Raw genomic sequence first — 57,671 nt, forward strand, 5'->3', positions numbered from 1 at the left:
ATCATACAGGGCTGCCAGTGTCGGACCATCCAACCGCAAAGCGTCTGCCTCGATACCGGGCAGATTGACCACCAACACCACACCGCTCATGACGGTTGGGAACTGATAAAGGTGCGTTTCCGCCAGACGGGCCGGACTCATAGGCTTATCAGACGCCCCGAAATCTACTGTTCGGGCCACGACCTGATCCTGCCCTGCGCTGGAACCAACCGTCTGATAATTGACCTGTAGGCCTGCCTGCTCCCCGGCTGGAACGCTCCAACTCTGATAAACCGGTGCGGCGAAGCTAGAACCCGCCCCTGTTATCTCTACATCCTCTGCGTGGGCCACCCCCATGAGAGCGGATGAAACGGACAGCACCAGCATGCAAGCCCTGCCGTATTTCCTCCAATGGAGAAGACATTTGTCTATCGGACGCATAAACCCCTCGGCACACGCAATGATCACCTGTCTGCCGTTATAGCTGCGCCACCATCCTAGACAATAAAAATATACAAAGACACAAAGAAAAGTCTTTTTCGACACAACAAAATGAGTAAATAGACACATGAAGCCATGTGCACTGTAGGAGTTATTCGTGAAACTGACAAAAAAATGTAATATAACTTCCTTTCGTTACAGTTTTATGACAGTAATATTTCTGTCATACAGTGCATCACACTTCATTTCGTCCGCTTATGCAGCTGGGTCTAACGATGCCATCACTCTGATGGAAAGACAGATACACGCCATGCAGGCCCAGCTTGAGGCCATGAAGCAGAAACAGGCCGCCGAGAATCGGCGTGTCCGGGCTGAACTTGCCCGCCAGAGAGAACTCATTGAGGCAGACCCTTATGCCTCCAGAGCACGGGTTCTTGGCCAACCCACCACCGTGGGATACGGGGTACCATCATCACACCCTCAGGCTGGAACCCACGATGATATCTTCGGCCTTGGCAACACCATCCTTGCTCCCTCCCGCACAGCCAGTACCCCCTATGGTGAACTGACCGCCATTCCCCCGGCCCATCCAGACCTCTACAGCCCCATGCGCCGGGGGCAGCTCCAGATTGGCGGCATCCGCCTGACACTGGGCGGATACCTAGAAGCCGCAGGCGTCTGGCGGTCCCGCAACAGCGCAGCCGACATTGCCAGTGCCTATAATGGCATCCCGTGGCATAATCAGCCCGCCTCTCATATGAGCGAATTCCATCAGACTGAACGACAAAGCCGCCTTGCCTTTCTGGCAGAAGGGATGTTGACCCACTGGCTGGAAGCTGACGCCTATGTGGAAACAGACTTTCAAGGATCGGGGTCATCCTCCAACTCCCGTCAATCTAACTCCTATGTGCCGCGCGCCCGTGTCGTCTATGGTGAACTGAAAGACCGGGAAAATGGCTGGTACTTGCTGGGTGGGCAGAGCTGGTCACTGATTACGCTCTTCAACAAGGGAATGCTGGCTCGTGATGAGCAAACCCCGATGGTTATCGAGGCGCAATACGTTCCCGGCTTTAACTGGACACGCAACTCCCAGTTCCGTGTGGTCAAGACATTCGGCAAAGCAGAACGCTACGCTGCCGGTCTATCCATCGAAAATCCCAGCTCGGTTCCGGCTGGTGTGTCACCCTGCTCCAACGCCGCCAACCACTGCACCACGACAGACCGGCTGACAGGCACGAATGTCAACAACCCTTCCACCTATTACACAACCGACCCAGCACCGGACCTCATCGCCAAAGTATCTGCCGACCCCGGCTGGGGACATTACGAGCTTACAGGCGTCATGCGCTTCTTCCGGGATCGGACAAGCACGTTGGGCGGAGGCCGCAACCATACCCGCATCGCCGGGGGCGGTGGGGGTGGCATGGTTCTGCCCCTCATCAACAACAAGCTGTATTTTCAGGCTTCTGGTCTCGTTGGCACAGGGCTAGGCCGCTATGGCACATCGAACATGCCGGATTATACCTACGGACGTAACGGTGCCGTCACACCTCTACCAGAAGCCAATCTGCTTATCGGCCTTTATGGTAACCCCCTCAAAAAACTGAAGCTCTATTCCTATGCGGGAGCAGAGACTGTTCTCAGCCGCCGTGCCTTTGATGAAAATGGCGTCCATTATGGTTATGGCAACCGAGGCTTCGACATGCGGGGCTGCTCTACCGAACTCGCCACCAACTGCGCTGCATCTAGCAATATCCGCACAGTAGCACAGGTGACAGGGGGCTTCTGGTACACAGCGGCCAAGGGTGACTATGGCACACTACTGGTTGGCGGGCAGTACGCCCACACCCATGTGCAGGCTTTTTCCGGCCTTGGTGGCAAACCTAAGAGCGATGCCGATATGGTCCTGATGTCCCTCCGCTACCAGCCGTTTAATTAAGGAGAGGCACAATCCCCCTAGTCAGCACCGCCTACACCTGACAGAAACAGGATGATCATTCTGCCCCTTCCATTCCAGAACCAGCCTGAAGGAGACCCCATGCACATCACCATGATTGGCGGCGGTTATGTCGGGCTGGTATCAGGGGCCTGTCTGGCGGCTGTCGGCACGAACGTGACCATCATCGAACATGACCCAACACGGCTTAACCGCCTGAAGGCCGGAGACATCCCCCTCTATGAACCCGGGCTTGAGGAACTAGTTGCCGAGCAACGGCAAGCGGGGCGACTGGCCTTTTCTGATGATCTGGCAGCGGCCCTTCGAAAAAGCCGTGCCGTTTTTATCGCTGTAGGCACCCCCACCCGCCGAGGCAGCGGTCATGCCGATCTAAGTTACGTCCACGCCGCAGCACGGGCCATTGCCGCCCATGCACCTGACGGCTTGCTGATTGTCACAAAATCCACTGTCCCGGTTGGCACGGGGCGGCAGGTTGCAGCCATTGTCCGACAGGCCCGGCCTGACCTGACCTTTCACATCGCCTCCAATCCCGAATTCCTACGGGAAGGCCATGCCATTGCTGACTTCATGCAGCCAGACCGTGTCATCATTGGGCTGGAAGACTCCCCAACTACTCCTTCCACAGCCCGCACTCTGCTAGAACAGCTTTACGCCCCCCTGAACGGACCAGAAAATCGCCTGCTCTTCATGGGGCTGGAAAGTGCAGAACTGACAAAATATGCCGCCAATGCCTTCCTTGCCATGAAGGTGACCTTCGCTAATGAAATGGCCGATCTCTGCGAAGCCACAGGCGGGCAGATTGCCGATGTGACCCGTGGTATGGGTATGGACCCCCGCATTGGGCCTCATTTTCTCATGCCGGGGCCGGGTTATGGCGGGTCTTGTTTCCCCAAAGATACGCAAGCTCTGGCAACCTCCGCACGACAGGCAGGCACCCCCGTGCAGCTTATCGAGACCACCATTGCTGCCAATGAGGCCCGCAAACGCCGTCTTGCTGAACGTATCCTTGCCCTTGCCAAAGATAACATCACCGACTGCACCATCGCCGTGTTGGGACTGACCTTCAAAGCCCATACTGATGACATGCGGCAGGCCCCTGCTCTGACCATCCTGCCTCTTTTACACGAAGCTGGAGCGACATTGCGTGTTCATGACCCACAGGGGATGAGCACAGCCAAGCCCCTGTTGCCAGATGACATCACCTATGCTGACAGCCCCCTTCAAGCCGCCGAAGGTGCCGATATGCTGCTAGTCCTGACAGAATGGCCCGTTTTTACAGCCCTTACTCCGGCTCAACTGGCCACCAAAATGCGCGGCAGACTGATTCTGGACTACCGGCAGATATGGCAAGGCCATGACTGGCAGCAAGCTGGCTTCCACTATCATTGTCTGGGATGCGGCACACACCGTGGCAGCCACTCCTGACAATCCAGCCCATCACCGCCATATCCCTGCCTATAAAGCGGGCTATCCTCATGCCGCCCGGCTGCCTATAATGATGACAATGGTAACGGGGCCATAAACGGTGAGGAGCTGACAGGACCTACCGCCTGTCTGGTCCTATAGGCAGCCTATCCCTGCCATATCTTATATTCGGGAGTTCCTGAGTGAGCATGCGTAACATCCGGACCTGTCTTTCCCTGTTCCTTGGGCGCAGTATGTGCCTTGGGGCCATTTTGGGCAGCACCCTGATGGCTGGCAGCAGTCTGGCAGCTGAATCCCATGCTGTCCTCCATGCTGATGAACTAGACCTCAGTGCGCCCTGCGCTCAGGTCCATATCAGGGCGGATGCTACCCTAAAGGACAGCATGGTGGTTGAAGAGGCCGTTGGCTTCACCCCGGATATACAGACAACCCGCGATGGCACAGAAAGTCACGTTCGCCTTGCCCTGCACAACTGCCCCAAGGGAGGGCGGCTAGTGTTGCATCTTTCCAGCGACACCGCCCTGACACTGCATGACAGCCCGCAGGCCCACATCACCATCAGCGGTACGCTCACCACGCTAGAGAGCAATTTGGACGATGCGTCCCTTCAGGTAGAGCGTGTGGAATCGCTGGACATGTCTATCTCTGGCACGACACAGGCCCATATTACCCAGCTGAATCGGGCAGCACAGCTCAATGCCACGGGGGCCTCGCATCTGGAGGTAGATACCGCTCTTCTCTCCGCCTTTTCAGCCCAAATGTCCGACAACAGCCAGCTCTCCATCGCCACAGGACAGATCGACAGCCTGACGCTGAACGCCTCCCATCAGGCGGATGCCTCCATCATGGCAACTGTCAACAATGCCAGCATCACCACTAATGATGCCGCCAGTGTTACACTCAGCAAAGTTACGGGCAGCGTACAGGATGGTGGAACAAAACACATCACCCACGCCAGCCCGCCAGAACCTGCCCCGGTAAAACCAACCGTACAGCCTTCTACCCAGCCTCCCCAGCCGGATGGTCAAGCACAGGGACTGAACAACCCCACCGTTCCCCATGTGCCGAAGCAGGTTATCACAACACCTTCCGCCCCCTCCCCGGCAGTTAGCAGCCCGGCCACTGGGCAGACGGGTACCATCCCTGCACAGCCTGCACCATCTGCTCCAAAAGCATCACTCCCGACATCAGGTACGCTACCGCAGGCACCCCAGCCTACGCCGCCAGCAGCAGCCAGCACCCCGGCACACCCCGCCGCTGCCCTGCCATCTAAGCCCGCTCCACAAGGGAGCGCACCGGTAACACCGCAGAACCAGACACCAAAATGACCGGCAGACAACAAAGGCAGAACGTGTGAGAGCTTTATCCCTTCCTTTCATCTTCCTTGGACGTAGCGTACTGGGCGGGCTGCACCATGCTGGTGCGCTCAGCCTGTTTGCCCTCCGAGGGCTAGCAGGCATCTTCCGTTTGCCTATCTACGGGCAAATCATATTGTCCTGCTTGGTTGAAATCGGTTTTCTCTCCCTGCCTGTCGTAGCCCTAACAGCCATATTCTCCGGGGCGGTCATCGCCCTGCAATCTTATAGCGGGTTCAGCCAGTATCACGCTCAGAATGCCGTTGGCGGCATTGTCGTCATGGCCATTACAAAAGAGCTAGGGCCGGTTCTAGCAGGGCTCATGGTGGCTGGCCGCATCGGGGCAGCCATTGCCGCACAGATCGGTGCTATGCGGGTGACTGATCAAATTGATGCCCTCAGTACACTGGCGACTGATCCCATCAAATATCTTGTCACACCCCGCCTTCTTGCCGGGATTCTGGCTCTGCCGTTCCTTGTGCTGATTGCCGATATTCTAGGGGTTGCTGGCGGGTTTATCGTTGCTGTGAGCAAGCTGGGGTTCAGCCCAGCGCTGTATATCCATTCCACCTATGCCTCCCTCCATAGCCATGATGTCTTGGTTGGGTTGCTCAAGGCGGCTGTCTTCGGCTTCCTCATCGCCCTATTGGGCTGTTACGAAGGCTATCATAGCCGTGGTGGTGCTGAGGGAGTCGGACGGGCTGCCACAGCCACCGTTGTGACGGCCTCCATTCTGATTCTCGCCTTTGATTATCTGCTGACGGACCTCTTCTTTACCGCATGACAACAGTACCACACCCTCCTCAGCAGACCGCTGCAAACGATCAACCACGCCTGCGCATCCGTGGCCTGAAGAAAGCCTTTAACGGGCGAACAATCCTCAACGGGATTGATTTGGATGTGCCCGCTGGTCAGTCAACAGTCATCATCGGGGGCTCCGGCAACGGTAAGTCCCTCCTGCTTCGCTGTATTTTAGGGCTAATTGAGCCGGATGCGGGGACTATTGAGATTGATGGTGAGAACATCATCGCAGCCTCACGCAGCCGCCGTGAGGCCCTGCTGCGGCGGATTGGGATGCTTTTTCAGAATGCTGCCCTGTTCGACAGCATGAGCGTGCTGGATAATATCCTGTTCGGCCTGAGGGCCAAGGGTAATGACCGCAACAAAGACCATGCCGCACAAGAGCAAGAAGCACTCCACCTGCTGGAACTAGTAGGGCTGGGTCCCCATGTGGCACCGCTCAACCCGGCAGAACTCTCGGGCGGGATGCAAAAGCGTGTCGGACTGGCCCGTGCCTTGGCCGGACAGCCGGACATCCTCTTTTTTGATGAACCCACGACCGGACTAGACCCCATCATGTCCGCCGTGATTGATGGCCTCATCAGCAATTGTGTCACCCAGTTGGGATCCACCGCCCTGACCATCACACATGACATGACCTCCGTAACCCGTATCGGCGACCATGCCGCCATGCTCTACGGGGGGAAAATCATCTGGCAGGGGCCAGCCGAAACACTCATGAACAGTGGCAACCCGATTGTCGACCAGTTCACCCACGGGCGGCTTGAAGGGCCGATCCCCACCGGCAACCTAACAGCCACCCCTACGGAAAAACGCTAACATGGCCCGGAAACCCGCCAGCTTGTTCGTCTGCCAGAACTGTCAGGCCCAATTTCCGAAATGGATAGGCCGCTGTGAGCAATGCGGCGAGTGGAACAGCCTAGAAGAAGAAACCAGAGCCGCCACCCCCGGCAGGACCACCACCGCCCCACGAAAAGGGGGCGGACTAAAAACAACACGGCTGGATGGCAAAGCCACCCCTCCGGCTCGGCTAGACACGAACATGGCGGAACTAAACCGAGTGCTAGGCAGTGGGCTTGTCCCCGGCTCGGTCGTGCTAGTTGGCGGGGACCCGGGCATTGGTAAATCCACCCTCATGCTCCAGATGACCTGCGCCCTCGCCAAGGCGCAGCATAATGTCCTCTATGTGTCCGGCGAAGAAGCCATAGACCAGATACGCCTACGGGCACGACGGCTAGAACTGGACAAAGACCCAAAAGCACTGGATCAACTAGAGCTGGCAGCGTCTATCAATGTCAACGACATCACTGCAACGCTGGAGGATAAGCGAGCTTTCCAAGTTGTGGTCATCGACTCCATACAGACCATGTGGCTGGAGGGCGTGGCCAGTGCTCCCGGCTCCGTGTCTCAGGTCCGCAGCTGTGCCTTCGAGCTAATCCGTCTCGCCAAAACATTAGGATTTGTACTCATCCTCATCGGCCACGTCACAAAAGAGGGCGCACTTGCTGGCCCCCGTGTGCTGGAACATATGGTCGATGCCGTGCTGTATTTTGAAGGTGACCGAGGTCATCAATTCCGTATTCTCCGGGCAGCCAAGAACCGCTTTGGTGCTACCGATGAAATCGGCGTTTTCGCCATGACCGATACCGGCCTACGGGAAGTCCCCAACCCTTCCGCCCTGTTCTTAGCCGAGCGGCATGGTAATGTTGCTGGGTCTGCCGTGTTCGCCGGGCTGGAAGGAACCCGCCCCATATTGCTGGAGGTGCAGGTCCTACTTTCTGCCAAAAGTAGCGATGGAGCAGCTCGCCGTGCCGTGCTTGGCTGGGATAGCTCTCGGCTGAATATGGTCCTTGCCGTGCTGGAAGCCCGCTGCGGACTAAAACTGGGCAGCATGGATGTTCACCTCAATGTCACTGGTGGGCTGAAAGTAACCGAGCCTGCTGCCGACCTTGCCGTTGCCGCAGCCTTAATCTCCGCCGCTACAGGCCAGCCCACCGCTCCTGATGAGGCCTATTTCGGAGAGATTGGTCTTTCCGGGGAGATACGACAGGTCAGCCAGACGGGCATCAGGCTGAAAGAGATCGCCAAGCTTGGATTCCGACAGGCTGTGATTCCCCGCCATGTGGGTACGGCCAATGCCCGCCCCAAAGCTCCACGCTCCCTCGCTATTGCAGAAACCGGACATCTCAGCGAATTGGTCCGCCGCTTTTCACCAGCTGGAAAAGATTAAATTGCCCGTATTGCCTTGACCAAACGGCCAACAGCTCAGCAACATATGGCGAGTTCTTCTAGTCGTTCCTGAAAAGTGACCTCTATGTCTGCCTCTTCTCCCCCACCGCAGCCAGAGCATAAGGCCCGTTTCACTGCCCGACATGTGCGATACCCGCACATACACATTCCCCATATCCGTTTTTCTCGCCGAGAGCTGGTAGACCGCCCGCTAGCTGGCAAACCCCACCCTGACCAGCCCCTCCACTGGAAGCTCTACTTCATGGAGGCCATTGCCACGGCCATCATGCTGACCATCGGCATCAGCACGACTACTCTTCTCGCTTCGGGTAGATCACCCCTTGCCGCCCTACTGGCCCCTCACCCGGTCGTACGCTCCATTCTTATCGGGCTGTTCTTCGGGCTGGCAGGGACTATTGCCACACTATCCCCCTTCGGCAAGGTCAGCGGGGCGCATCTCAACCCCTCTGTGACACTGGCTTTCTTCCTCACCAAAAAGATTCGCTGGCCCGATGCCCTAGGCTATCTCGGTGCCCAACTTGTTGGAGCCTTCTCTGGCACACTCATTGCGTGTCTGGGCGTCAGCTTTCTGCTGCCTGTCTGGCATCCTATGGTCAGCCAGATCAATTACGCAGGGACATTCCCCTCTAACAATTACGGCCTCGGCCTTGCCGCCTTGATGGAAGCCCTCGCCACGGCAGGGCTAATCATGATCATCTATTTCACGGCCTCAAGGCCGAAATTACAGCATCTGACAACATGGATATGCGCCTTCTATTTTGCCGTCACTAACCCGCTGATTGCTGGCTTCTCCGGCAATAGTACAAATTTTATGCGAACATTGGCACCCGATACGCTAGCCCATAATCTGCATGGGGTATGGATCTATCTGGTCGGGCCTTTCATCGGCTCGGCATTGGCCCTCCAACTAGCTCGCCTTCTTTTCTCCATGCATGGGCTGAAAGAGGCCCGCATTGTCAATTTTGGCCATCATGGACGTGTGCCCCGCTATGAAGCCCCCGAGGCCACCGGCCCCACGCCGAAAGAACTCAAACAACAAGACCAAGACAAAACCTGACAGAGGGGAGATTCAGCCCCTCCGTCACGGCTGCTACTGCTCATCCAGCACACGGATAGGCTCCTGTCCTCGTGTCAGGTCCCGCAGCCAGTTTTCTACAGCTGTACGTTCCTGCACGGGAACAGCTAGCTCCATCGTTGCCCCTTCAGCCCCGAAATCGCAACGCCGTATCTCTACATTCCAACCCGGAAGTTTAGCCTCTACCTCGGCATAAACGGGGAAAGGGCAATGAAACCCGAGACGGATACGCTCCACCCGCTCAATTTTAGCCGCTTCCCGCAAGCAAGCCGCTGCCGCCCCGCCATAAGCCCGCACCAGCCCGCCAGCCCCAAGCTTAATGCCACCAAACCAGCGGATGACGACCACCATTACGCCATCAAAATCCTGCCCCTCTATAGCCGAGAGGATCGGACGGCCTGCGGTACCAGACGGCTCGCCATCATCATTGACACGATATCGCCCTCCAACACGGAAGGCCCAACAATTATGGGTAGCGTCCGGCACAGCCACCTTTGCCAGAAAGGCCATGGCTCCGGCCTCATCTTCCACAGGGGCCGCCAGAGTGCGGAACACGCTGTGGCGGATGATACTTTCATGCTCGGCAATGCCGTCCAATGTCCAGGTCATGCGTCCATTTTGCCGCAGATCAACCGTCCTGTCAGCCAGAAAGCCCCATATCGAAACAAGGCATCCGATAGCCTGTTGCTAACGAGTATAGGACAGGCAACGCCCTATTTTCCTTCACAGATCATCGCAAGGGATAGAAAAAAGCCATCCATCGGGCTAGTAATCCCTGTGCCTATGGTAGTCGCTGGGACGAGATCCCCGGTCTTAACTGCCAGAAAGCACCATCATCACACTCCCGACAGGGCCCTACTAAGAGCCATGCGGGAATGTTCCGGTCCGGCTGAGGGGCCGCCTGGCCCTGGCCTTTTATTCCATGCAGAGCCTGCAAGGACACAAAGGGGACAGATTTCTACATGCTTTCTACTCTGACAAGCCGCCTCAACGCTTTTTGCGGACGCCATGTCGCCCTTGTCCTATCTCTCTTCATATTGCTCTGTGCAGGGTCTGCGTGGCTGAGCCTGAACCAGCTGGGCATCACTACAGAGACAGACAAACTCTTTGCCGATACGCTACCGTGGAAGCAAAAGAACCGTCAGATAGAAAATCTCTTCCCCGGCGAAAAAAACACGCTTGTCGCTATCATCAGTGCATCTACGCCGGAAGAAGGGCGTGAGACTGCCAATGCTCTTACGGCTATCCTTGCAAAAGATACACTCCATTTTGACCGGGTAGACCAGCCCGATGCCAATCCCTTCTATAGCCGGAACGCCTTCCTCTTTGTCGATACAAAGCAGCTTGAACCCCTGCTAGACTCTACCATCTCTGCCCAGCCCTTTCTTGGGATGCTCGCAGCGGACCCTTCCGCCCGTGGGCTATTTGGCACGTTCACCCTCATGGCCACGGCCATACGCAGTAACCAGCCCATCCCTGCCAGTTTCAACACCGCTCTTGATGGCCTAACCAGTACTCTGAATGATGGCCTCGCCGGCCATGCCACGCCTCTTTCTTGGGAGAAGCTACTGGCAGGCGGAATGAGCGAAATGGGCGGGCATTACCAGTTTGTCGTCACCCACCCCAAGCCGGACTTCACCTCCTTTGAACCTTCCGAAGCCGCTACAGAGGCTATGCGTACGGCGTTGGATAGCCTGCCCACCATAAAAGCTGGCCGAGCCCATGCACTCATCACCGGTGAAGCTAAGCTCAGTGATGAAGAATTCTCCACGGTCGCACAGGGCATGATCGTCGGACTTGTCATCTCCTTCGCCCTTGTCACGCTTTGGCTGCTGCTGGCTGTCCGCTCACTGCGTGTCGTCCTTCCTATTCTACTCACCCTCATCATAGGGCTGCTGCTGACAACTGGATTTGCCACTCTGGCCGTTGGCACACTCAACATGATCTCCGTGGCCTTTGCCATTCTCTTTGTCGGCATCGCTGTGGACTTTGCCATTCAATTTGGTGTGCGCTTCCGCTGCCAGAAAGATGAAACAGGCGCACCGCTCTCCCCCCTCGCCGCACTGGACCGCACAGGCACAGAGAGCGGCAGTCAGATCTTCGTTGCCTCCTTGGCTACAGCAGCGGGTTTCCTCGCCTTTACCCCCACCAACTTCGTGGGCGTAGCGCAACTCGGGCTGATCGCTGGTGGGGGAATGATAATTGCCTTCTTCTGCACGCTAACCCTCCTACCCGCCCTGTTGCGGCTCTTCCGAGCTACACCGGGCGATAGCCTACGGGGCTTCACCTTCCTCAAACCGGTGGACCATGCTCTGCGCCGTTTCCGCCTGCCTGTGTTAGCCATTTTTGCCGTACTAGGTATCATCGGTATCTGCCTGACACCGTCCCTCACATTTGATGCTGATCCCCTCCATACTAAGAACCCCAATACGGAGGGAATGAAAGCCCTTACCCTGCTTGAGGAAAACCCCCTCACGACACCCTATAATGCACAGGTGCTCGTCCCCGATGCGGCAACAGCGGAGCGAACGGCAAAAGCTCTTAGCAAACTGGACAGCGTGCATGATGTTCTCTGGCTCGGGGCATTAGTCCCAGATGATCAGCAGACAAAACTACAGCTGATCCATGAAGCTGCCGATATTCTACTGCCGACACTCTCGGTTCCCCACCCGGCCCCAACTCCTTCGGCGGCAGACCTACGCGCGGCGGCTCTCAAAGCAGCACATGACTTTGATGGGCTGGATGCTAAGCTCTCCCCGTCACTCAAAGCCCTGCATGACGCCCTAACGCGCCTTTCTACAGCGCCAGATGCAACCTTGCTGGCCACAAACGAAGCCCTGACCCGCTTCCTGCCTACAGAGCTAACCCAGCTAAAGACACTCTTGCTATCCCCAACCCCCATCACACTGGAGACAATCCCAGCAGATATCCAAAGCGATTATATCGCCTCCACGGGGGCTTACCGTCTGGTCATCCACCCCAACGGCCGGATGTCTGAAACAAAAACACTGCATCATTTCGTGCAGGAGCTGGAAAGCGTAACGCCGGACATCTGCGGCCCAGCACTGGAAATCATCGCCAGTGCGCAGACCATCACACACGCCTTCATTACAGCGGCCCTGTGTGCCATCGTGGCCATTGCGCTGATTCTTCTCGTTACACTGCGCCGCTTTCTGGATACGCTGCTTGTCCTGCTGCCGCTGCTACTCTCCTCACTTCTGACAGTCATTCTGGTCATCACCGTGCCGGAGCAGCTCAATTACGCCAATATCATTGCCTTGCCGCTGCTGCTGGGTGTTGGTGTGTCCTTCAACATCTATTTTGTCATGAACTGGCGGGTAGGCCTTAAGGAGCAGCTTTCATCCCCTACCGCTAGGGCCGTTCTCTTCTCTGCCCTGACAACAGGCTCTGCCTTTGGTTCATTGGCTGCCTCCGCCCATCCGGGAACAGCCAGTATGGGGCGGCTGCTGCTGCTTTCTCTCGGCTGTACGCTGGTCTGTACCCTGCTCTTCATCCCGGCTCTGCTCCCCCATAAAACGGATAAGAAGCACTGATCGCCCCGAAGCAGACAGGTCGTAAGACCGATTCGGCCCTGCCCCCTTCTCTACGGATCGGGGGTAGGGCACTCACCATCCCGTGATGAAAGTCAAGGTTACCCTATACTAAAATCACAGAGAAAGGAAAAACCGATTAAATGATTTTGTAGTAAAATACACCCCTACCCCCTTTTTTTATCTTCCTTGTTTTACATTTTATGTTTCATAACATACTGTTTTTTAAATATAATTTTCAGCCAAAAGACCTTTCACATTCCAGCCATTTTCTCCCTCTGACAGGTTTTTTATATCATTGTAAAAGGTTTATTCTGTGAGAGTCTTTTGCACATTCTTGCCTTAAATCAATGTTGAGACAGCTTTTTTCCCGTCTTCTCGGCTCACCACTTCACAAACGAGCTGTGAAAGAAGACCATGAAGTACTCCTTTTTCTCCCGGACCATTCTGTGTTCCACCCTCCTTGCAACGGGCTTTGGCATTTCCGCCGCCCATGCAGACACAGCATCCGGAACGGTCTCCACGCTCAATACGACCCAACAACGCAGTATTCTGGACCGCATCATGCATACAGCCCCCGGCGGCTGCCCCAAGGATGATGGTAAACAGGCTGCCCCCAATCCTTACGGTGTTTGGGCACGAGGTGACGGCAGCGAAACAGGTTTTGGCCCCATCTCCCAGTATGGGACACCCGCTGGTATGGACAGCATTAGCGAGCCCAAAAAAGGCGTCTGTGATAGTGGCGACCCTTTTGACTCCTACAAACATATGAAGCTGAATGACAGCGGCTCCATCTGGCTCAGCCTCGCCGGGGAAACTCGCCTCAACAACTGGTATGATAGACGGCCTGTCTTCGGTGCCGCCATCGACCCCACATCCTCCATGAAGGCACGCCCCTTTAATTCAGGCCGTTTTGCTGTCCGTAACCTCTGGAGTGCAGACCTGCACCTCGGGAAACATGTGCGCTTCTTCGGCCAGCTCATCAATGCCGATGCGGGCGGCTGGCGTGGATACAGCTACGATGGTACGTTCCGCAAGAATTTGGACCTGCAACAAGCATTTGTGGAATTTAGCGGCAATGCTGTAGGTGGGCATGGCGGTTTCATCTTCGGTCGCCAGCAGTTCCTTGATGCGCCCGATTACATGCTCGGAAACCGCGATGTACTGAACGTCCCACTCAGCTGGGATGGTTTCCGCATCTACGAACACTGGAACCGTGTCCGTTTTGATGGCTTCTATTTCATCAACACGAAGAACAACCATCCAAACAGCTTCCGTGGTGGTAACTCCCTCTTCCACGACACGCTGGATTACAAGACGAAGCTCTACGGGGCCAATGTTACTATCGCCCCGCCGGATTTCAACTTCCTTGGCGAGAAAGGCTATTCCTTCATCAACCTGTTCTATTACGGGTATGAAATCAACGGCGGGCCTGCACAGCAGACCGTGATGTATAATGCCTCTGCCCTCGGCCATACCAAGCGTAACAATTTCGGCCTGCGGTGGCATGGTGAAGCAGGGCCGATCAGCTTCTCCCTTGGTGGGGCCTACCAACAGGGTACGTTCTATCAGTCCTATAACCAGGCCAACCACTACAACAAAATGAACCGCAACGTGAATGCATGGTCCATGAATGGCACAGTGGATTACCACTTCCGTCATGTCATGTGGCACCCGACCATCGGTGTGCAGGGTGATGCCTATTCCGGCGGTGGTGCCCGTGGAACGACTGGTAGTGTGAACACCTATATCGAGCCCTTCGGTGTGAACACCAACTATCTGGACCCGACCAACTACCTGACCGGGCAGAACCTGATCGACTTTGCCCCCAAGGCAAGCTTTACCCCTACCAATTATCTGACCTTCCAGCTGAAGCTGCCTATCTACTGGCGTTACAACACGGGGGATGACACCTACTCCATCTATGGCCGTAACATCTTCCAGCGTCAGTTCAGCACCGGCATGTTCAACGCCTACAACCATAGCTCCTTTGTTGGCATTGCCCCGCAGATGTCCGCCAGCCTACGCCTCGGCCCGCATCTGACATGGGACCACCATGTCGTTCGCTTCCTCACCTCCCATGCCATGCATCAGGTTGGTGCTCATGATGCCACCTACTACCAGTCTTCTCTAACACTGACCTACTAATACACCCGGATAACACCCGGTTTCTGGACCGCCCCTGCCTCTCCGCAGGGGCGGTCTGCCATCTGGTCAGACCTTCCAGAATGGCATTTGCATCCATGCCGCAATAAGTCCATTATTCGTCCTTCATTGGTCCTGTTTCATCACTGCCAGAAGGTCTCCACCATGCAGGCTGTCTTCCGCAACGCCATGAGCCGCCTTGGCTCCCCTGTCGTTCTTGTTACGACCGATGGCCCGGCTGGCCCGCATGGCCTGACCGTCTCTGCCATCACCAGTGTGACGGACACCCCGCCGACCGTTCTGGTCTGCCTGAACCGCAGCAACCAATCTCATCAGGCATTTTTAAAAAATGGCCAGCTGGGAATCAGCATTCTGGGGAAGGGCCATGACACGCTCGCTTTTGCCTTCGCTAACAGTCAAATGACATCCGCAGACCGCTTCTCCCATGGCACATGGAAGAACGGCCCTCTCGGCTCCCCACTGCTGGAAGACGCCCTTGCCACGCTCGATTGTACGATAGACGACACACACAGCATCGGCACACATGATGTTCTAATCTGCCGTGTTCACACCATTACGGTGAAAGACGGGGCTGGCCACGGGCTGACATGGTTCGACCGCAGCTTCCATTATCTACCACCGAAATGCACCCCCTGCTGACATCTGTCAGAAGAGGGCATCACCTAGCAATTTGATATTCAGGGCCACGATTACCAGCACGACCAACCAGGACAGCACAACCAATACGGGAGAAAGACGAAACCGCCCCATATACTTCCGCCTGGAAACAAACCAGACCAACGGTATCATAGCAAAGGGAAGCTGCATGGACAGCACGACCTGACTAAACACCAGCAGGTCCCCTACCTTGCCCTGCCCAAAAATAGCAATGACAACAATAACAGGCAGCACCGCCAGCCCTCGGGTCAGCAAACGCCGCACCCAATAGGGCATATGAAGGTGCAAAAATCCTTCCATGACGATCTGTCCTGCCAGCGTTCCCGTCACGGTAGAATTGGTACCCGCCGCCAACAGTGCGACAGCGAATAATGTGGAAGCCAGCCCGAACCCCAGCACGGGAGAAAGCAACTTCCACGCATCGCTGATCTCCGCCACATCCTGATGCCCCGTGCCATGAAAAGCAGCGGCAGCCACGATCAGGATGGCCGCATTGATGAACAAAGCGAGCGTCAGGGCCAAGGTGCTATCCCATGTCGCCCAGCGCAACGCATCCTTCCGTCCTTCATCCGTGCGAGGATAGGTGCGGCTTTTGACCAAAGACGAATGAAGATAGAGGTTATGGGGCATGACAGTTGCCCCGATAATGCCAATAGCCACATAGAGCATGGCCGGATTGGTAAAGACCACTGATGAAGGCAGAAAGCCTTTCAACACCGCCCCAACAGGCGGAGCCGCTGCCACGAGCTGCACGCCGAAGCAGACAGCAATAATCCCCAGCAGGGTAATGACGAAGGCCTCCAAGGCCCGCATCCCCCGCCGCATGAGTAGCAGGACAATGAATACATCCAGCACGGAAATCAACGTTCCGGCCATGATGGAGATGCCAAAAAGCAAATTAAGAGCTACCGCCGTCCCAATGACCTCGGCCAAATCACAGGCGATGATGGCGAGCTCGCAAGTCAGCCAGAGAGGCAGACTCAACCCCCGTGGCAACCAATCCCGGCATGCCTGCGCAAGGTCTTTCCCCGTGATGATCCCCAGCCGAGCAGCAAGCGCCTGAAGCAGAACGGCCATAATGTTGGCCAGCAGAATGACCGAAAGCAGCCGATAACCGAACTGGGCCCCACCTTGAAGGTCAGTCGCCCAGTTGCCGGGGTCCATATAGCCTACGGCCACCATGTACCCCGGCCCCACAAACGCCAGAAAACGCCGAAACCAGAAGCTTGCCCGCTCCGGTACTGTAACAGCACCGTGACCGGCATCCCCTAAGGGCATGATGTCTGCCTCTTTCACGGTTTCATCCTTTTCTGCGTGTCCTAACGCCATCTATCAGGCGTCAGCTTTATCCTTGAACCACACCTCGACCGGGCCTTTCAGCTTCAGCGTCATAGGGCGACCACGGCGGTCCAGCGTCCGGCCAACAGAAACACGGATCCAGCCTTCACTGATGCAGTATTCCTCAACATTGGTCTTCTCTTCCCCCTTGAAGCGCACACCAATGCCGCGGCTCAGTATCTCTTCATTAAAATACGGGCTATCCGGGTAGACCGAGAGACGATCAGGAATTGTATCACTCATCCGTTAATCCATCCTTTTACAGAATATGGCTACACCGCCTCTGAACGGTTCTGGCGGTGTTCTTTCTCCATAACAGGCAACCCGCCAAAAAGAACCCCCCAATATGATACGGGCCGCTCACCCCCATAGGGACGAACGGCCCGTTCTCAGTCTCTGCAACCTGTCGATCAGGCGACTTCAAACATCGCTTCAACCTCGACCGGGGCATTCAGCGGCAGGCTGGGAACACCAACAGTTGAACGGGCATGCTGCCCAACCTCACCGGCAAAAACAGCCGCTGCCAAATCGGACGCACCATTCATCACGGCAGCATGGTCGGTAAAGTCTGGCGTGCAAGCCATAAAGCCCCCAAGACGCACAACACGACGCACACGGGAAAGGTCACCACCCAAGGCCGTATTAAGCTGCGCCAGAATATTGATGAAACAAGCCCGGGCACAGGCTGTCCCTGCCTGATTGGAAACTTCCGCTCCCAATTTGCCGGTAATCAGAAGCTTACCATCCACCAGCGGCAACTGGCCGGACACGACCAACAGGTTCCCTGTCCGCACGACAGGCAGATAGTTCGCCACAGGGGCCGCGGCGACAGGCAGTTCAATATTCAGTTCAGCAAGGCGGCTTTCTGGTGTGGACATGATGATCTTCCTTTCCTGTTCATCACTTCATCGAATAGGCTAAACGCCACACTGCGCCGTAAAGAAAGTCTTGCCAAGAGGGCCCGACCGAAAACGCTCATCACCCAACAGCACGATCCAACGCTTGTGCCAAATCGGCCAGAATATCCTCGGGATGTTCCAGCCCGATGGACAAACGGACATAACCCGGCGATACACCTGCCGCCTTCTGCTCGGCCTCGCTCAGCTGAGCATGTGTAGTGGAGGCTGGGTGAATGGCCAAACTACGCGCATCCCCAATATTGGCCACATGATAGAACAGCTCCAACGCATCAATGAAACGCTGTCCGGCATCCCGGCCACCGGGCAGCTCGAAGCCAACAAGCCCTCCGAAACCGCCCTTTAAAACAACCTCTGCTCGCTGGCGAGTTTCTCCCTCCTGCAAGGCTGGGTAGATCACACGGGCCACATCGCTACGGCTCTTCAAAAACTGAGCCACCTTCAAAGCATTCTCACAATGGCGAGGCATACGCAGGGGGAGTGTCTCCACACCTTGAATGAGCTGAAAGGCATTAAAAGGTGACAGAGCCGCCCCGCCGTCTCGCAACAGCACAGCTCTGGCCCGCAGCGCATAAGCCACCGGCCCCAACGGGCGGGCGGCCTCTGTCCAAACAGCACCATGATAACTCGGGTCTGGCTGTGTCAGCAGCGGGTGTCGGGAGGGTGTTTGCGCCCAGTCGAACTGGCCGCCGTCAATAATCAACCCGCCGATTGATGTCCCATGCCCGCCAATATATTTTGTAGCAGAATAGACCGTAATGGCTGCCCCCTGCTCCAGAGGCCGAGCTAAAAGCGGAGCAGCAGTATTATCAACAATCAGTGGAATCCCCAGCGTGCGCCCTGCCTTGGCAATGGCCGCCATGGGCGGCACGATCAGCTTGGGGTTAGGCAACGTTTCCAAGTACCAAGCCCGTGTCCGCTCATCACTAGCCGCCTCGAAAGCAGATGGGTCGGCGGGGTCCACAAAACGTACCTCTATGCCCATATTCTTTAATGTATGGGCGAACAGATTCCATGTTCCACCGTACAGGTCTGTCCCGCTAACAATATTGTCCCCTGCCTCCGCTAGGGTCTGCACAGCCACAGTTGCAGCTGCCTGACCAGATGCCACAGCAACGGAGGCCGCTCCACCTTCCAGAGCTGCCATACGCTGCTCGAACACATCCACAGTCGGATTTGTCAGGCGAGAATAGATCATCCCCACATCCTTCAGCGCAAAACGGTCCGCCGCCTGTTGGCTGCTCTCGAACTGATAGGATGTTGTCTGATGAATGGGCGGCACGACCGACCCCGTCACCGGGTCTGCCCGCCAACCTGCATGAAGGGCCAGTGTTTCAGGGTGCTGCGTTTTCCGTACCATTGGGAGCCTCGTATGGTTTGTCATGACATCCACTACACCGTGACCCCAAAAAGGTTCATTCGTCCAGAGCCTATCCAACGCCATTACCCAAGTGGGCTGATGTCTAAAAACCCACCAGAGATGAAGTATGTGTAATCGCTCTAATAGGGAATATAGGATTGATTTTATCCAGAATAACTCTATAAGCGGCGCTTCTTCCTGTTTTTCAGTCCGTTAGAGAGTTACAGTCATGCAGCTCGCTTCCATTGTCCGCAACGAAACAGGTGTGGACAACGCACCAACAGTTGTCATGCTTCATGGCGTCTTCGGGCGTGCTCGCAATCTTGGCATCCTCCAGAGGGCCTTAAGCCCCTATTTCAACACGGTTGCGTTCGACCTGCGCTGCCATGGTGATAGCCCCCATGCGCCTATCTCCTATCCGGAAATGGCCAAGGATGTCCTAGAAAGCATGGATGCTCTAGGGATTCAGGATGCCTATATTGTAGGGCACTCCATGGGTGGGAAAACGGCTATGGCCACCGTCCTGACAGCCCCGGATCGTTTCCGGAAGCTGTTGGTGGCTGATATCGCCCCGGACATCATGATCCACGGGCAGCACGACCTGGCCCAGCAGCTCTATCACACGCCACTCCCTACGCTGAACAGCCATGCTGAGATCCGCAAATTCCTGCATGATCTGACGGAAGACCCTTCCGTTGGGGAACTGATTGCCCAGCACATCACCCCCGGTGACCCGGCCAAATGGAATATCGGCGTTACGGATATTGTGGCCAGCTTCCCTGTCATTCAGGCATGGCCCGATGCTTTTGATGGCAAAACGTGGGACGGCCCTGCCCTGTTCATCCGAGGTGGGAATTCACCCTACATCAAGCCGCAGCATCATGATGTCATCCGTGGGTACTTCCCCAAGGCAGACATCAAGACCATTCCCAATACCGGCCACTGGCTCCATGTTGAAGACCCCACAAACTTCAACGCAATGATGCTAGAGTTCCTGCGGAATTGATCACTCCACCGGGAGTTTTCTTCTGAACGAGAAAGGGCCGCTTCACCGTAATGGAGGCGGCCCTTCTTTTTGGCAGATCAGCCCTTTTTCAACCGTTCTGACAAGCTCATGGCGTGGGCATCCAGCCCCTCTTCCCGGGCGAGGATCACACCGGCAGGACCGACTTTTTCCAAACCTTCCCTATCCGTCTCGATAGAGGTGGTCCGTTTCAAGAAGTCATAAACTGACAAGCCGGAGGCAAAACGGGCCGTACGGCTGGTCGGCAGAACGTGATTGGGGCCACCCACATAATCACCGACAGCCTCCGGGCAGAACCGCCCCATAAAGATCGCCCCGGCATGACGGACCTTCAGGCTAAACGCCCTTGGGTCATCCAGCAGAACCTCAAGATGCTCCGGGGCAAACTCATTCACCACCTCGGCAGCCTCATCCTCGGAGCGGACAATCACGACCGCACCGCAATCTTCCCAGCTTTTACGGGCAATCTTTGCGCGTGGGAGCGTCTTCAGCTCTTCCTCCACAGCGGCGACAACCTTATCGGCAAAGGCTTCATCCTGCGTGATCAACACAGACTGGGCCTGCTCGTCATGCTCTGCCTGTGCCAACAGATCAATCGCCACAAGGCGGGGATCATTATTCCCATCAGCCACCACCACAACCTCGGACGGTCCAGCGATGCTGTCGATCCCCACATGGCCGAACACCTGCCGTTTGGCCTCCGCTACAAAGGCATTACCCGGCCCGACAATACGATCCACCGGGGCAATGGTCGGTGTCCCATAGGCCAGAGCCCCTACAGCCTGCGCCCCACCGATGCGATAAATCTCCGTCACACCACAAAGGCGGGCAGCCTCCATGACCAGCGGATTCAACACACCATCCGGTGTCGGCACACACATGGCCAGACGCCTGACCCCAGCCACACGAGCCGGAAGGGCGTTCATCAACACTGAAGACGGGTAAGCAGCCTTACCACCGGGCACATACAGACCAGCAGCATCCAGAGCCGTCCAGCGCATACCCAGTCTCAGACCGGCTTCATCTGTATAATCGAGATCTTTAGGCAGTTGGGCCTCATGGAACGCCCGGATGCGCTTTGCTGCCAGTGCCAGTGCCTCTTTTGTTTCCGGTGCGACATGGTCCGCCGTTTCCTTGATTTCTGCCTCGCTGATACGCAGCTGGGCCGGTGTGAGCGTCAACCGGTCGAACCGCTCCGTATAGTCGCAGAGGGCTGCATCGCCACGTTTCTGCACATCTGCCAGAATCGCCCGCACTGGTTCAGCCACAGAGCCACTCTGCTCACCCCGGCGGGCTAGAACAGCTTTCAGCTCGGCTGCAAACTGGGGTGATGTCGTGTTCAAGCGTTTCATCAGGCGGTCTCCCCCTTTTGGACAGACTGGGCTACAGCGGAGCGGAACCGCTCAATCAGGCTGCCAACCTCTTCCGGGCGGGTTTTCAAGGCAATACGATTTACAATCAAACGGCTGGTAACGTGGGCGATCGTTTCCACTTCCTCCAACCCATTGGCCCGCAGGGTAGAGCCTGTATCCACAAGGTCCACAATCACATCGGCCATATCCAATGCGGGGGCTAATTCCATCGCTCCATGCAAATGCACGATCTCGGCATTAATCGCCCGGGAGGCAAAATGCCGGCGGGCAATGGCCGGATATTTGGTAGCCACCCGCAGGCGAGACCGCCCCTCTGGCGGTTCCTCATCCCCGCTACCCTTCGGACGGGCTACCGCAATGCGACACCCGCCAATCCCTAGGTCCAGCGGCGCATAAAGGTCGGGATAATCGAACTCCAGCAAGACATCAGCCCCGCAGACACCAATATCCGCACCGCCATAAGCCACGAATGTCGCTACATCGAAAGAACGCACCCGCACGACATCCAGCCCCGGGCTGGAGGTAGGGAAACGGAGGCGGCGGCTGCTCTCATCCAGACAGTCCTGCGCCGGCTTAAACCCCGTATGATGCAGGACAGGACCTAAAGCCTTGAGGATCCGCCCCTTAGGAAGGGCCAGAATAAGCGGCGTCTTGGCCTGCATGTCAGTCATCAGTAAGCTCCTGCTTCAACGTACGGGGGTAGCTTATCAGAGCCGCCCTCAACCTGCTACTGGCCAGAGGGCAGCAACATCCCGGCGGCGGGCACGGGCCAAACGACTGCCCACCAACACGGACCTTGCTTCCTCAACGGCCTTATTCAGATCATCATTAACCAGAACATAATCAAACTCCGGCCAGTGTGAAATCTCACTCAATGCGGCTTTCATGCGGAAAGCAATTTCCTCGTCACTATCCGAGTTACGCCCCCGCAAGCGAGACTCCAACTCCTCCAAAGAGGGAGGCAGGACGAACAGCCCGACCACATCCTCCGGCATGGCCGTGCGCATCAAACGGTAGCCCTGCCAATCAATATCTAGAATCACATCACGCCCAGCGGCCAGAGCTTCCTCCAGCGGTGCACGGGGCGTCCCATAGCCACGGCCGAACACCTCTGCCCATTCCAGCAGCTCACCCTCTGCCGCCATGCGGCGGAAGGTCTCTAGATCACGAAAGTGATAATGCACGCCCTCTTCCTCGCCGGGGCGGGGGCTACGGGTCGTGACAGAAACAGAGGTGAAAATGGTCGGGTCTGCTTTGCGTAGAGCCTGCGCTATCGTGGATTTCCCCGCCCCTGATGGCGCCGAAATTACCAGACACACACCCCGCCGTGACTGCTCAACCATACTGCTTCCCCAACTGCTGCTCTGTTCTGCCGTGTCAGACGGACACGTCCCGCCTTTATTGCCCTGTTCCTGCCAGAAAAACACGTCTGTTGCCAGCAGTCTGCCACTAACACCCTAGCGTATAGGCTGGCTGCCTCCTTCCCCTGAAAGGGGCTTACGTTTCTTCTGGCATTTTCGACAGATTCTGCTTTATCCTGCCTTGGCAGGCCTACGCTTCATCGGGTGGCCTGCCATTGTGCAGACATGCACTGACCTAAAAACAAGGAGTACCATCATGGCATGGAATACACCGAAAGTAACCGAGATCCCTCTGGGCGGCGAAATCAACTCCTATGTCTGCGGCGAGAAGAAATAATCTCCGTACGGACATATGCGTAACAGGGAGGTATGGGCAGAACTGCCACGCCTCCCTGTTTCCACACCGGGCTGATCTGCGAGGCAAGCCCCTTTACGGGCACGTAACACGGACACAGCCAGCCACCACACCGCTGGAGAGAGGGTGCCTCTGTCGTGCTTGATGTCATTATTCTAGGGGCCGGTGCTGGCGGCGGTTTCCCACAATGGAACTCCGCCGCACCGGGCTGCCTTCAGGCTAGAGAAGGCAAACAAGCCAAGCCCCGCACACAAGCGTCCCTCGCTGTAAGTGGGGACGGCGTGCATTGGTTTCTGCTCAACGCTTCGCCAGACCTACGCCAACAGGTTCTTTCCACGCCAGCCCTTCAGCACAATGGCTCTGCTCGTGGAACACCGATTCAAGGTGTTATCCTTGCTGGTGCGGAGATTGATGCCATCACCGGGCTGCTGACCCTACGGGAGCGGGAACCCTTCACCCTGATGGGCAGTGCCTCCACACTGGCACAGCTGGACCGCAACCCCATCTTTGAAGCTCTGGATCGCAGCATCATCCCCCGTATCGCCCTTACCGAAGGGGTAGCGGTGCCGTTGCTCCTCAAAAATGGAACACCATCCGGACTTGTTCTGGAGGCTTTCACAGTCCCCGGTAAAGCCCCCCTCTATGCCGAGGCCGAAGGGACAAAGCCCGATGATACGCTTGGTCTATCCATCTCCGATGGGCAAAAAACCATGCTCTTCATCCCCGGTTGTGCCAAGATCACACAGGCCCTGAAGGACCGTGTCAGTCGGGCCGACCTACTCTTTTTTGACGGCACCCTCTGGCAAGATGATGAAATGATCCGCACGGGCCTCAGCCCCAAAAGTGGGCACCGTATGGGCCATGTCTCCATCAATGAGGAAGACGGCCCGCTCCAACAGTTTGCTGCCTGTACAAAGCCGAGGAAATTCTTCGTCCACATCAATAATTCCAATCCGGTCCTTCTGGAAGATAGCCCCCAGCGTCAGGCAGCCGAACAGGCAGGCTGGGTCATCGGCGAGGATGGGATGAGAATCAAAGCTGAGGTACCGTCATGAATACTCTTCTTTCCCCTGACGAGTTGGAAGCCCGCCTACGGGCCATCGGAGCGGAACGCTATCATCGCCAGCACCCGCTCCATAAAGCCATGTATGAAGGCAAACTGACCAAAGGCCAGCTACAGGCATGGGCACTAAACCGTTATTACTATCAGGCCCAGATTCCCCGCAAAGATGCTACGCTGCTCGCTCGCCTGCCCACGACCGAACTGCGCCGGGAATGGCGCCGCCGGATTGAGGACCATGACGGCACAGCAGACAGCTCTGGCGGTATTGCCCGCTGGCTGAAACTGACCAACGGGCTGGGCCTTGATGATGAGTATGTAACAAGCCTGAAGGGCCTGCTGCCTGCCACGCTCTTCGCCGTGGATGCTTATGTGGCCTTCGTGCGGGACCGCTCCATTCTGGCAGCCATTGCCTCCTCTCTGACAGAACTCTTCTCACCGACCATCATCGGGGAGCGTATGGAAGGGATGCTCCGCAACTATCCCTACATCTCTGAAGATACGCTGGCCTATTTCAAACCCCGCCTGACACAAGCCCCGCAGGACTCCACCTTTGCGCTAAATTACGTCAAAGAACACGCCCGCACGCCAGAGCAGCAACAGGAAGTCCTCGGTGCGCTGGAGTTCAAATGCGCCATTCTCTGGCAACTGCTTGATGCTCTGGACCATGCCTATGTAGAAGGCCATATTCCGCCGGGTGCTTTTGTCCCTGAAACACCCTGATCCTCCCCTCTGCCAGCAAGGTTCTCATGACCACCCATGCACCACACACGATGCTGACTGAAGATGACTGCCCCGGTTTCAGCCGGGGTTACCGCCTCCAGCATGACAAAGTGCGGGAACAATGGGTGATTCAGGCCCCAGAACGTGCCCTGCTGGCAGACCCCATTGCCGTTGCTATTCTTCAGGAGCTTGATGGCCAGACCCGCCTTGGGGTGGTCATCAACCGGCTGGCTGAACGCTACGAAGCCCCCAGAGACCAGATTGCCACCGATGTTCTCGCCCTGCTTTCCGACCTCACAAAAAAGAGGATTATTCGGTTATGAGCGAGACCTCGCATAGCAATAAGGCTGGCAGGGCAGAGCACACCATCCCCGCCCCCATGAGCCTGCTGGCCGAGCTGACCCACCGCTGCCCGCTCTCCTGTCCCTATTGTTCCAACCCTGTCGAGCTGGAACGCAAAGCGCAGGAACTCAGCACGGAAGATTGGCTGCGTGTCTTGGAGGAAGCCGCTGAACTGGGCATTCTACAAGTCCATTTCTCCGGCGGGGAGCCTATGGCCCGGCCGGACCTCTACACCCTCATCTCCCATGCGCATAAGCTGAATCTTTACACCAACCTGATCACCTCCGGTGTTCTCATCACACCCCAGACCATGAAACGTCTGGATGAAAGTGGGTTGGACCATGTGCAGCTCTCTTTTCAGGACACGGACGGACCCGAAGCAGACCGGCTGAGCGATTTTCCGCAGGTTCAGCCCCGCAAACTGGAAGCAGCCCGCCTCATCACGCAGGCCGGGATTCCCCTAACGCTGAACTTCGTTCTGCAAAAAGCCAATATATCCCGCATGCCCGCCATGTTTGCTCTGGCCCGTCAGCTAGATGCCCAACGTGTCGAAATGGCCCATACTCAATATTATGGCTGGGCATTGAAAAACCGTGCTGCTCTGCTGCCCTCCCGCACACAACTTGAAGAAGCCTCCCGCTATGTTGCCGCCGAAGAAACAAAAGGCGGGCTGGCGATTGATTACGTCACACCGGATTATTATGCCGAACGCCCTAAACCCTGTATGGGCGGCTGGGGGCAACGTTTCCTCAACATCTCACCCTCCGGTCATGTCCTACCCTGTCATGCGGCAGAAACCATCCCCTCCCTGACATTCGATAATGTCCGGGATCATTCACTGGGCCATATCTGGTACCACTCCCGGGCCTTCACCCTTTTCCGGGGAACGGACTGGATGCCAGAACCCTGCGCCTCTTGCGCCCGCAAGGAGATTGACTGGGGCGGGTGCCGCTGTCAGGCTTTGGCCCTGTTGGGTGATGCCTCCCAGACGGACCCTGTCTGCTCACTTTCTCCCCATCGTCACCTAATTGATGAAGCCATCGCTGAAGCTGAAAGAACAGATGAACAAGTGTTCATCTATCGGCGTATGAGCCAGAATACCCGCTGACGCTTCTTCTTATTTACTCCATTACGATAATATAAAGTAATTTCTACATTGAAATGATTGTTTATTCATTTATTAACAAAATGACATAATCTCTCCCATAAAGGGAACCATTACCTTGTGCTCATCTATCATCCACTTTATGTAGTGTAGCCCCCCTCACATGGAACTTATTATGACCGCCCCTGAGATCAGCATCATCATCCCATGCTATAATGAGGTTAAAAACGTCGCCCCACTCGTGAATGCTCTAGAAACTGTTCTAAGCGGCATGGCGTGGGAAGTTGTCTTCGTGGATGACAATTCTCCTGATGGCACGATGGAAGCTGTGCGCCAGCTGGCCCAGCAGAAACCCTATGTACGGGGCCTGCTACGCATTGGGCGGCGAGGGCTATCTTCTGCCGTGATAGAAGGAGCACTGAGCGTCTCGGCTCCTTTAATTGCTGTCATGGATGGAGACCTCCAACATGATGAAAGCTGCCTCCATGCAATGATTGCCGCCCTGCGGGATGATCAAGCCGATATCGCCGTGGCAAGCCGCCATGTCGCCGGAGGCAGCAATGAAGGACTATCCAACGGTTGGCGCCGTTTCCTGTCCAACAGTGGCATCTGGGCGGCACGCCAGCTGCTTAACGTCCCGCTGACAGACCCCATGAGCGGCTTTTTCGCTATCAAGCGTTCCGTCTTCACCGATCGTGCCGCCCTGCTAGACGGGAAAGGCTTTAAGATTCTGCTGGATATCATGATCGCTCGATCCAAGCCTTTGCGGGTCAAGGAAGTTCCTATGGCCTTCCGGGACAGAGCCCACGGTGAAAGCAAGCTGGATTCAGGCGTCATGATCTCCTTTGCCCAAATGCTGGCAAAGCACAGTTTCCGCCGCCGCCCCGTGCCAACCTACAGTGCGGCAACGCTCATCGGGAGCGGGTTGCTCTGGTCCGTATGGCGTCTTTTATCCCGCAAACGGTCGGGCTGATAACTCCGTCATCACACATTCGTCACAAAAAAGGCCGCTCCATTCTAGGAGCGGCCTTTTCCATATCACGAACAAAGAAACTAAAATCAGCCTTCTGGCTTCATCAGAATCCTAACTGTCCGGGACGCACTCTCACGCCAGTCAGGCATTTTCTGCCCGAACACGCGCTCCAGCTTGCTATTATCCAGACGAGAATCCGCCGGGCGAGCGGCCGGTGTTGGCCAATCCGCCGTTGCAATAGCCTCTATCTCTGGCATGGACTGACCATGACGAGCGGCTTCCTCCAAGACATGGTATGCAAGCCCGTGCCATGTCGTCTCGCCGCTACCCGTGGCATGGTAGATCCCCGCATAAGAATCCTGCCACCCAGTCTGCTTGATGTGCTCAATAATACCCAGAATCACCGTTGCCAGATCATCAGATGAAGTTGGGTTACCCTGCTGGTCCCCCACCACACGCAAGCGAGGATTCTTAGCCCCTACATTCAGCATGGTTTTCACAAAGTTCTTACCATGAGGCGAATAGACCCATGCTGTCCGCAAGATGATGCTCTGCGGCTGCGCCTTCAATACCGCAGCTTCACCCTCGGCCTTGGTCCGCCCGTAGACCGTAACGGGATTGACCGGGTCACTCTCCAAATAAGGGGCACCCTTTTTGCCATCAAAAACATAGTCCGTAGAGACATGCAGGAACGGAATCCCTCGGCGGGCAGCTTCTTCTGCCAGACGGGCGGGGCCTGTGTGATTACCCTGCCGTGCCCCTTCCTGCTCTGTCTCTGCTAGATCAACGGCTGTCCATGCGGCAGCATTGACGATGAACTCCGGCTGATGGGCATCAATAACCGCAGCCAGTGTTTCCGGTGCCTGAAAATCCGCCTCTGGCCGACCGACAGCCACAACACGATCCCCTCCCTGCTCTTTCAGGGATGTTGCAAGCTGGCCTGTTCGGCCAATCACAAGAATGGAAGGCTTCGTCACAATGAAGGCCCTTTCATACCAGAAAACACATATCCCGGATGGGGATTACTTATACTCAAACCAGCCCTTAGCGGCATCAAAGGATGGCGCTTCCAGGTCCTTTTCCGAGAGGACAGCCTCACCCGGGGCAACTGGCCAGTCAATTCCGATCTGGCTGCAATCCCAGCGTACGGAACGCTCGGAGGCTTTGTCATAAAAACCAGTGCATTTGTACTGCACCTCGGTATTTTCCTCTAGCGTGACGAAGCCATGCAGAAAGCCAACCGGCAACCAGAGCTGAGACCAGTTTTCTGCCGAAAGCTCGACACCAACCCACTGCCCGTAGGTCGGTGAGCCTGTCCGTGCATCCACCGCTACATCCCAGATGGCTCCCCGTGTCACCCGCACCAGCTTACCCTGCCCGTGGGGAGCAAGCTGACAGTGCAGACCACGCACAACCCCCTTCTGACGGGACAGGCTCTGGTTATCTTGCACGAAGGTCTCCGGGATTCCGGCTTCAGCCATACTCTTCTGATTGTACGTCTCGGAGAAAAAACCGCGATTATCCCCAAAACGGGCTGGTGTTACCTTCACGATACCGGGCAGGGACAGTGCCTCAACCTTCATCTCGTCATCTCCTCGTCTCTACTCGTTCTACAACCCGGCCCCTAAACCCCGGCGGGGTCTGGAGCATCAAGGGCCGCCTTCACTCACACCTTGTCCGGGCTATTTTCCGCTGCCACATGCAACAGCATCTGCCCCAATGGGGTCTTTTTCATCTTATTGCCCGTCTCCATCAGCTTCTCATGGGAAATAAAGCCCATGCGATACGCTGCTTCTGTCGGCGAACCGACCAGCAGCCCCTGACGGGACTGAATGGCATGTACAAAGGTACCTGCCTGCATCAAACTATCGGACGTACCAGCATCCAGCCATGCACAGCCACGGGCCAGCCGGTCCACCTCCAACGTGCCTTCCTCAAGATATATGCGGTTCAGGTCTGTAATCTCCAGCTCACCACGTGCGCTAGGGCGTACCTTGCGGGCAAATTCACACACCCGGCCATCGTAGAAATACAGACCAGTTACCGCCCACTGAGAAGGAGGGACTTGCGGTTTTTCAACAATATCCAGCGCACGCCCCTTCTCATCAAAAGAGATAACGCCGTAACGTTCCGGGTCACGCACCTGATAGGCAAAGACTGTCGCCCCGTAAGGCCGTTTTGCAGCACTCCGCAGCATATGCTCCAGCTCGTCTGCAAAGATGAGGTTATCACCCAGAATCAGAGCACAAGGTGAACCATCGATCCAGTCCTCAGCAATGTGAAAGGCCTGTGCGATCCCTTCCGGCTTGGGCTGGACACGATAAGTGAAGGTAACGCCAAACTGCTCACCATTCCCCAGCAGACGCTCGAACTGTGGCTTATCATCCGGCGTGGTGATGATCATGATATCCCGGATACCTGCCAGAATCAGCGTGGTCAGGGGGTAATAGATCATCGGCTTATCGTAGACAGGCAGAAGCTGTTTAGAAACTGCCAATGTCATCGGATGCAGGCGCGTTCCCGACCCACCAGAAAGGAGGATACCTTTTGTCAGCGGCACAGCGGGGGTTTCCTTTGAGGTGCCTGTCATGCCTTAACTCCCAATCTACGGCCATCGTAACGCTGGTTACGAAGGTTCTGCCACCATGACCGGTTTTCCAGATACCACTGAACAGTCTTACGCAGACCGGTCTCAAAATCATGTTCTGCCCGCCAGTCGAGGCTACGCTCGGCATGGCTGGGGTCAATCTCATACCGGAAATCATGCCCCGGCCGATCACTGACGAATGTGATCAAACGCTCCCGTGGGCCAGCAGAATCCGGCTCCAGTTCATCCAGCAGAGAGCATATCTTACGGACAACCTCGAGGTTGCTCCGTGGCTGTCTCGCCCCAATAGCGTAGGTCTCACCCGGCTTGCCACATTCAACAGCCCGAACAAGAGCGGCTGCATGATCTTCCACAAACAACCAATCCCGCAGATTTTCACCCTTGCCGTAAACAGGCAACGGCTTCCCTTCCAACGCGTTGATAATCATGAGGGGGATCAGCTTTTCCGGGAAATGCCACGGCCCATAATTGTTGGTCGTGTTCGTCACAAACGCCGGGAAGCCATAAGTATGGTACCAAGCCCGCACTAGATGGTCAGAAGCGGCCTTACTGGCGGAATACGGGCTACGAGGATCATACGCCGTTTCTTCAGTGAAAGGGGGATCTTCTGGAGAAAGATGCCCGAACACTTCATCGGTCGAAATATGAAGGAAGCGGAATCCTGCCTTCTTGTCTCCCTCTAGCCCCAGCCAGTACCGGCGGGCGACATCCAGCAGACAATATGTCCCCACAATGTTGGTCTGGATAAACGCATCCGGGCCATCAATGGAGCGATCCACATGGCTTTCAGCAGCCAAGTGCATAATGGCATCCGGCTGAAACTCTTCCAGAGCTTCTTCTACCGCAGCCTGATCATTAATCGAAATACAGGCATGACGATACCGTGGATCGGACGCCACAGCAGCCAACGTCTCCTCCGAGGCGGCGTAGGTCATGCAGTCTATGTTAAGAACCTGATGGTCGGTCCTGTTCATGAGGTGCCGGACAACCGCAGAGCCTATGAAACCGCACCCACCTGTTACTGCAACCTTCATCATGCCTCCTTATGCATCAATCCTGCCTGGGACCCCTTTACCCGACCTCCCCGGCTCCGGACAACAAACCTGCTACCATTTTGTTAACAATAAGCATATCGGAAAGAAAATGACCGCCTTTTAAGGAGGCATGTTCAATGACGAGGCTATTTTATCGGAGAACTGCCCGCTCTGCTAGTAACGGGCAGTCTCATCCTCGTACAGAAGCAGCAATCAGCGTTTATAAACGTCATCCAAACGGACGATATCATCCTCGCCCAGATAAGGGCCGGACTGTACCTCGATCAATGTCACAGGAATACGCCCCGGATTCTCCAGCCTGTGAACACAGCCCAACGGCAGATAAACGCTCTCATTCTCCCGAACTGTAATCTCCTCATCATCCCGTGTCACAAGGGCTGTGCCTGCCACAACAACCCAATGTTCTGCACGGTGAAAATGCTTCTGAAGAGACAGTTTCTCACCGGGGCTGACATGAATCCGCTTCACCTGAAAGCGGTCGCCTCGAATAAGGCTCTCATAGAACCCCCAAGGGCGATACATACGGACATGCTGCTCTGCCTCCGGGCGTCCTTCGTCACGAAGGCGGGCGACCATATGCCGGATATCTTGCGCCTGCTCCCGATGCGATACCATGACGGCATCACCTGTCACGATAATAATGAGGTCATCCACACCCGTTACGGTCGCTACAACACCATCGGAATTGACGTAACAGTTCCGGGCACGGTCCAAAAACACATTGCCCCGCACGGCATTGCCGTTCTCATCCTTCGGTGTCAGCTCCCAGACGGCATCCCAGCTACCAACGTCCATCCAAGAGAAACCGGACGGCACGACAGCCGCACGATCTGTGCGCTCTGCCACGGCATAATCTACCGAAATGGACGGTGCCCGAGAAAAAGCATCTCCATCCAGCTGCACAAAGCCGAGGTCGCAATCCGTTTTTTGGACAGCCCGGGACACAGCCTCATGGATGGTGGGTTCATATTTCTTCAGTTCTTCAAGAAAAACCCGGGCACGGGCCACAAACATGCCAGAATTCCAAAGATGCTGACCATCCTGCACAAACTGCGCTGCCCGTTCGGCATCTGGTTTCTCCAAAAAGCGGGCAATGTGATAGGCGTTTTCCTGCCCCTCCAAAAGATGGCCCTGCTGGATATAGCCATAGCCTGTTTCCGCCCGGGTCGGCCGGATACCGAAAGTGACGATATAGTCCTGACGGGCAGCCTCACAAGCCTGATCCAAAGCCTCCTTTAGAGCGGCATGGTTCTCAATGGCTGCATCAGCTGGCATGAACCAAAGGATGGCCTCCTCATCATACCGAGCCTGCCAGAAAGCCGCCGCCGCCATGGCCGCCGCCGAGTTACGGGCAACGGGCTCAAGAATGATGCTAGCAGCCTCTACCCCCACCTGCCGGAGCTGTTCGGCCATGATGAAGCGATGCTCACGGTTCCCCACGACAATGGGTTCCGCCTCCAGCCCTAGCGTTTTCGTACGCTGTACGGTTTCCTGAAAAGGCGTGTCCTTGCCCAGCAGCGCACAGAACTGCTTAGGATAGCTCTTGCGGGATACCGGCCAAAGCCGTGTCCCGGCCCCACCAGAGAGAACAACAGGAACAATCATAACAAGCCTTTCCAGTCTCGATACGCAGCCAAACTCCACAATGCACCGCGTATCACATAGGGGGTCTTCTCTTAATCTAATGAACGTGACCCAGAAGAATCATCTGCCCGCTATCAGATACGGGACGGTATCCGGCCTTATGCAGCCAGCTGTCAAATACGATGTTACCGCTGCTGTAATGGCCAACGGTTCCATAGAGCTGAACAATAGAGAACCGGTGCTGATCAATCTGATCCCGCAGGTAGGTGACATCCTTATTCTTTTTTAACGCCTGCGAGAAATTAAATCCGTCCACAGCTTCGTGACTATGTGCCCAATAACATAAAGCCATATCGGTACAGAGCAGAGAGGCATTATACGTTCTCAGCATCGCAATATGCGTCTGCCACTCTTGTTCTTTCAGCGCAACAGTTTGGACTTCCTTGTAAAACTCCACACCCCGTACAGGTGCAAGAGCCAGCAAAGGAACAGTCAGAATGCAGTAAACCCATTTCAGGGATGATTCCTGCCCATCTTCTGACAACAACGAAGCCACCCCCAATCCACACAGCAGCGTTCCCGCCACGAGAGCATCGAAGACGCAATTATAATCAACGCCTTCTCCCATAGCTTCCAGCACACCAAAGAAGCAGCCAAAAATCAGGAACAACATAATCAGCACAGATGGGTCTCTTAGACTTATTGCCTTCCATCGCCGGCAAAATATCCAGACACCAACCAGCAACATTCCCCCCATGAACGGCAATTCACGCAGGGCATGAATACCCCGCGCCAGCCGAATGACACGCCGCTGGAGAAAAATATTCTGGAAAAAACTGACCCCATAAAACTCATAGAAGGCCACAAACCCCGCCAGCAGCAGCCCAGACACCATAACGGCCCAGATCATCGCCTTTTTCGGACTGACAAAAAACAGCCAAAGCTCCATAGCCAGAGGGAGAGCCACAAGATTATGCTTGGTAAAGCCCCCCAAAACGACCAAACAAGCACTCAGAAACAGGCGTCCTATAGCCAAATCCGACCCGCCCTTATCAAGCAGGACACATACCCCACCTAACATCAGGGCCTGTGCTATCCATTGCGGATCATTTGTCCCAAAATAACCATAAAAAGCCGTATTAACGGTCGCCAAAAATAGGGCCGCCAACGCAAAAGCAGCAGAAAGCTTACCCGTCAGAGTCCATATGACCCGCGCTATCAGGCACGCTGCAACAATAACGGACAGACAGGACAAAAGACGGCCTGCAACAATGGCATCGCACCCCAACCGCACCAGCCCTCCCATGAGAATAAAAGATAAAGGAGGGTAATTATTGAAAACAAAACCATCGTGCGATGAATACAGCTCATGTGCGCTGGCCAAGGAGGCAGCACGACTGGCTAGCTGGGCGTTCCACCCCTCATTCACATCCAAAGGAACATGATGGAAAATAATCAGCCCTGTATGCAGGCAAGTCAGAAGGAACAGGACAGTCCAAAAGGCGCACCATGACCACGTCAGGCGTTCTTTCTTATAGGAAACAGACATTCAATTTAATTCCGATACCTTACCTTACGCCCAAAGGCATAACGCTATAGCAGCCCACATCAAAGCGTTATGCAAAGACAAGCTCTATGCATTCATCACCTACCAAATATACTTAGCAACTTCCTTTTCCTAGGATATTCCTGTAGGAAAGCATAGGTGAAGTTGTCAAAGAAACATTTCTATTATATTAAAAAGGCTCCCCTACATGGTGTCGTCATCTCCCCACCATCCATTTAGAAAAATATTACAAAATAATTCATTCCTATACTTTGTGTTACTTATTGTTGCCACAATATCCCGATATCCAGCACTCGGCAACCCTTTCATATTTTTTGATGAAGAGTTTTATCTATTCGTTGGCGGCAGAATGCTGCATGGCGATATACCCTATGTCGATATCTGGGATAGGAAGCCTATTGGCCTTTTCCTGATTTATGAATTCTTCCATCTTTTTGGCCCCTACCGTATATGGGCCTATCAGATAGGAGCCCTCCTAAGTGCATGGGCTACCTCCATCCTATGCATGAAGATCGCCCGTTTCATCGCTCCAAAAACGGGAGCTTTTTTAGCCGGATGCCTGTATCTTCTCTGGATCAACGGGGCGCAGGGGATCGGAGGGCAGGCTCCTGTTTTCTATAACCTGCTCATCACAGGGGCCATGCTGGCCATCGTGACCTTCCTTGATCAGAAACAGACCAAGAGCCTAAATCGCACTGGCATTCTGGTCATGGCCCTCTTCGGCATTGCCATACAGATCAAGCCAACCGTCGTTTTTGAGGGCATCTATGCCGGGCTTGTCCTACTCTGGATGACCTATCAAAAGACAAAATCATGGTCTGCCATCTTGGTCAACGCACTCATTTGGTGTGGCATAGCACTCATTCCCACGCTCTGCGTGATCGGTTTTTATGCCGGGATTGGACATCTCCATGACTGGTGGTTCGCCAACGTATCATCCATCTTTCTTAAGCAGAAGACACCTCACGACAGCTGGAAGACCTTCTGGCACTGGATACACTGGGCCTTCACCCTCACCCTTCTGCTTGCCTCCATCTTAGTCCTACGGGCCCTGGCAGTCCGACAGAAACCTGCCAAGGTGAGCCTCATCTTCATCACAGGCTGGGCATGGGCAGCTTTTACCGGCTTCATCCTATTCGGTTGTTTTTCCAAACATTACGCCCTGCCTCTTTTTGCACCATTCTTCATCAATGCCGCTCCCCTGTGGCAAGCAAGGATGGGCCGACTCTGGCTGATTATCCTTGTCCTATGGGGCGGGCAGCGCAATCTCTCTGAGATAAAGCAGGCCCGACATATGGGGTCAGCCCGTGACCTGAAGCAGATCACCCGCCTTCTCTCCTCACCGGGAGGGTGTGTCTTCAACTTCAGCGGGCCGGACATCATTCTGGATGCTGTGCCCTATTGCCCCCTGACACGCCTGCCTTTCTCCGCACATCTCAACTCCGATACGGAAAAGACGGCCCTGCCCGTAAACCCCGATACGGAGGTGCGGCGCATTCTGGCCCTATCCCCCCGTTACATCGTCATAGAAGATGACCGAGGCCCCAATGCCGAGCTGAACATGAGCACGAAAGCAATTCTCGATGAACAAGTAAAAGCTACCTATAAGGAAATATACCGTCACAGGCAGAATGATGATAACGACAACATCGTCATTTTTATGAAACAGTGAGAAGAGTCTCTCTCATCCGCCGCCGCCTCATGCAGGACAGATTTCTGCTCTACCCCCCGCCACGAAGTTAATATACGTCGCACAGGACAAGCCATGTGATACGTCTGCCCCGTTCCATACCTTTTCAGGCAATACACCATGGTGGCCGGACTATCTGATGCACTGCAGCACATAGCCTTTTCCTGAAAACCCGATCACTCACCCAACACTCTGGAGACTATGAACATGAAGAGACTGGTTCAGTCCTCTCTCAAGCAAACAAGCGGACTGAAGTTTCTGCTCTTCATCTACTCTATCTGTTTCGTAAACCTGCTCATTATGAAGCTGCTGGCTCCTGATGGTTCCCTGACCTCCAGCACCTGCCAGCTGGACTGTTTCTGGTACACGGACATCATCAGAAATGGTTATGCAACCCACCCCCTGCTGGATGACAGCCTGCGCATGACACAGGCTAACTGGGCCTTTTTCCCGCTCTACCCCATGCTCTCCTATGCACTCCACAGGCTGCTGTCTGTCAGCGCCCTGCATTCAGCCCTGCTCATCAACATCATCCTGTGGCCGGTCCTTATCTACCTGATGTACCGAGACCTTCTTCAGCGAAACATTCAACTGAATCCCATCCTGTACACGCTGTTCATGGTCCTATTTCCTTTCAACATCTGGTACACATCGCAATATTCCGAAGGCACGTTCAGCCTGCTGCTGGTCTGCATTTTCATGGCCTTGCGCCAGAAACGGATAGTCCTCGCAGCCCTTTTCTGCTGCCTGATAAGCCTGTCCCGCCCTACGGGCTTCCTGTCCGTCCTGTTCATCACCGCATGGTTCTTCTGCCACGACCTTTACAGGAACAGGAAGTCACCGTCCTTCACCATGCTGGCAGACAGCCTCCAGAAGAACCTGTTTCTCATCAGTGCTGCGGGCTTCGGCCTTTCGCTCTATGTGCTGTATCTTTTCCATATTACAGGGGATGGCTTCGCCTTTTCCCACATCCAAATCGCATGGCTCAGGAAGTTCAACTGGCTACCCGTGCAGATCATTAATGCACTGCCTCAGAAGCACGAACGTATATTTGTCATCTATCTTGCAGCGGCTTCTTTCGTTTTGTACAAGATGTTCCGGAAAGGCTGGAAGCTAGAAAGCTGCCTGATGGCTTTCATCCTGCTCATTGCGACATCGACCAAGCTGATCTCCGTGGAACGCTTCGTCTTTTCCAATCCGTTCGTCATGGAGTTTCTTGCCGTTGCCTTCGCAACGCTCTCCGTGAGAAAGCAGCGTGTCGGCCTTTTCTGCCTGTTCATCCTGCATCTCATCGTCATCAGACTGTGGTTTCATGGGAAGTACTGGTTCATTTAAATGAAAACATACACATATCTCGCCATCGTACTTCTTGCATTCGATGCCTATGCCCTATGGGTCGGCATTCATCCCCATGTGCCTGAATCTTACCGCAAATATTTCATTGAACATTCGATCACTCAGGAAGAATTCCTACAACTCTACCATGACAAGGCATCATGACGACGCATCCGGGCCTATGATGACCCGGATGACTTAAAAACGACCCCTTACTTCCGCAGGAAGGCCACTGTCTCCACACAAGCAGCGGCGGCCTCACGGCCTTTATTATGTTCATCAGTACGGGAACGCAGAACGGCCTGTTCTTCCGTATATGTGGTGAGGATACCAAAGGAGACTGGTACGGCCGTTTCCAGCTGTGCCTGCATGATGCCGATGGTTGCCCCCATAGAGATAAACTCAAAATGGGCCGTATCCCCCTTAATGACACAACCGAGGCAGATCACACCCTCATAAATGCCTTTACGGGCCAGATGCTGGGCCATGATGGGCAGCTCGAACGCACCGGGGGCCTCATAGACATCCACAGTCTCATCAATGCCACGCTCTTTCAGCCACTCCAGCGCACCATCACGCAGGCCACCCGTCACATCGGGGTTAAAACGGCTGACCAAAAGGGCCAGTCTAGGTGCTGGGTTCAGTTTCAGCCCTTCCGGGGCCGTAGCGATATGTTTGCTCATGGTTCAGCTCTCCTGTAGCGCATGCCCCATACGGGTGCGTTTCGTTTCCAAATAATGGCGGTTAAATGGGTTGGACGGCACAACCAGCCGCTCCACAGCCTCCACCGCCAGCCCAGCATCTAAGAGACCACGCTCTTTTTCCGGGTTATTCGTCAGCAGACGCAAACGGGTCACGCCGAGGCTAGCCAGCATATGGGCCGCCATATCCCAGCGGCGGGCATCGGCGGGCAGGCCAAGGGCTTCATTGGCATCAACCGTATCCATGCCCTGATCTTGCAATTCATAGGCTCGTATTTTGTTGGCTAGGCCGATCCCCCGGCCTTCATGCCCACGCAGATACAGCAACACGCCAGACTCCGCCGCCGCAATCCGCTTGAGGGCCTCACGCAGCTGCGGGCCACAGTCGCAACGCAACGACCCCAGCGCATCCCCCGTCACGCATTCGGAATGTAGCCGCACCAAAGGCACAGTCTGGTCTGGCTTCCCCTTCACGAGAGCTAGGTGCTCCACACCATCGGCCCCACGGAAAGCATGAACCCGCAAATCTTCCCCGCCACATACGGTTGGCAGGTCCGCCACAGCTAGCTGATCTGCCTCCGAAAGCGGAACCTCCGTCACCTCTATAGCCCCAACATCGCCTCGACCATGTGCAGCAATCCAGCGGCGCATTTCGGCGATGCTGATGAGAGGCAAACCGTGACGGCGTGCGTAATGCCGCAGCTCTGGCAGGCGCATCATCGTGCCATCCTCGGCCATAATCTCGCAGATCACACCAGCCGGACGCAGACCCGCCAACCGCATGAGGTCCACCGCCCCTTCCGTGTGCCCCTCCCGGGCCATCACGCCATCAGGGTTGGCCCGCAGAGGGAACATATGGCCGGGAGAGATAATATCCGCCGGTGTCGCATCCGGTGCGGAAGCCACCTGAATCGTATGGGCACGCTCAGCAGCAGAAATACCCGTTGTCACGCCATGAGCGGCCTCAATAGACACGGTAAAGGCCGTGCCTCGTGGGTCCTGATTTTTCTCCACCATAGGGGAAAGACCAAGCCGGTCTATCTGCTCTGCCTCAAGGGAGAGGCAAATCAACCCGCAAGCCTGCCGGGCCATGAAATTGATGGTTTCCTGCGTGGCAAACTGGGCTGGAAGAATCAGATCGCCTTCATTTTCCCGGTCTTCATCATCCACCATTACGACCATGCGGCCTGCCCGCACAGCGGCGATAGCGGCCTGGAGAGCGGGAGACATTCCGATACTCACCGGGCACCTCCCTTATAGCGCAGCTCATCTTCTGGCGTGTAGCGTAGGAGTGTCTCCACATATTTAGCCATCATGTCCACTTCCAGATTCACCTTTGCCCCGATAGTCAGCGTGGAAAGGTCTGTATGTGTCCATGTATGGGGAATAATCATGAGGCTAATTTCAAAACCTGCCTGACCCTCATACTGTAGATCATCATGAACCTCATTCACTGTCAGGCTAATACCATTGATCGTGATGGAACCTTTCTCGATGACATAGCGGCGGAGAGAGGCAGGCATAAAGATGCGTAGATGGTGCGAGTCCCCAGCAGACGCTACATGCGTCAACCGCCCCACGGCGTCCACATGCCCTTGCACGATGTGACCAGAAAGACGCGTGTTGAGACTAACAGCACGTTCCAGATTCACCCGTGCCCCTTCCTTCAATTCACCCAATGCCGTGCGGGCCAGTGTTTCACCGCTTAGATGAAAGTCCGCCACACCTTCGGGGGTAAAACGGGTCACAGTCAGGCATACGCCATTGGTGGCGATGCTCTCACCTTCTGTCAGGTCTGTGAAATGGGTGGCAATCCGTACATCCATCGCTCTGTCCCGCAGGGAAACAGACTGCACATCGCCAACATGTTCGATAATTCCTGAAAACATTGCTTTAGTCCCCATAGCGGCGCAGAAGCTGCACCGGGCTTTCATTCCCATCACGTCCATTTCGCAGAGTGACGGATAGCTGATCGTCTCCACCATGCTCTTCATGATGAATGGCCAGCCAATCATCCCACAGGTCGGCATCCCGCACACTTTTCAGCAAGGCGGGGCCAGCCTCTATCAAGGCCCAGTTGACGCCCATCTGCCCCAATAGGGCCGGGACAGACGCCACATCATGACATTGTTCCACGTGGAACCCGTCTGCTTCCCGTGCTTGACGCCATGCCATTGGCATACGCCCCTGCCGGTCCAGCACGATCAGAGGGCGAGGGCCTCGTCCTTCATGGTCGGCCACATACCGCACAGTAAAAGAAGGATCATCAGTCAGAACGGTGCCAATCCCCGTCACCACCGCATCGCAAGCCCGCCGCAGCTGATGCGCCAGACGTAAGGATGCAGGAGACGTAAAAGTCTTCTGCCCCGGCGGAGGAAGCATACTCCCTCGCCCATCCAGAGCCTGCTTTACGGTCAGCCACGGGCGGCCCCGCATCACACGGGACGCAAACGGAGCCAGCAGAGCCTTGCACTCCTGCGCCAAAGGCAGCAATTCAGGCTCATCAGCTAGAAACCGAACATTTTTAGGTGCTGCGCCTTCGGCGAGATACTCAGCTCCCCCTTTGGCCTGCGGGTTGGGATCACGGGCCCCAATCCATACGGTTTGCACAGGGCTGTTCTTCAGCTGTTCGCTACAAGGGGGAGTACGGCCATGGTGGTTGCAGGGCTCCAACGTCACCAAAGCAATGCGGGCCTGCTCCAGAACACCTTTCTGTCGGGCCTGCTCCAACGCCATAACCTCGGCATGAGGCTGCCCCGCCGCCGGGTGTGCCCCTACAGAAAGAAGACGCCCTTCACCATCCAGCAAGGCGCAGCCTACCGCTGGATTAGGGGCCGTTGCTCCCATTTTCTGCACAGCCTCTTTTATGGCGTACTGAAAGCCAACCCGCACGGCTTCCAACGGAAGAAGCGGTTCTTTCAGTCTTCGTGTCTCACTCGACACATCTGTCATCATCAGTCCCCAATCATCTCAGGGACGTTCGCGGCGACGTCACGCCTTTTCCTTCAGCCGGCTAGGGCATACACCCCACCCCTGCATGCAGGAAAAGAACGTTCTCTCTCATCCGGACTGTAACCGTCGGCCCCGGAATTACACCGGATCTGCTTGTCCCCTGCACGAATGCAGGGCGCTCGCGGGCTAAGGCAGCCAAAGCCACCAACACCGCCGGTAGGGAGTTTCACCCTGCCCCGAGAACGTCTATCTCAATCCCGCTCTATATGGAGGCACTACCCCCAAAGAGCAAGAGGCCACCCCAATAGGAGCGGCCTCTCTCATTACTCTATCCTGTTAGGACTGATCCTCTAAAAAGATCAGAAACCGCCCTTCAGGGAGTGAACGAAGTCCTTACCGGACTGCATCGTGCTGTCGCGCATATCCTTCAGGTTCTTCTTCTGCTCATCAAACTGAGACTTCTGAGAATCCCACTGAGCCTTAAGACGCTGCTTCTCTTCGGCCGGTGCGTTCTTGTACTTATCGCGCATATCCTTGATCTGCTGCTTACGATCATCAATGTTCTTCTGCAGCTCGGCCTTCTTGTCTGCAGCCAGGTTCTTGTACTTGTCCTGCAACGTGTGCAGACGTTCTTCACGCTGCTTCAGATCGGACTTAACAGCATCAATGCGCTTCTGGATACGAGCACGGGTACGTTCCGGGGCACCAGCATACTTCTCCTGCAGGGCATGCAGCTTAGCATTCTCGTTCTGAACGGACTTCGTCACGCTATCCATGGTGCTCTGAATAGCCAGCGGGTCATTTGCATCATAAGCGTGAGCCTGCGGCAGCAAAGCAAAGGATGATGCCAGCAGCGTGGCTGTAAGCAGAGTGCGGATCTTCATTGAGGAGCTCCTGGAAAAGGACAAAACGTGGTTAGTCACTACACCACGAGGTCACATCAAAAAAGTTAAAAAAAGGCCATCCCTAAGCCGTTGCGTCTCAGTCCCGCTTTATACCGTTGGCCATGTCACTCAATACTCCCGGCTCCAGAAGTGTGACGGAGCTTGCCCCTTTAACACTTATTAATCCTTCTTTCCGGAAAAGACCGAAAGTCCGACTTACCGTTTCAATCGTCAGGCCCAGATAATCGGCAATATCCGTCCGGGACATGGGCAGGGGAAGGGTTAGCGGTTCTCGCTCATCATGCAGAGCGTGATGCCCACAACAAGGACTGGCCTGTTCAACCAGAAAACTCGCCAAGCGTTCCCGAGCTGTCTTACGCCCCAGCACCATAAGCCGAGATTGCATTTTGACGAGCTCGCTAGAGGCTTCCTTCTGCAACCGGCCACGCAAACGCGGGAACCGCTCTACAAGACGGTCAATAGCAGAATGAGGGAAGCGGCAGAGCGTCACATCTCCCAGAGCTTCCGCCGTAAAGGCATAGGTCTCTGACGAGGTCAGCCCCAAAAAATCCCCTAGCTCCGCAAACCCGACAATCTGCCGCCGCCCATCCGGCATAAGGGTGAACAGTTTAGCCCTACCGCCTGTCAGCACATAAAAATCATGCGCTGGAGCCCCTTCCTGAATGAAACAACGCCCGGACGGGAAAACCACCCGAGAGGACGCCGCCACAAGGGCAGGTAGGTCTTGATCATCAATGACATTACATATGCTAAGCGACCGGCCAGAACAGCGACCGCACCGCTCTCGCACGGCGTCTATGAGGCTGCGACCTGTTTCCATCATATCTTTCCTGTCTCACTATAACCGATATCTGCATTAGCGGGTTGATGGCCCCTTTTAAAAGAAACGTTCCCTATGACAGTGACAGGAGGCCCCATCAATTGATCTAAATCAATCTTCTACTATTTTTAGTAAACAGCCTATTACAGTTATAAGTTTTTTCTTGATTTCCGAGAGAGATCATTCCTATAGCCAAAGGAGGAACAATTACATTTTGTCCATTTTCGTCACGCTGTCGTATCACATTGAGGATTCTAGGAAACATGAGCCGCACCTTCACCCGGATGGCTACAGCCGCGCTGTTTGCTCTTGGGTCTGTCTCCTTCGCCGTTGCCCAGACAACGACGCCGGGGGCCCACAACTCCGTGTCTACATCCAGCACCATGCAGGCTGCACCGGATGCTTCCGTGCATCTCCATGCACCGGATGACCACCATTGCGGCATTTTCCAGACCTGCGCCAACACCAAGATCGGTCTTGGCAAGGGTGACTTTGTTGTCCGCCTCTCCGCTCTCGGTGTGATTACCAACAACACAGGCTCCCGTGTCAGGCTGAACGCTACCTCCCCTGCTGCACAGCTGGCAGGCGGCAGCACCTTCCGCCACAATGTGAGCGTGACCAATCAGGTCATGCCGGAACTGACGCTTGAATATTTCCTGACAGATCACCTCTCTCTGGACCTCATTGCCTCCTCCACTCGCCATGAAGCTGCCGCCCACGTTGGTAAGCTGGGCAAGCTGGATGCTGGTAGTTTCTGGATCCTCCCCCCGACACTGACTGCCGCCTACCATTTCCGCCCGCATAAACGCTTCAACCCCTATGCTGGCCTTGGTATCACGGTAGCCATCTTCCACAACATGCATTCAGCTACCAATCTTGGTGGGGCCTATAATGGGGCCGTTTTTGATGCCATGCACATGAAGACCAACGTCGGGCCTAGCTTCAATCTCGGGTTTGATTACCAGCTTGTCGGTAACTGGTTCTTTAACTTTGATATCAAACAGATTCTGCTTTTCAATCAGAGCATCCACCTGAACTCTCGTGGCAACCCCATTACTGGTGGCCGCGTGCGTGTTCATGATGATGTACATCCTACTGTTGTTGGTGCTGGTATCGAATACCGCTTCTAATCCTTTACCAAGGACATCGGAATATTTGCAGGAGGGGCCGCAGAGTAATTGCGGCCCCTTTTTCATATGCTCGCAATACTATTTCAAAATTACTCACCACGGCCATAAAGTTCAAATGTTACGGTACAAATACAATCCCGTGACAAAACATTCCATCTGTGTCAGAAAGGAACGAATTTTGTCCAAGCAGTCAGAAGAGCGGAGAACATTCCAATAATGCGTGTCTCACGTAACATTATTATTACTGGCATCGTCCTGATCGCTCTTCTGCTTCTCTGGGGTGCGTGGTCTCTCCTCCCACATCGCACCATAGAGACTGCACCTCCACCTGCCGTTACTCACGATGGGGACCTGCTGCGCATCCGCCCCGGTGGGCCATTGGATGGTCAACTCACGATTGAACCTGTTCAGGAGACCCTTTCTCCCCATCAGGTAGAGCTACCTGCCCAGATCATCACCCCTCCCGGCCAGAGCGTGGACATCCACTCCCCAGTGGTCGGTCGGTTGGCCAACCTGTATGTGCAGACGGGCCAGCATGTGCAGAAAGGCGATATTCTTGCCATCCTCTACTCTGGCGACCTTGCACAAGCGTGGTCGGATGACCACAAGGCACAGGCGACCCTTACTCTCACCCGGCAGGCCTATCGCCGTGCCGTTGGCGTGCTCAATGCTGGGGGTAATGCTGTAAAGGACATGCAGTCCGCCAAAAATGATCTGGAACAGGCACAGGCCGAAGCAACCCGGGCCCGCCTTCGTCTTCAGGCACTCGGTACGGATGGCAATGCAGGCTACCAGCCACTCTTTGCCCCTGTCTCCGGGATTGTGACGTCTGTCTCCACCGGCGTCGGCCAGAATGTAACGGATATGACAGCCGTCCTGATGAATGTCTCCAATGTGGATACAGTATGGGTCCAAGCCAGCCTACCGGACACCCTTCTGCCCATGCTTGGCACAACCATGACGCTGGACGCCCCCTTCCCCGGCCAGACCTGCCATGGCCCCGTGACATCACTGGACGGCACTGTCCATACCGACACACGCCGCCTGAACCTCTATCTGCGCTGCAACAACACGCAAGGTGTATTGCGCCCCGGCCAGTTCACCACCGCCACACTGAACATCACCCAGCAGGCTCAACCCATCCTGCCCAAAACGGCCCTGCTTATGGATAATGATCAGATTTCCGTTTTTGTGGAAACATCGCCCAATACTTATCGCCGCCGCTTCATCACCATCAGCTACGAGGAGGGGGAGACCGTGCGCATCCTCTCCGGCCTAAAGGCTGGTGAGCGTATCATCACGCATGGAGCCATCCTGCTCAATGATTACTGAAGGCCGCTGAGCAGCTATGTTCATCGAGAAATTTATTACATGGTGCTTTGGTCACCGTAAGGCTGTGGCCTTTCTTACCGTTGCCCTGTTCATCACCGGGATGCTGGCTTGGAAACAGTTGCCCGTGGAAGCCTATCCGGACCTCGGCCCTACCAGTGTTCTGGTAACGACACAGGTCAATGGTCTCGCCGCTGAGGAGATGGAGCATCAGGTCACCACACCTGTCGAGCGTGAGCTAGCAGCCGTCCCCGGCGTGGTAGAAAGTCGCTCCAGCACGACGTTCGGCCTGTCTCTCATCACACTTATCTTCAAGGATGGAGAGGACATATACCGGGCCCGCCAGCTCGTACAAAGTCAGCTTGATGGCCTCCAGCTAACGGGCGGTGCCCAGCCTTCCCTCGGCCCCATCAGCGGGGCCAGCGGGGAAATCTACCGCTACACGGTGGAGTCAGACGATCAGGACCTCATGACCATCTCTGATGTCCAGAGATGGGAGATCATCCCTGCCCTCCAGCGGGTTCCCGGCGTAGTAAATATTGATAATTTCGGTGGTTTCACTCGGGAATATCAGCTGATCCTCGACCCCAACGCTCTCATCCGCTTTGGTATCAGCATCAGCGATGTAATGAATGCCATCCGCAACAGCAACGCTAATGCTGGTGGTGGCCGTGTCACCCGTGGGGAACAGTCCTACATCATCCGTGGGGTAGGGCAGATCCACTCTCTGGAGGACATGCGCAATACCGTCATCGGCCACCATGATGGCGTCCCCATTCTCCTCTCCGAGCTAGGGCGGATTGAGTTTGGCCATCAGGTCCGTGAAGGGATGCTCGGTAAGAACGGCAACCCCGATACAATCGAAGGCGTCGTGACCATGCTACGAGGGGCCAACCCCTCGCAGGTGTTGGATGATCTGCACACCGCCGTTGCCAAGCTTCAGACACAGCTCAAACCAAAACATATCCGCATTGTCCCGTACCTAGACCGTGACAACCTTGTAAAATCCACAACGGACAAGGTCAGCGAAACCATTCTGGAAGGGATCGGCCTTGTGCTGATCATTCTGACCTTCTTCCTTGGTTCGCCACGCAGTGCCGCCATCACGGCCGTGACCATTCCCTTTGCTCTGTCGTTCGCCTTCATTCTCATGCGGGCCTGCGGCATGGCGGCCAATCTCTTCTCTCTGGGGGCTGTGGATTTCGGTGTGATTGTCGATGGGGCCATTGTCATTACCGAGGTCATCCTCCGCCATAGAGAGGAGCATCCTTCCCTCCCGCTGAACCAGCCAGACATCCTTGCAATCACCCGCCGTGCGGGCCGGGCCATCTTTGCTTCCACCATCATCATCGTGGTGGCCTACAGCCCGCTGTTCGCCTTTGAAGGGAGCGAGGCAAAAATCTTCCGGCCTATGGCATGGACTGTCAGCTTCGCCCTACTTGGTGCCCTGCTCTGCGCCCTCGCCCTGACACCCACCATGTCGTTTCTGGCACTACGCAAGCCACGGCACATCTGGCACAACAAGCCGCTAGACTGGCTGCATAAACATTATGACGCCTTGCTCCGCCATCTGCTTGATCATCCCGTCATCCCCTTCGTCAGTGCGGGGCTAGCGTTGGTGGCGGTCATTGCGCTTGGCGTTACAACAGGCCGGGAGTTCCTGCCCGATCTGGATGAAGGCGCCCTCTGGCTTCAGATTCAAATGCCAACAGGTATCTCGCTGGAAAAGGGGCAGGAAAAAGCCTCGGAAATTCGCCGTGCAGTGCGGGAGTTCCCAGAGACCTCCTACGCTATCACCCAGCTTGGCCGCTCGGATGATGGGACAGACCCGTGGACTCCCTCTCACATCGAGATGCCTGTCGGCCTGACGCCCTACAACCAGTGGGCCCATGGCGAGACCAAGGCCGAGTTCATCACGAAGCTCCGTGCCCGCCTCAACAAGATTGCTGGTATCTCCTTCTCCATCAGCCAGCCCATTGAAGATAACCTCAGCGACCAGCTTGGTGGGGCGCATAGCCCGCTTGTTATGCGCATCTATGGTGATGACCTAGCAGGACTGCGAACACTGGGGGCACAGGTAGTCCACCAGCTCTGGCAAGTACCTGGTACCGTCCAAGCGGATATCTTTCAGGAACCTAGAATTCCGCAGATTGAGATCACACCGAACCGCCTGAAGGCTGCCCGTTACGGCATCAGCATCAATGACGTAACGGATGTCATCAACAGTGCCATCGGCGATGAGCCACTGACCAACGTAATCGAAGGGGACCGCTTCTATAATGCGACCCTACGTATTGATAACACGCAGCGTTCCAATCTTCAGCTTCTGGGACAGATCCCCATGATTACGAGCGATGGCAATGCCATCCCTCTGGCTGAAATTGCCCGCATTCGTCTCCAAATGGGGGAAAGCAGCATCGCCCATGAAATGGGCGAACGGCAGATCACCCTTCAGGTAGATAACGGCAACCGGCCGATGTCCCAGTATCTTGATGATGCCCAAAAACTCATTGACCAGAACGTCCATTACGACCACCAAAAGTTCCGCTTGGAATGGGCAGGAACGTTCCAAGAAGCCCAACACGCCCAAGTCCGGCTTGTGGCGGCTCTTGGTGTCATGTTTGCCGTCATGCTGGGGCTACTTTATGCGGAGTTCCAGAAATTCCGTCATGCGCTACTCATCATCGGCATTGTGCCTCTTGCCGCTCTGGGCGGGTTAATCGCCCTGCATCTACGGGCAGAAACCCTGAATATCGCCACGGCTGTCGGCTTTATTGCCTTGTTTGGTGTGGCCATTCAGAATGGGATCATCATGGTCTCCAACATCAACCGCCATCTTGCTGAAGGCGGTGACATCAGGGAAGCCACCCGGTTAGGGGCAACGGAGCGTTTCCGCCCTGTCTTGATGACCGCCACCGTGGCCAGTGTCGGCATGTTGCCTGCCGCTATGGCCACAGGCGTGGGTACAGACGTGCAACGTGGTCTGGCAACTGTGGTTGTAGGGGGGCTTGGCATTGCCACCCTGCTGACCCTCTTCATCCTGCCTGTCTGCTTCTGCCGGCTGGAAGAAACGGTCAAACGCCGGACTGGCCAGAAAGAGCAGGAGGCCTGACATGAAACAGTGTTTCACCCTTTTGGAGAGGGTACGCCCCTCCCTGCTGCTGGCCAGCACATTGATCAGCGGATTGGCTGTCGGACTAGGGGGCTGCGTTGTTGGCCCTTCCCCCAAAGACATTCCCTCCCTGCCTAAACAGACAGGCTATAGCCAAAAGGCCATCACACAATCTGAGGCAGGACGGGATAGGACGGGGGATAGCCTCCTCGGCCGCCAGCAGTTCGTCTCCGGGGCTGATGTCGCTGGCAAATGGTGGGAAGCCTTCCAGAATCCCCGTCTTAACCAAATGGTGGAACTGGCCCTGACCAACAATCAGACATTAAAAGCCATGCAGGCTGGCCTGCGGGCAGCATGGGAACAACGCCGAGTAGAGGGGGCTTCACTCTACCCGAGCATTTCTGCCCAGTTCATTCCGACACGAAATAAGACCTCCAAGGCACTTTCACCCGTCCCCAACAACAATGAATGGCTCTACAACCTCCATACGGCACAGCTAAATATCGGCTATGTGCCCGACCTTTGGGGTGGGTCCCGCCTTGCTATCCGCAATGCCAAGGCACAGGCGGATATCCAGCGTTTCCAGCTGGAAGCAACAACGCTGACGATGATCGCCAACATCGTCAATACGGCTATCACTGAGGCCGGTCTCCGTGAGCAGATACGTGCCAAGGAAGATTTGATCGCCCAACAGACGGCTATGGTTCGCATCAACCAAAATCAGGTTGGGCTAGGGGATCAATCCCGCCAAAGCCAGCTCATCATGCGGGATTCTCTAGCGCAGTTGCAGGCAGACCTACCACCGCTGCGGACACAACTTGCCCAGACCCGGGACCAGCTAGCTACCCTTGTCGGCCTTAGCCCTAATGCGGACCTCCCTATTTTTGAGCTAAGGGATTTCTCCCTACCCCAGCAGCTACCCGTTACGTTACCGGCTCAGCTTCTCTCACAGAGGCCCGATATTGCTGCGGCCCAGGCGCAGATTCGTTCTGCCGGGGCACAACTTGGTATCGCGATTGTCAACCGCCTCCCCAATGTGCAGCTAAGTGCCCTGCCGGGTGAGGCTGTCGATAGCATGAGCAAGATGTTCAAGCCCGGTATGGGTAACTGGATGTTGGCAGCAACTGTCACTCAGCCTATTTTCCAAGGTGGGTCACTGCTTCATGCGCAACGCGAGGCCAAGGCCAATTATGAGCAGGCCAAGCACTATTACCAAGCGGCCATCATGTCTGCTGTGAGTGATGTGGCAGACAGCCTTCATGCTGTGGAGCTGGATGGCAGCACGCTTCTGGCCGACCAAGGCGGGCTTGATGCTGCCACGCAAGCCCTACATATCGCCGAGGCCCAGCACAGGCTGGGGGATAATAGCCAGATTGACGTAGCCCAAGCCCGCATGGCCGTGGCGCAAGATCAAATTTCTGTCGCACAGGACAAGGTAACCCGCCTATCCGATACAGTCGGGCTATTTCAGGCGCTTGGCGGCGGATGGTGGAACCGTAACGACCTTGGGGTTAGCCCGGAGGCTGCCAAACGTCTCTCTACAACACTCGTCCCTTGGTAAGTTAGCAGCCATACAAACCATCTAAACATAAAAAAAGGCCGCTTCCCTTTCGTCAGGAAGCGGCCTTTTTTAGAAGGAGAGTCCTCTTAGGCTGAAAGCAATTTCAAGACCCAACCTTCTTCCTCCGGTGTGGCCTTCAGCGGCATCGCATTGGGCAAGCGAACATTAATCTCCAACCCCATAGCGGCCCTCAACCCACGGAAAAGTGCCCCATGAGCAACGATCAAAGGGGCACCCTCTCCGGCGTCCTGCGCTCTGTTAAGAGCCTGGATGCCACGGGTCTTCAGCGTAATGAAATCCTCGCCCTTCTCTGGCACGAAGGTTCCAGCAATCCATGTATTATACCAATCCCCCATTGGCTCACCTTCCTGCACACCAAAGCTCACCTCCTGAAGGTCCGCATCTTTGGTCAAGGGTAAGTCAATGCCTGTCCGGTCACGGATTGCATCCCGTACATGCTCGGCTGTAACGAAAGCCCGCTTTAGCGGAGAACTCACAATATGTGTGAAGGGGCGCACCCCTGCCTCAAACAGGTCAGCCAGCTGGCGTCCTGCCAGACGGGCCTGTGTCAGGCCAGTCTCATTAAGCGGAATATCTGTTCGCCCTTGTGAGAGATGACGTGCGTTCCAGTCCGTTTCACCATGCCGAAGGAACCAGTATGGTTCTGCACGAAGCTGTGTCATTTCCTGACCTCCCCCAAAATCCCGTCAGAACGTGGCTGGGCCTTATCTCCTGCTCCAGCCACGGAATATCTGTCTCAGTCGAAAAGAGTGGAGACCGAGCTTTCATCTGCAACGGCCCGGATAGCCCGACCCAGCAAATTAGCTGTTGGAATCTGCCGAATATTGGAAGCCGCCTTCAGCTCCTCTGTAGCGGGGATGCTGTCCGTCAATGTCAGCATGGAAAGCGGGCTGTTCTGCACACGCTCGCAGGCGTTGCCTGTCAGCACACCATGCGTCACATAGGCTTCCACGCCAGCAGCACCGTACTTCATCAGGGCTTCGGCTGCATTGCAGAGAGAGCCCCCACTGTCGATGATATCATCCACCAGCACGCAGAAACGGCCTGATACATCACCAATCACATTCATCACTTCGGAGACACCAGCCCGCTCACGACGCTTATCAATGATGGCCAGATCAACATTCAGCCTACGAGCCAGCTGGCGAGCCCGCACCACACCGCCTACATCGGGGGAGACAATCATCAGTTTTTCATGATTAGGGTGGCGGGTCATCAGGTCCCGCACGAAAAGCGGTGCGGCGTAAAGATTATCCGTGGGAATATCAAAGAAGCCCTGAATCTGCATAGCGTGCAGGTCCATCGTGAGGATACGGTTTGCACCGGCTTCTGTTAGAAGATTAGCGACCAGCTTGGCACTGATAGGCGTGCGGGGACCGGATTTACGGTCCTGCCGGGCATAGCCAAAATAAGGCATCACAGCCGTGACACGCCGTGCGGACCCACGCCGCAAAGCATCCAACACGACGAGAAGTTCCATCAGATGATCGTTGGTCGGTGTGCAGGTGCTCTGGAGAACGAACATGTCCTCGCCACGCACATTTTCCTGAATCTCGACAAACACTTCACCATCCGCAAAGCGGCGGATGGATGTCTTGCACAAAGGGATCTCAAGCTCATCAGCCACAGCCTGAGCCAACGGCAGATTACTGTTACAGGCAACGATCTTCATGACAGGTACTTTTCATAGAAGGACGGTAAGAAGCGGTACAGCTCCTTCTATCAGCCTGCCCGATCAATGTCATGATTTTACAGCAAACCTGCCACAACACAGATAAGCTAAAACTGCCGGTACTGCTTCACATAACGATAAGCCTGCGTGATTTCAGCCGTTCGGCGGACGGCTTCCTCGTAAACCTCACCACCAACATGGGCAAACCGGTCCGGGTGATGCTGCTTGATAAGCCGCCGATAGGCCTTAGTGACCTCCTCATTAGACGCCGTCTCGGAGACCTCCAGCACAATATGCCATGCCCTCCCACGGGGGGACGTATTTCTGGAACGCTGCCTATCACGGCGGGCCTGTTCCTGCCTCCGTTGCGCTTCGTCCCGCTCTCTGGCGCGATCCTGTTCCTGCTGCCGCCTTTTACGGGCCTCCTCCGCTCTGGCCACTTGCAGCAACAGGCCGTGCACATGCACAGAACAACGCTGGAAATCCTGCCATGACCGCCCTCTACCCAGCTCCTCCAGCACGGCCCGGGCTGTCTCACCGTTTATCGGACGAACCAACTCCACCAGAAAACGGAATGCCTCCTGAAGACGCTGCTCCACGAGATACCCCAGCAATGTCTGCCCATTTGCAAGCCTGAGTTCACCGACCCAACTGGCCCACAACATACCAACTCTCTGATACGCTTCCCGCTCCTTGCTGGAGGCAAAGTCTGAAGATGATGATCCAGCATCAGACCTCTGCTTCTGCTCGGTATCCCGGCTTTTCTGGGATGCCTTTTCCGAGAATTGCTTCAGTGTTCGAGCGTAACGGTACGCCTCGGTGATCTTTTTGCTTTTTGCAACAGCGGCTTCATAGGCAGCCTTACCGGCTTGTGCGAAACGATCCGGGTGATGCTGCTTCATCAACCGCCTATATGAGGCGGTAATCTCCTCGGCGGAGGCAGTTACAGAAACTTCCAGCACGACATACCAAGGCTCATCCTCTGGCGGAGCTGCACCAGCCTGTTTTGCCCGGCGGTAAGCGTTCTCTCGTTCCCGCTGCTCCTGTGCGGCGTCCTCATCCCTATCCTGAAAATGTTCCTTCAAGAACGCCAACACTTCTATGGAAAAACGCTGGAAGCCCTTCCAACTATTTTCCCGCCGGGCCTGAGAGAATGTCTCCAACAGGGAGACAGGTAGCTCACCCACTTCCTTTTCCAGCAGGGTCTTTAAAAAGACAAAAGCCTCATCCCGGCGTTTCTCAAGAAGAAGCTCTATAAGCTCCGCTATAGGGCGGACACCTGTCTCCTCATAAAAGCTGCTCCATAACAGCCCAGCTTGCTGATAAGCCTCCTCTTCCTCCTTGGACGAGAAGTCAGACGGCTCCGATGGGCCCTTCTTCCCCGAAGAACGAAGGCCCCGGATAACGAGATAGCCAATAAAAAGCAGCAACCCTTTCCAGCTAAACAACGCTGTGATGAAACTCCAGATCAGCTGGACAAGCCTTATGGGCAGGCGAAAGATGAATACCACCACACGCCAAACCGCCGACAACACGGCACCACACATATGAATGACAGCACCAAGAATCTGAAACAGCAGAGCCAGAAGGGAAGTATGCCCCTCTGTCGTTTCATGCTCGGCCTCCCGCCGAGGGGCTGCATCATCTGGGGATGGCGAAGACGGCGGAACTGCCTCGTGCTGGGGGGAAGATGCCTCCGCAGGTGGGGCAGCGTCCCCTGACGGTGCCGCCGATACTGTGTCATCCGATGGTGGCTGATGCACAGCACTACCGGCCCCCCCTCTCTGCCGCAGGATAGAAGGAGCAGGCCCGTCATCGCCTGTTCCTGCCTCTGTCGGGGCGGCAAAAGCACTGGTCTCGGCTGGGGCAGAAGGTGCCGCCTGCGTGCCGGTTTCAGCGGCCAGCTCGGGCATCAGCAATCGAGCATCATCATTCCCCAGAAAGCCGTCTCGATTAGGCTGACTAGCCTGCTCCTGCCACCGCAGAATGGCCCGTCGGGTTGCTTCCCCATACACGCCATCCAGCACAACCTCAGAGGGTAAAAAACCAAGTGCCTGAAGTTTTCTCTGTAAGGCAATATGATCATCAATCGGGCGGGTGGCTTCCTCATGTGCCCGGCCTACCAACTGGGCCCGATATCTATCCGTAACCTGCGCTACAATCCGCTGGTAACATGCAGTCGGGCTCTCCCTCTGCATATCCTCGGGCGAAAAGCACGCCTGCAACGGCGCCAGATCACGAATCAAATCCGCCTTGAGCTGCGGCAGAAGATAAGCGGCACTCTGATGCCTCAGGGCATAATAAGCTTGGTCCAGCACCAGCTCACTTCTGGCCGCATCAGAATCCGAACAAAGAAGCACTTGCCCCGGTGCATTCCTATCCATCCGGCTGCAGTCAAAGTCGGGATGATAAACTTCAGCAGAAGCCGCCTGACACTGAACAACACCCCATAAAATCAGCAAACATATCAGACGAACAGAACGCATAACGGGCCATCTATTATTTATGTCTAGTTTGTATAAGTTGATTGATACACCCTGTCCATTCCCGTTCAGCCCGTCATTTTCTACGGGGCCACAAGCAATAACAGCCTTTAAGCCCCAATCCTTTCATTATTCTGCTCCCGTAGAGCCAGTCTGATCCGTCCCGGCGATAAATTTCTTCATGCCATCCTTTTCTTTGGACGCCTCCCCGCCAACATCAGGCTGCGCCGTAGCAGCCTTGCGGGCCCGGCCCGAATAATTGGTGATGATGGTCCGCACGGCCTCGGCGGCCTCCTGCGCTGCGGCACCTGCCACATCAGCCCAAGGGCCATCAAGCGAATGTGCCACTACGTCATGCACCTGCGTGGCAGCCCCAGCTTCCACGCCCTGCGGCGTCATCACATGCCACACGATGGTGACTTGCTGCTTCAGTGCTTCACCCGGCGGGGGAGCATCCGGCGATGGTTTAAGGCTAACTTCAGTCTTCACGATGTAGTCAGCACCATTTCGTGTAGTCTGCACGCTATTATGGCCATCAGGCAGCATCATATAGAATGCCTCGGCCAAAGACTTGTTGCCATCCCCCGGGGCACCCTGCACACCCTCAAAACAGATGCGGGCAGAACGATGCATAAGGCTCTGCGGATCATCCATCATCATACGGGTTTGAATTTCTGTCAGCTCACGGGCAATTTCTGGAGCCATCTGGAGGGCAACCGTGTTCAGCGCAGCCGGGTCTGCACTGCGCCAGCCTTCATCATCAATCACAGCCCCAAACCCACGGGCCTTCACTTTTCCATCCGGCCCGACAATCGCATAACGGGGGCGGATACCGCCATTCTCTGCCCGGACGGCCCCTAGGCGAACCCACCAGTCGCCCGGTTCTGGCAGTTTTGCCACCGCCGGGATGGACTGCCCGACCAACGCCACGACCACATCCCGCGCCCACATAGCCGTTGCCTCACGCCACGGTGCTTTCTCCGGCACAGGAACGGGAACAGCCAGACGAACGGGGGGAATATTGTCCCGCACAAGGTGCTGGGCCTGATTGCCCGGATTATGGGCAAACGGCTTATAGACCTGAAGGCACCCCCCCAGCCCGAGGAGAGACACGCACAGCCCTGATACCAGCAGCTTACGACAGAAGCGCATGAACAGCCCACTTTCCCTGCAATGTTTGGACAGATACCCGACCGGCTTTTCCCGGTGGGCTTTGCAATTTAACGTCCTTTCCCACTCCTGACCACAGGGAGAAGGGCCGCAGACATTCCTTAATGACGAATCAAAATGTAATGGATCGTCACATCCAGATCAAAATGATCCCCCTGCATATCCGGCGGGACGGGGGGAAGTTGCACCCCTTGGAACATGCTCGTCGTCGCAGCATCCAGCGCATAAGAATTGGATGAATCCGTCAACCGTACACGGAGGACCTTCCCGGTGCGGTCGATCACCACATGCACGGAAGAAGGCCCTTCCTCTTCGTGCTGTACCGCTTCATCCGGATAGAACATATGCTGACGCACCCAACGGTCAACCTCAGCTCCGTAATCGGAACTGACACCCTTTACGCTACTTCTTGTCTTATAGGGCGCATTAATCTCGCCATTCAGGCTAAGCGGCCCAAGGGAGAAATCAATCGGCCCACGTGTCCCGCCATGCCGTCCCCGCTTGTGGGGATGTGGTGCAGGCTCGCCATCAAAGGACAGGTCCATCGGGTGCGCAAACGGATTCGTTTCACTCTGCCGAGTCACACGCTGGTGGGTTGGGGTTGCCCGGCTCCTATGTGGGCGGCGGGGTGCCGCCTTAGAGATCGGCTTCTCCGACATTTCCGCATTCGTTAGCTCCCCGGTGGGCGATGGAGCTGTCTGCGGGGAGGATGGCGTATGGGGGATTGGCTCCATCGGAGCGGGGGTAGCTTCCTCCTGCGTAGTCGGTGCCGGAGCACTGGTGGCCCCGCCCACCTCATGCGTTGGGGCCCCCTGCATGCTGTGTTTGACCTGCGGAGCATCAAACACCATTTCTACTTGAGGCTGCTGCGCACCATTGGGCATGCCATGCATAGGGGCACTGGTCTGCATCATCAGCCACAGTGCAATGCCATGCATACTGGCGGCAAGCAGCAGCGGGCCAATCAGCGGCGGGTCCACCAAAACCTGCGCGCGCCGCATGGGGGCACGGGCTTCCGTCCGCAGACCAGCCACCGGCTCTGCGTAATCACCCAGCCGCCTCCGGCGCTGCTGCGTAGGAGCGTCCTGCATCGTCACGGGCGAGAAACCCGCCGGCAAAAAGAGGGGCGCAGACTGGTGAGGAACATATTCCCTCCTTTGTGCCTCAAAAAGGGCCATATTGTCATCACCGGAAAATGCCCTTGCCATTACTTTTATAACATCTTTCCCAAGTGAGGTCCGTTCTATGGTCTCCCTGCCAGCCTGCTTCATCCAAGATGCTGATCTTTCCCGCTTCATTGCAGAGATCGGCCCCTGCCTCTTACATAAGCAGGCTACCCCGGATCCTCAGGTACAAAGCCCCTATGCGTCACTCATCAAAGCCGTGACGGGTCAGCAGCTCCACAATGCCGCTGCTAGGGCTATATTCAGGCGGCTATGCGCTCTTGGGCCAGACCACAAAGAGGACGGCCCACCACCACCTCCAGAAACAATTTTGGCTCTGGAGGATGATACGTTGCGACGCTGCGGCCTTTCAGCGGCTAAGATTGCCAGCTTACGGGCCATCGCCCAAGGACGACTGGAAGGGCTTGTACCCAGTCTGGCTGAAGCTCACCAACTGGATGATGCCACACTCATAAAGCGGCTGACGTCTCTACGGGGTGTAGGACAATGGACAGTCGAGATGCTGCTCATCTTCCATCTTGGCAGGCCAGATGTCATGCCAACGGGTGATCTTGGCGTGCAAGAAGGCTGGAAGCGGCTGAAAAAACTGCCCGCCCGCCCCACGCCCCGACAGCTGCACGAGGCTACAATCAGGTTCAGCCCACACCGCTCGGCTCTGGCATGGTACTGCTGGCAGGCAAAAGCCCACCTGCCTGATCCTGCTCCATCCAGCAAAAAACCTTGACGTCCTCCCCTCCTCCCCGCACATAATGCGCCGTCATGACGAGGCTGCGGGCCGGGCTTTTCCAAAGGCTGGCCTTGTGGCCCGCACAGTTTTTACCCACTTCCTGCAAGGGATATTCATGCCTAAAGAAGACCTGATCGAGTTTACTGGTACGGTAACCGAACTTCTGCCCAACGCCATGTTCCGCGTCACGCTGGATAACGAGCATACCATCCTCGCCCACACGAGCGGCAAAATGCGCAAAAACCGCATCCGCGTGCTGGCTGGGGACCGGGTCAATGTCGAAATGACCCCGTATGACCTCAGCAAGGGCCGCATTACCTTCCGCTTCAAGTAAGATAGCGGAAGTCAGGATCATTTCGTCCCTTATGTCTGCTCCATCCCGGCCTGCCCTCGTACTGGCCTCCGCATCGCCCCGCCGCATCGCCCTACTCCGCCAGATCGGAGTGGAGCCGGACGCCATCTGCCCGGCGGCTCTGG

53 protein-coding genes and 1 riboswitch (2 of these 54 cut by a window edge) are annotated in these 57,671 nt (G+C 55.8%); of the genes, 27 read left to right on the top strand and 26 right to left on the bottom strand.

The annotated features are described in order from the left end of the window. On the bottom strand, window positions 1-366 hold the 5' end (the start) of the coding sequence (gene pstS, locus AL01_RS07010; RefSeq protein WP_077396757.1) for a phosphate ABC transporter substrate-binding protein PstS. Its footprint begins 639 nt before the window's first position; 366 of the gene's 1,005 nt are visible here — the first part of the coding sequence; the start codon lies at window positions 364-366; the stop codon falls past the left edge of the window. Between the two features lie 259 nt (window positions 367-625). Between pstS and AL01_RS07015 the strand changes: the two genes are divergently transcribed. The 7 genes from AL01_RS07015 (at window position 626) to AL01_RS07045 (ending at window position 9,265) form a co-directional block, all read left to right on the top strand. Then, the gene (locus AL01_RS07015; protein ID WP_143280729.1) at window positions 626-2,359 is read left to right on the top strand and encodes a DNA replication initiation control protein YabA; all 1,734 of its coding nucleotides are present in this window, start codon (window positions 626-628) and stop codon (window positions 2,357-2,359) included. 51 nt (window positions 2,360-2,410) lie between these two features. Beyond that, complete coding sequence (locus AL01_RS07020) at window positions 2,411-3,802, top strand: UDP-glucose dehydrogenase family protein (protein ID WP_408735441.1); 1,392 nt, start codon at window positions 2,411-2,413, stop codon at window positions 3,800-3,802. A gap of 182 nt (window positions 3,803-3,984) precedes the next feature. Beyond that, complete coding sequence (locus AL01_RS07025) at window positions 3,985-5,130, top strand: hypothetical protein (RefSeq protein ID WP_158075951.1); 1,146 nt, start codon at window positions 3,985-3,987, stop codon at window positions 5,128-5,130. Between the two features lie 25 nt (window positions 5,131-5,155). Continuing rightward, complete coding sequence (locus tag AL01_RS07030; protein ID WP_077396760.1) at window positions 5,156-5,941, top strand: MlaE family ABC transporter permease; 786 nt, start codon at window positions 5,156-5,158, stop codon at window positions 5,939-5,941. Beyond that, the gene (locus tag AL01_RS07035; protein ID WP_077396761.1) at window positions 5,938-6,777 is read left to right on the top strand and encodes an ABC transporter ATP-binding protein; all 840 of its coding nucleotides are present in this window, start codon (window positions 5,938-5,940) and stop codon (window positions 6,775-6,777) included. Before AL01_RS07030 ends, AL01_RS07035 begins: the two co-directional genes overlap by 4 nt. Before the next feature lies 1 nt (window position 6,778). After that, entirely contained in the window at window positions 6,779-8,188 is a 1,410-nt protein-coding gene (gene radA / locus AL01_RS07040) for a DNA repair protein RadA (RefSeq protein WP_077396762.1), read from the top strand. A gap of 84 nt (window positions 8,189-8,272) precedes the next feature. Next, complete coding sequence (locus AL01_RS07045) at window positions 8,273-9,265, top strand: MIP/aquaporin family protein (RefSeq protein WP_077396763.1); 993 nt, start codon at window positions 8,273-8,275, stop codon at window positions 9,263-9,265. 33 nt (window positions 9,266-9,298) lie between these two features. Here the strand turns inward: AL01_RS07045 and AL01_RS07050 are convergent, their stop codons facing one another. Next, complete coding sequence (locus tag AL01_RS07050; RefSeq protein ID WP_077396764.1) at window positions 9,299-9,892, bottom strand: IMPACT family protein; 594 nt, start codon at window positions 9,890-9,892, stop codon at window positions 9,299-9,301. A gap of 353 nt (window positions 9,893-10,245) precedes the next feature. Here AL01_RS07050 and AL01_RS07055 point away from each other — a divergent pair, with 353 nt between their 5' ends. The 3 genes from AL01_RS07055 to AL01_RS07065 all read left to right on the top strand — a co-directional run bounded on the left by AL01_RS07055 (window position 10,246) and on the right by AL01_RS07065 (window position 15,639). Beyond that, window positions 10,246-12,837, top strand: coding sequence for an MMPL family transporter (locus AL01_RS07055; protein WP_077396765.1), 2,592 nt, complete (start codon window positions 10,246-10,248; stop codon window positions 12,835-12,837). A 414-nt stretch (window positions 12,838-13,251) separates the two neighbouring features. After that, entirely contained in the window at window positions 13,252-14,982 is a 1,731-nt protein-coding gene (locus tag AL01_RS07060; RefSeq protein WP_077396766.1) for an alginate export family protein, read from the top strand. 162 nt (window positions 14,983-15,144) lie between these two features. Beyond that, on the top strand, window positions 15,145-15,639 hold the full coding sequence (locus tag AL01_RS07065) for a flavin reductase (protein WP_077396767.1): 495 nt from the start codon (window positions 15,145-15,147) through the stop codon (window positions 15,637-15,639). Between the two features lie 6 nt (window positions 15,640-15,645). Here AL01_RS07065 and AL01_RS07070 read toward each other — a convergent pair whose 3' ends face one another. From AL01_RS07070 to AL01_RS07085, 4 genes are all read right to left on the bottom strand, one after another. Then, window positions 15,646-16,935: an Nramp family divalent metal transporter gene (locus tag AL01_RS07070; protein WP_241502771.1), complete on the bottom strand. Its 1,290-nt coding sequence runs from the start codon at window positions 16,933-16,935 to the stop codon at window positions 15,646-15,648. A 54-nt stretch (window positions 16,936-16,989) separates the two neighbouring features. Further along, the gene (locus AL01_RS07075) at window positions 16,990-17,238 is read right to left on the bottom strand and encodes a DUF3297 family protein (protein ID WP_077396769.1); all 249 of its coding nucleotides are present in this window, start codon (window positions 17,236-17,238) and stop codon (window positions 16,990-16,992) included. 167 nt (window positions 17,239-17,405) lie between these two features. Next, window positions 17,406-17,876, bottom strand: coding sequence for a RidA family protein (locus AL01_RS07080; RefSeq protein ID WP_143280730.1), 471 nt, complete (start codon window positions 17,874-17,876; stop codon window positions 17,406-17,408). 97 nt (window positions 17,877-17,973) lie between these two features. Next, on the bottom strand, window positions 17,974-19,272 hold the full coding sequence (locus AL01_RS07085; RefSeq protein WP_077396771.1) for an O-acetylhomoserine aminocarboxypropyltransferase/cysteine synthase family protein: 1,299 nt from the start codon (window positions 19,270-19,272) through the stop codon (window positions 17,974-17,976). Between the two features lie 229 nt (window positions 19,273-19,501). On the opposite strand from AL01_RS07085, the gene AL01_RS07090 reads away from it, so the two are divergent. Beyond that, the gene (locus AL01_RS07090; protein WP_077396772.1) at window positions 19,502-20,278 is read left to right on the top strand and encodes an alpha/beta fold hydrolase; all 777 of its coding nucleotides are present in this window, start codon (window positions 19,502-19,504) and stop codon (window positions 20,276-20,278) included. A gap of 77 nt (window positions 20,279-20,355) precedes the next feature. Here AL01_RS07090 and hisD read toward each other — a convergent pair whose 3' ends face one another. From hisD to gmk, 3 genes are read right to left on the bottom strand one after another with little or no spacing between them, the layout of a single operon-like run. After that, window positions 20,356-21,648 (bottom strand): histidinol dehydrogenase, encoded by a 1,293-nt coding sequence (gene hisD, locus AL01_RS07095; protein ID WP_077396773.1) that lies wholly within the window; start codon window positions 21,646-21,648, stop codon window positions 20,356-20,358. Then, on the bottom strand, window positions 21,648-22,340 hold the full coding sequence (gene hisG, locus AL01_RS07100) for an ATP phosphoribosyltransferase (RefSeq protein ID WP_077396774.1): 693 nt from the start codon (window positions 22,338-22,340) through the stop codon (window positions 21,648-21,650). The genes hisD and hisG overlap by 1 nt, the downstream gene beginning before the upstream one ends. 48 nt (window positions 22,341-22,388) lie before the next feature. Further along, a complete protein-coding gene (gmk, locus tag AL01_RS07105; protein WP_077396975.1) occupies window positions 22,389-23,012 on the bottom strand; it encodes a guanylate kinase in 624 nt (207 codons plus the stop codon). A 274-nt stretch (window positions 23,013-23,286) separates the two neighbouring features. Between gmk and pqqA the strand changes: the two genes are divergently transcribed. The 6 genes from pqqA to AL01_RS07135 all read left to right on the top strand — a co-directional run bounded on the left by pqqA (window position 23,287) and on the right by AL01_RS07135 (window position 27,588). After that, window positions 23,287-23,367 (top strand): pyrroloquinoline quinone precursor peptide PqqA, encoded by an 81-nt coding sequence (gene pqqA / locus AL01_RS07110; RefSeq protein ID WP_043559425.1) that lies wholly within the window; start codon window positions 23,287-23,289, stop codon window positions 23,365-23,367. 155 nt (window positions 23,368-23,522) lie between these two features. Continuing rightward, complete coding sequence (pqqB, locus tag AL01_RS07115; protein ID WP_077396775.1) at window positions 23,523-24,440, top strand: pyrroloquinoline quinone biosynthesis protein PqqB; 918 nt, start codon at window positions 23,523-23,525, stop codon at window positions 24,438-24,440. Further along, complete coding sequence (gene pqqC / locus AL01_RS07120) at window positions 24,437-25,168, top strand: pyrroloquinoline-quinone synthase PqqC (RefSeq protein ID WP_077396776.1); 732 nt, start codon at window positions 24,437-24,439, stop codon at window positions 25,166-25,168. Before pqqB ends, pqqC begins: the two co-directional genes overlap by 4 nt. 26 nt (window positions 25,169-25,194) lie before the next feature. After that, on the top strand, window positions 25,195-25,491 hold the full coding sequence (gene pqqD, locus AL01_RS07125; protein ID WP_241502758.1) for a pyrroloquinoline quinone biosynthesis peptide chaperone PqqD: 297 nt from the start codon (window positions 25,195-25,197) through the stop codon (window positions 25,489-25,491). Continuing rightward, window positions 25,488-26,618 carry a pyrroloquinoline quinone biosynthesis protein PqqE gene (pqqE, locus tag AL01_RS07130; RefSeq protein ID WP_077396777.1) on the top strand — a complete coding sequence of 377 codons (1,131 nt, stop codon included), beginning with the start codon at window positions 25,488-25,490 and terminating at the stop codon, window positions 26,616-26,618. The genes pqqD and pqqE overlap by 4 nt, the downstream gene beginning before the upstream one ends. Before the next feature lie 172 nt (window positions 26,619-26,790). Further along, the gene (locus AL01_RS07135) at window positions 26,791-27,588 is read left to right on the top strand and encodes a polyprenol monophosphomannose synthase (protein WP_077396977.1); all 798 of its coding nucleotides are present in this window, start codon (window positions 26,791-26,793) and stop codon (window positions 27,586-27,588) included. Between the two features lie 86 nt (window positions 27,589-27,674). Here the strand turns inward: AL01_RS07135 and rfbD are convergent, their stop codons facing one another. From rfbD to AL01_RS07165, 6 genes are all read right to left on the bottom strand, one after another. Further along, complete coding sequence (gene rfbD, locus AL01_RS07140; protein ID WP_077396778.1) at window positions 27,675-28,568, bottom strand: dTDP-4-dehydrorhamnose reductase; 894 nt, start codon at window positions 28,566-28,568, stop codon at window positions 27,675-27,677. Window positions 28,569-28,610: 42 nt separating this feature from the next. Further along, entirely contained in the window at window positions 28,611-29,171 is a 561-nt protein-coding gene (rfbC, locus tag AL01_RS07145; RefSeq protein WP_077396779.1) for a dTDP-4-dehydrorhamnose 3,5-epimerase, read from the bottom strand. Between the two features lie 83 nt (window positions 29,172-29,254). Further along, a complete protein-coding gene (gene rfbA / locus AL01_RS07150) occupies window positions 29,255-30,178 on the bottom strand; it encodes a glucose-1-phosphate thymidylyltransferase RfbA (protein ID WP_077396780.1) in 924 nt (307 codons plus the stop codon). Beyond that, a complete protein-coding gene (rfbB, locus tag AL01_RS07155; RefSeq protein WP_077396978.1) occupies window positions 30,175-31,230 on the bottom strand; it encodes a dTDP-glucose 4,6-dehydratase in 1,056 nt (351 codons plus the stop codon). The genes rfbA and rfbB overlap by 4 nt, the downstream gene beginning before the upstream one ends. 213 nt (window positions 31,231-31,443) lie before the next feature. Continuing rightward, window positions 31,444-32,856 (bottom strand): mannose-1-phosphate guanylyltransferase/mannose-6-phosphate isomerase, encoded by a 1,413-nt coding sequence (locus AL01_RS07160; RefSeq protein WP_077396781.1) that lies wholly within the window; start codon window positions 32,854-32,856, stop codon window positions 31,444-31,446. Between the two features lie 76 nt (window positions 32,857-32,932). Continuing rightward, window positions 32,933-34,384: a hypothetical protein gene (locus AL01_RS07165; RefSeq protein WP_077396782.1), complete on the bottom strand. Its 1,452-nt coding sequence runs from the start codon at window positions 34,382-34,384 to the stop codon at window positions 32,933-32,935. Window positions 34,385-34,751: 367 nt separating this feature from the next. Between AL01_RS07165 and AL01_RS07170 the strand changes: the two genes are divergently transcribed. From AL01_RS07170 to AL01_RS09410, 3 genes are all read left to right on the top strand, one after another. Then, complete coding sequence (locus AL01_RS07170; protein ID WP_158075952.1) at window positions 34,752-36,074, top strand: ArnT family glycosyltransferase; 1,323 nt, start codon at window positions 34,752-34,754, stop codon at window positions 36,072-36,074. 225 nt (window positions 36,075-36,299) lie between these two features. Then, a complete protein-coding gene (locus tag AL01_RS07175) occupies window positions 36,300-37,427 on the top strand; it encodes a hypothetical protein (RefSeq protein ID WP_077396784.1) in 1,128 nt (375 codons plus the stop codon). Beyond that, complete coding sequence (locus tag AL01_RS09410) at window positions 37,428-37,592, top strand: hypothetical protein (RefSeq protein ID WP_158075953.1); 165 nt, start codon at window positions 37,428-37,430, stop codon at window positions 37,590-37,592. 47 nt (window positions 37,593-37,639) lie between these two features. Here AL01_RS09410 and ribH read toward each other — a convergent pair whose 3' ends face one another. The 6 genes from ribH to AL01_RS07205 all read right to left on the bottom strand — a co-directional run bounded on the left by ribH (window position 37,640) and on the right by AL01_RS07205 (window position 42,808). Further along, window positions 37,640-38,110 carry a 6,7-dimethyl-8-ribityllumazine synthase gene (gene ribH, locus AL01_RS07180; RefSeq protein WP_077396785.1) on the bottom strand — a complete coding sequence of 157 codons (471 nt, stop codon included), beginning with the start codon at window positions 38,108-38,110 and terminating at the stop codon, window positions 37,640-37,642. Between the two features lie 3 nt (window positions 38,111-38,113). Further along, window positions 38,114-39,358, bottom strand: coding sequence for a bifunctional 3,4-dihydroxy-2-butanone-4-phosphate synthase/GTP cyclohydrolase II (locus tag AL01_RS07185; RefSeq protein WP_077396786.1), 1,245 nt, complete (start codon window positions 39,356-39,358; stop codon window positions 38,114-38,116). An 8-nt stretch (window positions 39,359-39,366) separates the two neighbouring features. Beyond that, entirely contained in the window at window positions 39,367-40,017 is a 651-nt protein-coding gene (locus AL01_RS07190) for a riboflavin synthase (protein ID WP_077396979.1), read from the bottom strand. Window positions 40,018-40,021: 4 nt separating this feature from the next. After that, window positions 40,022-41,083 carry a bifunctional diaminohydroxyphosphoribosylaminopyrimidine deaminase/5-amino-6-(5-phosphoribosylamino)uracil reductase RibD gene (gene ribD / locus AL01_RS07195; RefSeq protein WP_241502759.1) on the bottom strand — a complete coding sequence of 354 codons (1,062 nt, stop codon included), beginning with the start codon at window positions 41,081-41,083 and terminating at the stop codon, window positions 40,022-40,024. A gap of 93 nt (window positions 41,084-41,176) precedes the next feature. Continuing rightward, a riboswitch (FMN riboswitch) is annotated at window positions 41,177-41,328 on the bottom strand. A 111-nt stretch (window positions 41,329-41,439) separates the two neighbouring features. Then, on the bottom strand, window positions 41,440-41,964 hold the full coding sequence (locus AL01_RS07200; protein ID WP_077396787.1) for a hypothetical protein: 525 nt from the start codon (window positions 41,962-41,964) through the stop codon (window positions 41,440-41,442). Window positions 41,965-42,061: 97 nt separating this feature from the next. Further along, window positions 42,062-42,808, bottom strand: a complete 747-nt coding sequence (locus AL01_RS07205; protein ID WP_241502760.1) for a Crp/Fnr family transcriptional regulator — start codon at window positions 42,806-42,808, stop codon at window positions 42,062-42,064. A 260-nt stretch (window positions 42,809-43,068) separates the two neighbouring features. Here AL01_RS07205 and AL01_RS07210 point away from each other — a divergent pair, with 260 nt between their 5' ends. From AL01_RS07210 to AL01_RS07225, 4 genes are all read left to right on the top strand, one after another. Continuing rightward, a complete protein-coding gene (locus AL01_RS07210) occupies window positions 43,069-43,935 on the top strand; it encodes an OmpW/AlkL family protein (protein WP_241502761.1) in 867 nt (288 codons plus the stop codon). A 216-nt stretch (window positions 43,936-44,151) separates the two neighbouring features. Then, entirely contained in the window at window positions 44,152-45,267 is a 1,116-nt protein-coding gene (locus tag AL01_RS07215; RefSeq protein WP_077396788.1) for an efflux RND transporter periplasmic adaptor subunit, read from the top strand. Between the two features lie 16 nt (window positions 45,268-45,283). After that, window positions 45,284-48,376, top strand: coding sequence for an efflux RND transporter permease subunit (locus AL01_RS07220; protein ID WP_077396789.1), 3,093 nt, complete (start codon window positions 45,284-45,286; stop codon window positions 48,374-48,376). A 1-nt stretch (window position 48,377) separates the two neighbouring features. Further along, the gene (locus tag AL01_RS07225) at window positions 48,378-49,937 is read left to right on the top strand and encodes an efflux transporter outer membrane subunit (protein WP_077396790.1); all 1,560 of its coding nucleotides are present in this window, start codon (window positions 48,378-48,380) and stop codon (window positions 49,935-49,937) included. An 86-nt stretch (window positions 49,938-50,023) separates the two neighbouring features. Here the strand turns inward: AL01_RS07225 and AL01_RS07230 are convergent, their stop codons facing one another. The 5 genes from AL01_RS07230 to AL01_RS07250 form a co-directional block, all read right to left on the bottom strand. Beyond that, window positions 50,024-50,620 carry a histidine phosphatase family protein gene (locus AL01_RS07230; protein ID WP_077396791.1) on the bottom strand — a complete coding sequence of 199 codons (597 nt, stop codon included), beginning with the start codon at window positions 50,618-50,620 and terminating at the stop codon, window positions 50,024-50,026. A gap of 74 nt (window positions 50,621-50,694) precedes the next feature. Then, the gene (locus tag AL01_RS07235; protein ID WP_077396792.1) at window positions 50,695-51,630 is read right to left on the bottom strand and encodes a ribose-phosphate pyrophosphokinase; all 936 of its coding nucleotides are present in this window, start codon (window positions 51,628-51,630) and stop codon (window positions 50,695-50,697) included. A 107-nt stretch (window positions 51,631-51,737) separates the two neighbouring features. Beyond that, window positions 51,738-54,116, bottom strand: a complete 2,379-nt coding sequence (locus AL01_RS07240; RefSeq protein ID WP_077396793.1) for a DnaJ domain-containing protein — start codon at window positions 54,114-54,116, stop codon at window positions 51,738-51,740. 126 nt (window positions 54,117-54,242) lie between these two features. Continuing rightward, entirely contained in the window at window positions 54,243-55,265 is a 1,023-nt protein-coding gene (locus AL01_RS07245) for a hypothetical protein (protein ID WP_193791541.1), read from the bottom strand. Window positions 55,266-55,384: 119 nt separating this feature from the next. After that, window positions 55,385-56,374: an energy transducer TonB gene (locus tag AL01_RS07250; protein ID WP_077396983.1), complete on the bottom strand. Its 990-nt coding sequence runs from the start codon at window positions 56,372-56,374 to the stop codon at window positions 55,385-55,387. A 154-nt stretch (window positions 56,375-56,528) separates the two neighbouring features. Here AL01_RS07250 and AL01_RS07255 point away from each other — a divergent pair, with 154 nt between their 5' ends. The 3 genes from AL01_RS07255 to AL01_RS07265 form a co-directional block, all read left to right on the top strand. Next, complete coding sequence (locus tag AL01_RS07255; protein ID WP_077396794.1) at window positions 56,529-57,191, top strand: DNA-3-methyladenine glycosylase family protein; 663 nt, start codon at window positions 56,529-56,531, stop codon at window positions 57,189-57,191. 118 nt (window positions 57,192-57,309) lie between these two features. After that, entirely contained in the window at window positions 57,310-57,528 is a 219-nt protein-coding gene (gene infA / locus AL01_RS07260) for a translation initiation factor IF-1 (protein WP_043559458.1), read from the top strand. Between the two features lie 31 nt (window positions 57,529-57,559). Continuing rightward, window positions 57,560-57,671, top strand: the 5' portion of a protein-coding gene (locus tag AL01_RS07265; protein WP_077396795.1) for a Maf family protein. The gene runs 509 nt beyond the window's last position; only the first 112 of its 621 coding nucleotides appear in the window; it begins with the start codon at window positions 57,560-57,562; the stop codon falls past the right edge of the window.

The organism is Bombella intestini (genome assembly GCF_002003665.1).
Taxonomy (GTDB): domain Bacteria; phylum Pseudomonadota; class Alphaproteobacteria; order Acetobacterales; family Acetobacteraceae; genus Bombella; species Bombella intestini.

Coding starts and splice junctions, on each gene's coding strand:
- AL01_RS07060 (WP_077396766.1), top strand. CDS start 13,252: ATGAAGTACTCCTTTTTCTCCCGGACCATTCTGTGTTCCACCCTCCTT.
- AL01_RS07235 (WP_077396792.1), bottom strand. CDS start 51,630: ATGAAGATCGTTGCCTGTAACAGTAATCTGCCGTTGGCTCAGGCTGTG.
- AL01_RS07050 (WP_077396764.1), bottom strand. CDS start 9,892: ATGACCTGGACATTGGACGGCATTGCCGAGCATGAAAGTATCATCCGC.
- AL01_RS07020 (WP_408735441.1), top strand. CDS start 2,411: ATGATCATTCTGCCCCTTCCATTCCAGAACCAGCCTGAAGGAGACCCC.
- AL01_RS07200 (WP_077396787.1), bottom strand. CDS start 41,964: ATGAAGATCCGCACTCTGCTTACAGCCACGCTGCTGGCATCATCCTTT.
- AL01_RS07220 (WP_077396789.1), top strand. CDS start 45,284: ATGTTCATCGAGAAATTTATTACATGGTGCTTTGGTCACCGTAAGGCT.
- AL01_RS07240 (WP_077396793.1), bottom strand. CDS start 54,116: ATGCGTTCTGTTCGTCTGATATGTTTGCTGATTTTATGGGGTGTTGTT.
- AL01_RS07055 (WP_077396765.1), top strand. CDS start 10,246: ATGCTTTCTACTCTGACAAGCCGCCTCAACGCTTTTTGCGGACGCCAT.
- AL01_RS07245 (WP_193791541.1), bottom strand. CDS start 55,265: ATGCGCTTCTGTCGTAAGCTGCTGGTATCAGGGCTGTGCGTGTCTCTC.
- rfbC (WP_077396779.1), bottom strand. CDS start 29,171: ATGAAGGTTGAGGCACTGTCCCTGCCCGGTATCGTGAAGGTAACACCA.
- AL01_RS07170 (WP_158075952.1), top strand. CDS start 34,752: ATGCTGCATGGCGATATACCCTATGTCGATATCTGGGATAGGAAGCCT.
- AL01_RS07210 (WP_241502761.1), top strand. CDS start 43,069: ATGAGCCGCACCTTCACCCGGATGGCTACAGCCGCGCTGTTTGCTCTT.
- AL01_RS07250 (WP_077396983.1), bottom strand. CDS start 56,374: ATGCAGGACGCTCCTACGCAGCAGCGCCGGAGGCGGCTGGGTGATTAC.
- ribD (WP_241502759.1), bottom strand. CDS start 41,083: ATGATGACAGATGTGTCGAGTGAGACACGAAGACTGAAAGAACCGCTT.
- AL01_RS07215 (WP_077396788.1), top strand. CDS start 44,152: ATGCGTGTCTCACGTAACATTATTATTACTGGCATCGTCCTGATCGCT.
- AL01_RS07090 (WP_077396772.1), top strand. CDS start 19,502: ATGCAGCTCGCTTCCATTGTCCGCAACGAAACAGGTGTGGACAACGCA.
- AL01_RS07070 (WP_241502771.1), bottom strand. CDS start 16,935: ATGCCCTTAGGGGATGCCGGTCACGGTGCTGTTACAGTACCGGAGCGG.
- AL01_RS07255 (WP_077396794.1), top strand. CDS start 56,529: ATGGTCTCCCTGCCAGCCTGCTTCATCCAAGATGCTGATCTTTCCCGC.
- AL01_RS07230 (WP_077396791.1), bottom strand. CDS start 50,620: ATGACACAGCTTCGTGCAGAACCATACTGGTTCCTTCGGCATGGTGAA.
- AL01_RS07035 (WP_077396761.1), top strand. CDS start 5,938: ATGACAACAGTACCACACCCTCCTCAGCAGACCGCTGCAAACGATCAA.
- pqqE (WP_077396777.1), top strand. CDS start 25,488: ATGAGCGAGACCTCGCATAGCAATAAGGCTGGCAGGGCAGAGCACACC.
- ribH (WP_077396785.1), bottom strand. CDS start 38,110: ATGAGCAAACATATCGCTACGGCCCCGGAAGGGCTGAAACTGAACCCA.
- AL01_RS07175 (WP_077396784.1), top strand. CDS start 36,300: ATGAAGAGACTGGTTCAGTCCTCTCTCAAGCAAACAAGCGGACTGAAG.
- pqqD (WP_241502758.1), top strand. CDS start 25,195: ATGACCACCCATGCACCACACACGATGCTGACTGAAGATGACTGCCCC.
- gmk (WP_077396975.1), bottom strand. CDS start 23,012: ATGGTTGAGCAGTCACGGCGGGGTGTGTGTCTGGTAATTTCGGCGCCA.
- rfbB (WP_077396978.1), bottom strand. CDS start 31,230: ATGAAGGTTGCAGTAACAGGTGGGTGCGGTTTCATAGGCTCTGCGGTT.
- pqqC (WP_077396776.1), top strand. CDS start 24,437: ATGAATACTCTTCTTTCCCCTGACGAGTTGGAAGCCCGCCTACGGGCC.
- AL01_RS07160 (WP_077396781.1), bottom strand. CDS start 32,856: ATGATTGTTCCTGTTGTTCTCTCTGGTGGGGCCGGGACACGGCTTTGG.
- hisG (WP_077396774.1), bottom strand. CDS start 22,340: ATGACTGACATGCAGGCCAAGACGCCGCTTATTCTGGCCCTTCCTAAG.
- infA (WP_043559458.1), top strand. CDS start 57,310: ATGCCTAAAGAAGACCTGATCGAGTTTACTGGTACGGTAACCGAACTT.
- AL01_RS07015 (WP_143280729.1), top strand. CDS start 626: ATGACAGTAATATTTCTGTCATACAGTGCATCACACTTCATTTCGTCC.
- AL01_RS09410 (WP_158075953.1), top strand. CDS start 37,428: ATGAAAACATACACATATCTCGCCATCGTACTTCTTGCATTCGATGCC.
- AL01_RS07185 (WP_077396786.1), bottom strand. CDS start 39,358: ATGTCTCCCGCTCTCCAGGCCGCTATCGCCGCTGTGCGGGCAGGCCGC.
- AL01_RS07065 (WP_077396767.1), top strand. CDS start 15,145: ATGCAGGCTGTCTTCCGCAACGCCATGAGCCGCCTTGGCTCCCCTGTC.
- AL01_RS07225 (WP_077396790.1), top strand. CDS start 48,378: ATGAAACAGTGTTTCACCCTTTTGGAGAGGGTACGCCCCTCCCTGCTG.
- rfbA (WP_077396780.1), bottom strand. CDS start 30,178: ATGACAGGCACCTCAAAGGAAACCCCCGCTGTGCCGCTGACAAAAGGT.
- AL01_RS07135 (WP_077396977.1), top strand. CDS start 26,791: ATGACCGCCCCTGAGATCAGCATCATCATCCCATGCTATAATGAGGTT.
- AL01_RS07085 (WP_077396771.1), bottom strand. CDS start 19,272: ATGGTACGGAAAACGCAGCACCCTGAAACACTGGCCCTTCATGCAGGT.
- hisD (WP_077396773.1), bottom strand. CDS start 21,648: ATGAAACGCTTGAACACGACATCACCCCAGTTTGCAGCCGAGCTGAAA.
- radA (WP_077396762.1), top strand. CDS start 6,779: ATGGCCCGGAAACCCGCCAGCTTGTTCGTCTGCCAGAACTGTCAGGCC.
- pqqA (WP_043559425.1), top strand. CDS start 23,287: ATGGCATGGAATACACCGAAAGTAACCGAGATCCCTCTGGGCGGCGAA.
- AL01_RS07165 (WP_077396782.1), bottom strand. CDS start 34,384: ATGTCTGTTTCCTATAAGAAAGAACGCCTGACGTGGTCATGGTGCGCC.
- AL01_RS07045 (WP_077396763.1), top strand. CDS start 8,273: ATGTCTGCCTCTTCTCCCCCACCGCAGCCAGAGCATAAGGCCCGTTTC.
- AL01_RS07075 (WP_077396769.1), bottom strand. CDS start 17,238: ATGAGTGATACAATTCCTGATCGTCTCTCGGTCTACCCGGATAGCCCG.
- AL01_RS07190 (WP_077396979.1), bottom strand. CDS start 40,017: ATGTTTTCAGGAATTATCGAACATGTTGGCGATGTGCAGTCTGTTTCC.
- AL01_RS07205 (WP_241502760.1), bottom strand. CDS start 42,808: ATGATGGAAACAGGTCGCAGCCTCATAGACGCCGTGCGAGAGCGGTGC.